34 protein-coding genes and 1 rRNA gene are annotated in these 43237 nt (G+C 61.9%); 7 read left to right on the forward strand and 28 right to left on the reverse strand.

The genetic code is table 11. The features are described 5' to 3' along the window. Positions 1-163: 163 nt before the first annotated feature. The 13 genes from B0E48_RS16170 to B0E48_RS16235 all read right to left on the reverse strand — a co-directional run bounded on the left by B0E48_RS16170 (position 164) and on the right by B0E48_RS16235 (position 15390). Positions 164-454 (reverse strand): hypothetical protein, encoded by a 291-nt coding sequence (locus B0E48_RS16170; RefSeq protein ID WP_139350320.1) that lies wholly within the window; start codon positions 452-454, stop codon positions 164-166. Beyond that, entirely contained in the window at positions 451-1383 is a 933-nt protein-coding gene (locus B0E48_RS16175) for an RHS repeat-associated core domain-containing protein (protein WP_168170394.1), read from the reverse strand. Before B0E48_RS16175 ends, B0E48_RS16170 begins: the two co-directional genes overlap by 4 nt. 8 nt (positions 1384-1391) lie before the next feature. Next, positions 1392-4610, reverse strand: a complete 3219-nt coding sequence (locus B0E48_RS16180) for a hypothetical protein (protein WP_168170395.1) — start codon at positions 4608-4610, stop codon at positions 1392-1394. 1973 nt (positions 4611-6583) lie between these two features. Then, a complete protein-coding gene (locus B0E48_RS16185; RefSeq protein ID WP_077519197.1) occupies positions 6584-7042 on the reverse strand; it encodes a phage virion morphogenesis protein in 459 nt (152 codons plus the stop codon). Further along, positions 7039-7521 (reverse strand): phage tail protein, encoded by a 483-nt coding sequence (locus B0E48_RS16190; protein WP_077519198.1) that lies wholly within the window; start codon positions 7519-7521, stop codon positions 7039-7041. The genes B0E48_RS16185 and B0E48_RS16190 overlap by 4 nt, the downstream gene beginning before the upstream one ends. After that, positions 7518-8012 carry a hypothetical protein gene (locus B0E48_RS17835; protein WP_077519199.1) on the reverse strand — a complete coding sequence of 165 codons (495 nt, stop codon included), beginning with the start codon at positions 8010-8012 and terminating at the stop codon, positions 7518-7520. Before B0E48_RS17835 ends, B0E48_RS16190 begins: the two co-directional genes overlap by 4 nt. Next, on the reverse strand, positions 8009-8617 hold the full coding sequence (locus B0E48_RS16200; protein WP_077519200.1) for an N-acetylmuramidase family protein: 609 nt from the start codon (positions 8615-8617) through the stop codon (positions 8009-8011). The genes B0E48_RS17835 and B0E48_RS16200 overlap by 4 nt, the downstream gene beginning before the upstream one ends. Before the next feature lie 73 nt (positions 8618-8690). Continuing rightward, positions 8691-8975 carry a hypothetical protein gene (locus tag B0E48_RS16205; protein WP_139350322.1) on the reverse strand — a complete coding sequence of 95 codons (285 nt, stop codon included), beginning with the start codon at positions 8973-8975 and terminating at the stop codon, positions 8691-8693. 855 nt (positions 8976-9830) lie between these two features. Next, complete coding sequence (locus B0E48_RS16215) at positions 9831-10562, reverse strand: HIRAN domain-containing protein (protein ID WP_139350324.1); 732 nt, start codon at positions 10560-10562, stop codon at positions 9831-9833. Then, a complete protein-coding gene (locus B0E48_RS18125) occupies positions 10559-11416 on the reverse strand; it encodes a hypothetical protein (protein WP_139350325.1) in 858 nt (285 codons plus the stop codon). The genes B0E48_RS16215 and B0E48_RS18125 overlap by 4 nt, the downstream gene beginning before the upstream one ends. A gap of 93 nt (positions 11417-11509) precedes the next feature. Next, positions 11510-12250 carry an NrdJb gene (locus tag B0E48_RS16225; protein ID WP_077519205.1) on the reverse strand — a complete coding sequence of 247 codons (741 nt, stop codon included), beginning with the start codon at positions 12248-12250 and terminating at the stop codon, positions 11510-11512. A gap of 114 nt (positions 12251-12364) precedes the next feature. Beyond that, the gene (locus B0E48_RS18130) at positions 12365-13123 is read right to left on the reverse strand and encodes a hypothetical protein (protein ID WP_077519206.1); all 759 of its coding nucleotides are present in this window, start codon (positions 13121-13123) and stop codon (positions 12365-12367) included. 104 nt (positions 13124-13227) lie between these two features. Then, positions 13228-15390: an adenosylcobalamin-dependent ribonucleoside-diphosphate reductase gene (locus B0E48_RS16235; RefSeq protein ID WP_077519207.1), complete on the reverse strand. Its 2163-nt coding sequence runs from the start codon at positions 15388-15390 to the stop codon at positions 13228-13230. Positions 15391-15774: 384 nt separating this feature from the next. Between B0E48_RS16235 and B0E48_RS16240 the strand changes: the two genes are divergently transcribed. The 4 genes from B0E48_RS16240 (at position 15775) to B0E48_RS16255 (ending at position 20854) form a co-directional block, all read left to right on the forward strand. Beyond that, complete coding sequence (locus tag B0E48_RS16240) at positions 15775-17175, forward strand: Do family serine endopeptidase (RefSeq protein ID WP_077519226.1); 1401 nt, start codon at positions 15775-15777, stop codon at positions 17173-17175. A gap of 218 nt (positions 17176-17393) precedes the next feature. Next, positions 17394-18674: a substrate-binding domain-containing protein gene (locus B0E48_RS16245; RefSeq protein WP_077519227.1), complete on the forward strand. Its 1281-nt coding sequence runs from the start codon at positions 17394-17396 to the stop codon at positions 18672-18674. A gap of 12 nt (positions 18675-18686) precedes the next feature. Beyond that, positions 18687-19385, forward strand: coding sequence for an HAD family hydrolase (locus B0E48_RS16250; RefSeq protein ID WP_077519208.1), 699 nt, complete (start codon positions 18687-18689; stop codon positions 19383-19385). An 89-nt stretch (positions 19386-19474) separates the two neighbouring features. Then, positions 19475-20854: a leucyl aminopeptidase family protein gene (locus B0E48_RS16255; protein WP_077519228.1), complete on the forward strand. Its 1380-nt coding sequence runs from the start codon at positions 19475-19477 to the stop codon at positions 20852-20854. On the opposite strand, the gene B0E48_RS16260 is transcribed toward B0E48_RS16255, so the two are convergent. Beyond that, positions 20842-21459 (reverse strand): DUF4126 domain-containing protein, encoded by a 618-nt coding sequence (locus B0E48_RS16260; RefSeq protein ID WP_139350326.1) that lies wholly within the window; start codon positions 21457-21459, stop codon positions 20842-20844. The genes B0E48_RS16255 and B0E48_RS16260 overlap by 13 nt on opposite strands. A gap of 444 nt (positions 21460-21903) precedes the next feature. Between B0E48_RS16260 and B0E48_RS16270 the strand changes: the two genes are divergently transcribed. Further along, complete coding sequence (locus B0E48_RS16270) at positions 21904-24813, forward strand: TonB-dependent receptor (RefSeq protein WP_077519210.1); 2910 nt, start codon at positions 21904-21906, stop codon at positions 24811-24813. A gap of 106 nt (positions 24814-24919) precedes the next feature. Next, the gene (locus B0E48_RS16275; protein WP_077519211.1) at positions 24920-26770 is read left to right on the forward strand and encodes a sulfotransferase; all 1851 of its coding nucleotides are present in this window, start codon (positions 24920-24922) and stop codon (positions 26768-26770) included. Between the two features lie 64 nt (positions 26771-26834). On the opposite strand, the gene B0E48_RS16280 is transcribed toward B0E48_RS16275, so the two are convergent. The 12 genes from B0E48_RS16280 to B0E48_RS16335 form a co-directional block, all read right to left on the reverse strand. Beyond that, positions 26835-29078 carry a carboxy terminal-processing peptidase gene (locus tag B0E48_RS16280; RefSeq protein WP_077519212.1) on the reverse strand — a complete coding sequence of 748 codons (2244 nt, stop codon included), beginning with the start codon at positions 29076-29078 and terminating at the stop codon, positions 26835-26837. Positions 29079-29086: 8 nt separating this feature from the next. Continuing rightward, entirely contained in the window at positions 29087-30097 is a 1011-nt protein-coding gene (gene lipA, locus B0E48_RS16285; RefSeq protein ID WP_077519213.1) for a lipoyl synthase, read from the reverse strand. A 9-nt stretch (positions 30098-30106) separates the two neighbouring features. Then, on the reverse strand, positions 30107-30775 hold the full coding sequence (gene lipB / locus B0E48_RS16290; RefSeq protein ID WP_077519214.1) for a lipoyl(octanoyl) transferase LipB: 669 nt from the start codon (positions 30773-30775) through the stop codon (positions 30107-30109). A 109-nt stretch (positions 30776-30884) separates the two neighbouring features. Then, on the reverse strand, positions 30885-31175 hold the full coding sequence (locus B0E48_RS16295) for a DUF493 family protein (protein WP_077519215.1): 291 nt from the start codon (positions 31173-31175) through the stop codon (positions 30885-30887). Continuing rightward, positions 31175-32419 carry a D-alanyl-D-alanine carboxypeptidase family protein gene (locus B0E48_RS16300; RefSeq protein WP_077519216.1) on the reverse strand — a complete coding sequence of 415 codons (1245 nt, stop codon included), beginning with the start codon at positions 32417-32419 and terminating at the stop codon, positions 31175-31177. Before B0E48_RS16300 ends, B0E48_RS16295 begins: the two co-directional genes overlap by 1 nt. Before the next feature lie 73 nt (positions 32420-32492). Then, complete coding sequence (locus B0E48_RS16305) at positions 32493-33410, reverse strand: septal ring lytic transglycosylase RlpA family protein (RefSeq protein ID WP_077519217.1); 918 nt, start codon at positions 33408-33410, stop codon at positions 32493-32495. Further along, positions 33407-34417, reverse strand: coding sequence for a lytic murein transglycosylase B (gene mltB / locus B0E48_RS16310; protein ID WP_077519218.1), 1011 nt, complete (start codon positions 34415-34417; stop codon positions 33407-33409). The genes B0E48_RS16305 and mltB overlap by 4 nt, the downstream gene beginning before the upstream one ends. A 109-nt stretch (positions 34418-34526) precedes the next feature. After that, positions 34527-35642, reverse strand: coding sequence for a rod shape-determining protein RodA (gene rodA, locus B0E48_RS16315; protein WP_077519219.1), 1116 nt, complete (start codon positions 35640-35642; stop codon positions 34527-34529). Continuing rightward, entirely contained in the window at positions 35639-37666 is a 2028-nt protein-coding gene (gene mrdA / locus B0E48_RS16320) for a penicillin-binding protein 2 (RefSeq protein ID WP_077519220.1), read from the reverse strand. Before mrdA ends, rodA begins: the two co-directional genes overlap by 4 nt. A gap of 16 nt (positions 37667-37682) precedes the next feature. Next, entirely contained in the window at positions 37683-38168 is a 486-nt protein-coding gene (gene mreD, locus B0E48_RS16325) for a rod shape-determining protein MreD (protein ID WP_077519221.1), read from the reverse strand. Then, complete coding sequence (gene mreC / locus B0E48_RS16330) at positions 38165-39163, reverse strand: rod shape-determining protein MreC (protein ID WP_077519222.1); 999 nt, start codon at positions 39161-39163, stop codon at positions 38165-38167. The genes mreD and mreC overlap by 4 nt, the downstream gene beginning before the upstream one ends. A gap of 9 nt (positions 39164-39172) precedes the next feature. Further along, positions 39173-40219 (reverse strand): rod shape-determining protein, encoded by a 1047-nt coding sequence (locus B0E48_RS16335; protein ID WP_077519223.1) that lies wholly within the window; start codon positions 40217-40219, stop codon positions 39173-39175. Between the two features lie 275 nt (positions 40220-40494). On the opposite strand from B0E48_RS16335, the gene B0E48_RS16340 reads away from it, so the two are divergent. After that, complete coding sequence (locus B0E48_RS16340; protein ID WP_077519224.1) at positions 40495-41430, forward strand: carbohydrate kinase family protein; 936 nt, start codon at positions 40495-40497, stop codon at positions 41428-41430. A 61-nt stretch (positions 41431-41491) separates the two neighbouring features. Here B0E48_RS16340 and glpK read toward each other — a convergent pair whose 3' ends face one another. Then, entirely contained in the window at positions 41492-42991 is a 1500-nt protein-coding gene (gene glpK, locus B0E48_RS16345) for a glycerol kinase GlpK (protein WP_077519225.1), read from the reverse strand. Positions 42992-43120: 129 nt separating this feature from the next. Beyond that, a 5S ribosomal RNA gene (gene rrf, locus B0E48_RS16350) occupies positions 43121-43234 on the reverse strand. Between the last annotated feature and the right edge of the window lie 3 nt (positions 43235-43237).

Raw genomic sequence — 43237 nt, forward strand, 5'->3', positions numbered from 1 at the left:
ATTCGAGGTAAATCGGCACGGCGGTGCCGGCGACCTGCCTCCACAGACACCTTTTCCCCGTAGCAGGTCCGGTGCTTTCTCATGGCCGTCTGGACGGCCGTTTCTAACTTAATTGATCAGAGCATCCTTAGTTTCCATATGAGTTTCGCATCAATAGGTAAAATCAAAAAAGACAAAGAATCAAGCCAAACGGAATTGCCAAAAAGAAAATCCAGCGCGCTGTGTAGATCAAATATTTCAGTTTCGTACTATATTCCTCTTCAGGAATAGTAAAATCCATCAACATTTGACTTATCTTTATAGACGACAAAATATCCGCCTCGAAGCCATCGCCTTTATCAAAATTAAAATAAGACGGATCTTCCTTATTAAGTCTATTCGCAACGTATTTAGAAAAATAATGCAGAGCCATCGCATACCCGGCCATGATTGCTATCGCCCAATTTATGCTCATTGATCCGACCCTTCAGCGTTGTTTGGGGCTACATTACGCTCAGTATCCTGCAAGTCGTCTTCTTCACCTACAGTAACGCTTCCAGTAACGCTTGTGCCATTAACTGTTTTAATTGTACCAAAATCACCGTAACCGAAGCCGAACTTCGGGTTAATTGTTAAATTACCATTTGTGTCCAAAGTACACTGAAGGCCGCCATGTAAGACATCTCCGGCACCGATTTCTGATTCCAACTTGACTGGTGAAGGATCACTATCTTCGCCGAGACTAATAGTAAAGAGCGGCTTTCTGGTTGAGATGTCAAAGCTTATATCTTCACCTTCGCCTATTACTGCCTGAACATTAGATTTTTCTAAATGAAGCAAATCTGCATTCGCAGAAAGTCCGACGCCTTCAGGCGCCTCATGAGCCGTCATTTCGAACAAGAATTTTTGATCTATTTGTTGATAAGTATGCACTACTGGCTGTACGACAAGAAGGTCTGTTAATTGATGGAACCAATCGAGCATATACGTGGGGCCTGGAAAATTGCCATCGGGATCTTGATTTAATATCGGATTATTATTTGCATACGCATATCTATTGAAGCTAAATAGCTGTGCATTTTTTGGCAAATGTGGGTCTACGCTCAGAAATCTTCCCACTAGCGGATCGTAGTAGCGCGCCTGCATATAAACCAATCCGGACTCTGGATCGTTCACATGCCCCGTATACCCCGGCCCGTTCGGCGCCGTGCCCAGCGCGATGCTGCCGTACGGCGCGTAGTCGAACGTCGCCGTGATAGTGCCGCTGGCATTGGCTTCTGCCAGCGGCGTGCCCTGCGGATCGGTATAGACATACGTCACCGTGCCCGCATGCCCCACGCCAGCCGCCATCAGCAGCAACACACCACCACCGAGGCCTAGCAGCTTTCCACGCAACTTGCTCATGAACGTGCTCATGGGTTGCCTCCAGAAACGGTCGTGCATTGCGTTGTGGTACACCCCGCACTGGCGCTGCCACTGTCCATACCCAGGGCAGCCCTCCACTTGGCCGCCGGGGCGGCGTCACCGTCACCCGGGAGGTTGATCGCGCCATTGCTGTTGCTCACCGGCGCACTGCAGCCCGCGATGCTGCAGGCGCTGACCGTGAAGCTGTATTTGCCAGGAGCCTGTCCTGGCATGTTGAAGCTGTTCGTCTGTGGGAAGTAGTAGTACTCACCCAACGAACCGTTGGTGCCGTAGACCGTCAACCCATAGGAGGTCGCCCACTGCATCGCTGTCCAGCTCAGGACGACCTGTCCACCGTTGGCGGTGGCCGTGAGGTTCGTTGGCGCCGCCGGCACCTGGGTCACCGAGACCGGTGCGGATACCGCCCACCCGCTGGCGCCATAGGCGTTACTGGCCGAGACCTGGAAGGTATACGTCCCTCCCGGAGCACTGGTCACACTGAACGAGGGTGTGGTGATGGCGCTGGCGATCGTGGTCCAGGCCCCACCGTTGAAGCTCTGCTGCACGGTGTAACTGGTGGCACTGACGGGCGCCGTCCAGCTCACGGTGAAGGGAGCAAAGGTCAAGCTCGTGGGTACCGTGACAGCGGGCAACGCTGGCGTCACCTCCAGCGTGGCCGAGGTCGTCCATGGACCACAGCTGCCGCCGCTACAGGCCTGCACCTGATAGACGTAGCTGCCGCCATTCCTGTTAGTAAACGCATAGCTGGTACCACTCACGTTCGTCGTGGTCCAGGCGCCTCCGTCGAAGCTTTCCTGCAAGGTATACGTGGTGGTCCCGGGCACGGCCCCCCAGCTCACTGTGTAGTTGCCGTTGCTCGGGTTATTGCTAAACGTGATCGCCCCCGGCGCATTCAATTGCGTATACGCGTTGCGGGCGATCAGCCGGGTGCCCAGGTAGATGAAATTGGTGGCTTGCCCGAGACCCGGCGCGAACTGATACATCAGCTGGCCGCCCTGATCGTAGAAGGAGGCCGTCGGCGAACCGCCGACCGGCGTCTTCAGGACACGTCGGCCCGACGCGTCATAGGCGTAGCTGTCGACGTTGGGAATCTGGATCAGCTGATCCTTCTGGTCGAACTGCAGGGTGTTGCCGTTCTTGGTGGTCTGGTTGCCGTCGTTGTCGTAACCAAACGTGTCGATCGTATTGGCACCGTTGGTGATGCTGCCCAGCTGCCAGAGCGGGTTGTAGTGGTAGGTCAGCGTCTGGCCACCGGTGACTCGGCTGCGCAGGTTGTTGAGTGCGTCGTAGGTGTAGCTCTCATTGATCGACAAACCTGCCGCCACCGCGCTGGTCAGTCGGTTCAGCCCGTCATAGCCGAACGACTTGCTGCGCAGGCCGGTCGGATCGGTCACCGTCTTGATGTTGGCGTCCGCGTCATAGACCATGCCCTCGCTGAGCTGCGTCGTCGTGCCGGCGGTATAGCTGAAGTTGCTCAGCAACTGGCGCTCGTTCTGCGATGCCGCGTATACGGTGCCATTGCCGTAGGTGAAGCCCGCCACCTGGCCGTTGGGCCAGTAGGTGATGCCGCTGGCATAGCTGCCGACCTCGGTGGGGCGACCCAGCGCATCGGGCCCATAGACGATAGCTTGATTGCCGCCGTTGCTGCCGCCGCCCGGGTAGGCCACAGCCGCGAGATGGCCGTTGGCGTCATGGCTGTAACCCAGGCTCACGGTGGACTGACCGACCACACTCAGGGTGTCGGTCATCGGCATGTTGCGGTAATTGTAGGTGCCGTTCCAGACCGTGAGTCCGGACGTCGCCTGCTTCAGATTGCCCACCGCGTCGTAGAGGTACGACGTGCTTTGCGTGCCTGCCGGCGGCACGATCGTGTGCACCCGGTTCGTCGGATAGTAGGTGTACTGGGTCATTGCCGTGGGGGCTATCTGACCGGCGGTGGCGCAGGCTCCCGTCAGGCTCAGGCCGGTGGCGCTCCAAGCCTTATTGTTGGCGCCGTCATAGCCCATGGCCTCGCTACCGCTCTCCGGCTCAGTTGTGAGGCATAGCCGGTGGTAGCTGTCGTAGTAAAGATTCTTGGTGACGCTGTCGTTCTCGCTGCCGTTGTAAAGACCCGACTGGTTGATCGACAAGGGGTTGCCGTAGACATCGCGATTGATGGCTTGGGTGACACCATTGGGCGCTTGCACCAAGATCGGCGCGCTGTACGACGGCTCATCGAACACCTGGTAATGCGTGGTGGTGACGTTGCTCTTGGGATCGGTCACCTGTTCACCGGCACCGGACAGGTAGATCGTGCTGCTGGTCAGCGCGCCCAGCTCGGAGTCCTGCTGCACCTGGGTCACGCGCTCCAGTGCATCGTATTGGTGATGCGTACCGGGATCGGCCAGGAGAGTGGACAGGCTGGCGGCACCGCTCACCGGATACGACGTGAACGTCGGCTGCCCCTTCCAGTCGTACGCGGTGCCGGTGCTGATGTCGGTACCGGGGATCGAGGTATCGCTGAGCACCGGGCGCAGCATCGCGTCGAAATAGGTCGTGGTGACCGCACTCCCTGTGGTGGTCGTGCGATCCCAGTGGCCAGCAGCAATCCCTCGCTCGGCGCTGGCGAAGTTGTACTGGAAGGTGGTCGAGTTCCAGGCCACCTCATCGCCCGTGGGATAGGTGATGCTCGCAATGCGGCCCACCGGGTCGTAGGTATAACCGGTGGTGTGGCCGTTCTGATCGGTAATCGAACTGATCTGGCCCAAGTCATCGACGACCAGCGACTCGCTGGTGGTATCCGGATAAACGATCGACTGCGGAATGCCGCGATAGTAGTTGCCCAGGGTGGTCGTGTTCGAGTCGCCGTCCTCGAAGCTGGCCAACTGACCTGCACTGTTCCATGTGTAGGTCATCAGGGTCTGGCCGAAACGGGCGCGCGTATGCAGCGTGTCGTTCGGGTAGTAGGTGTTGAGGCTTTCGATCTCGTTGTTGTTGGTGACGTTGGTCACCTGCACCGGCAGGCCCAGCACCCAGAGCAACGGGTCATAGAGGAAGGACGTTTTCTCCTCGATCGCCTGCTGTCCATTGATCGAGTTGGAGCGCTCCACATCGCGGGCTTGCCCATACTCGTTGATCGACAGCGCCTGCCAGGTGTAGGTATCGCCGTCCTGTAGCGTTTGCCGCTGATTTATCGGCGCGAATGTCTCTAATTGCGCCGCATTCATATTGGGTTGCAGGGATGACCCAAAGTGCGTGGGCCACGGCCCCCCAGTGGCTAAGGCGTAGCCATTGATCTCGCTGCGTAAAGGCGTGCCACTTGCTGCGCCCGAATAATAATCAGTACGCAGAAGCTCGCTTTCGGTAACATCAAAACGGTTACTGAAAGTGTACTGCGTCGTATTGTTTGAGGGATCGGTTACATTCGTCCAGACCGTTGAGACGCATCCAGAAGTGCATGCACTAGCCCAGCTTTGATTGGGTGCGGAATAGGCGTAAGTCCAAGTCTGCGTCGGCATGCCTGCACCTGAAAATTGCTTGCTAATAAGCGAATTCACCGGATACAAATTAGGAACAGCTAAAACATTTACGCCACCCCCGTACGGCTGATTACATTCATACGGAACGTTTGATCGCCCGTGGGCATTTGATTCTAATGTAAAAGTACCCACTAACCCTGAGGGGTGAAGAAACGTCTCTGTCGCTGTCGGCCAAGGTTGAGGAATAAGCGTTGCAATGCATCCCGCAGTACCATTGAGGGCATTAGTATTATATCCAATAATTGGATAAATCGTTTTTTCCGAAACGCTAAAGTTAAATGACCAAGAACTCCCATCCGGCAGTACAACACTCGATAAAGAGTAGTTTGTTGGGTTATAAACGTACGACCATGTTCGAGAGGGCCCACTTCCCGACTGAACCACCGCGCTGGTTATGTAGTCCGGATTTAAGGAGCTACCGTAATTAAGTGTAAGTTGACGACCATCACTGGCCGTAATTGTGGTTAAGTCACCTCTGCTGTTGTAACTGTATGTCAAACTGTTTCCAAAACGGTCTTCGACGCGCGACGTCATCATCATGTCCATGACGCGATACATCGGCATGTAGTCCTGCCCCCCGCCTAGCGAGCCGGCAGGTTTGGAGGAGACCAGCCAGTCCATCCAGTATTTCGTGCCATCCGGAGCAACCACCAAAAATCCCTCACCGACCGCACCGTTAGAAGTTTGTGGTAAACAAGCAATTTGCCAATTCGTCTTGGTAACGATGCTAAATGTATACGCGGAGCCATTCGGCTGCGTCATCTGGGGCGACAAGGTATTATTTGTGGAGTCGCGCAACAGCAAGTCCTGGCGATCCATACCTGGGATAGCCAGGGTGTATCCGTGCCACCACATGTTAGGGGTGTAACCTTGCGGAGGGCCACCACCCTCGCCTTCAAACGAATGAAAAATAGATGGGGCGGTTTGAAGATTGCTGCATCGGTTGGCGTCTTGCGAAAAAAACCAATGCGGCACTGTGCCTGCTGGCGAGTTCGGTTGGGTTGCATTTATATCGGCTGACAGCGTTTCTATGTGTGGAGTCTCGAGGTTCCAATCCCCAAGGTTTCCACCTTGACTTGCTATGTCGTTCTTACCAAGCGTGCGTATTAATTGCAGCCGTGGACCAGTGCCAGCTAGATCTATATCTGTTTCCTGGAAAGATAAATTGCCATCGGAAAGATTGACGCTCTCCCCGAACGGATTCTCACCCAAGGGGGTGATACTTTGGTTAACTCGCGTCAATGACCTATATTCGTCTTCCGGCGTGCCCCCGGATTGCGCGTGAGCCGTCACCGACACCCCAACCAACAACATTCCCAGCCACAGCAGATGGCAAAGCTTCTTCATGACATGTCCCGAGCGATGGTAGCGACGACGCGGCGACGCGCGTGGAGGCGTTGTTGCAGATTGGAAAGGCTTGCGATGAACTGACGCAGGCCACGCACGCGACGACAAGCGGGCTCAGCGACAGCTGCTCGTGGCGATGCGAAAAGAAGGAACGCCTTGCGGCATCCTTGCGCGTACTTGGTCATCCGTGTTGCCCCTGTACCGAACGTCGCGTTCGATCAGTAGAAACTAGCAAGCCGGACGAGGCTTCTCAACAAGCAGGTTTTTACGACTGCCTCAAAGACCCCCATGCGGACAAATCCAAAGAGTGAGGTTTAGCGCGATAATTGATCGATCAGCACGTCACGGATCATGGCGCGATCGGTGGCAGCAAAACCGAGCAAACGGCGGCGCGGGTAGCGCGCACGAGGACCATGCGCTGACACCCGATCCTCGCCGCCCTCCTGGTGCACACTGGCAATCTGCCCGGCTCGGCCGGTGATCTCGACGCTGGCGACATCCGCGGTGGTCTTGGCCTTGAGGTATTTGGCGGTTCGCAGTTTGGTGAACATGGCGTCGCGTTTGATGCGGCCCTTTTTACTGCGAATATGCTTACGTGCCATGCGCGGCACGAACGCGGCGCCCTCCGGGCCCATCTGCGCGGCGATGCGCTGCTGCTGGCTGCGGCGCAGTTCGCGGCTGATGGCCTGGGCGATGGTGCGGCGGCTGGTGGGTGCGAGCTTGAGCAGCAGGCCGCTGGCCCAGTTCTCTAGCAGGACGAGATCGTCGCTCACGCCGGCGGCACATCCCACTCGGTGAGCAGTTGATCGCGCAGGTAGATCGACCAGTGTGCGGCCACCAAGTGCGCCTCGGGCTGCGGCTCGTCGGCGATGGTGATGTCGAGCTTGCCGTTGCCCAAATCCCTGACGATGACCCGCTCGCTAAGTTGCAGCTTGATGCTGAGGTCGACCTTGTCGTGGTCGATGATGTCGGCCTCGAACTGGACGCCAGTCTGGCGCTTGTCGACGTTGTCGAGCAGCTCGAGCTGGTTGACGCGCAGCCAGATCAGGATGGCCAGCCACACCACCAGCGGATCGCCGGCGAAGTCGGTGACGATCAGGTTGAGCGTGTACGTGGTCTCGAAGCTGAGACCGGGCGCATAGGTACTTTGCAGGCTGCCGGCGTCGATGAATACCAGCAGGCGCTCCGGATCGCGGGCGAGATCCGGCAGCGCGGCAACAAGGGCGGCGCGCAGGCTGGCGGGTTTCTTCATCGCGCGGTACCGGGTGCGGTGTTGAGGCGCACCCAGTCTTGCAGCGCGATCAGCTCGGCGGCGGTGGCGTGGCAGGTGGTGTAGTTGTCGACGATGGTGCCGGTGGCGACAGAGAGTGCAATGCCGCTGGGCTGCGCATCAGCAGCTCCGGCGGGTCCGGGCAATACATTCGCTGCGGCTGCGTCGTGCACGCGGGCAAAGCCGAGAGGCAGAGTGCAGCGATGGTCATCAGCTTGCGTGACATAGACGGGGATCTCCTTCGTGATGGTGGCGCCGATGTCGTGCACGACCTGCACGCGATCGACGTACTGCACGACGACGTGGTCGCTGGCCTGTTCTTGCACGAGCTGGCCCTGCGCATCGCGGGCGGTCTGCTCGGCGGTGGTGGCGCGGGCCTCAGCGTCGACGAGCTGGTGATGGGTGAGCCACAGGTAGCCACCCAGCGCCGCCAGTAGCGCGGCGCCGAGCAGGATCTGACGCAGCACGTTCATGCGGCCTCCGTCGTCGTGCTGAGCGCTGCGCTGTAGCGTGCGTAGGCGCTGGCTAGCTTGGTGTCGTAGAGGTTGGCGGTGTAGGCCGGGCCGTTGTAGATTTTGGCGAACGTGGCCCACTTGCGCGCGCGCAAGGCCTTGAGCAGATCCGCGTCCAGCTGCACGAAGCTGACGAAGGCGGCCAGGTGCACTGCCTCACCCTTGGCGAACACGGCGGCCATGGCGACCGCATTGGTGTAACCGAGCGAGATAGCGTGGTAGCCCATGATCTGGAAGCGGCCCCAGCTGCAGGCGGCGTAGGCGGCCTCCTGGTGGATGGCCGCGGCCTGCGCGAGGCGTGCGTATTCGGCAGCGCCGCCGATGTAGCCACCGCGCTGTTGCGACAGGATCGACTCGGGCAGGTTGACGGTGGAGGGATCGATGCCGGCCGCCACCAGCTGCTCCCAGAACACGTGTCGCTCGAACAGGATTATCACGCGACCATCGGGCAGGAAACCACCGCTCGGGCTTTCGACCTCGATCACGGCATTGATGGCGGCCGCCTCGCAGTCGAGCGTGGTGGCAGCGGCGGCGATGTCAGCTTGCGTGAGTGCGAGCGGGTCGATCTCGAAACAGGGGTCAGAGTCGACTTTCTAAAAGTGCACTCTGACCTCTGTTTCTTGTCTAGAGAGTTCCTACTTAGAAATTAGCGCACGCGTTGGCCGTGGCCAATGCAATGGCTTTCGGGTTCATTTCAGGCTTGTCGTAAGTGGCCCGGATCGGCATCAACGCATGAGCCTGATCCATCACATCCGTGTATTTCTTCTTGCTGTCGGCTATCGCCTGGTCCATCGGGACACCTTTGTCCCTGCCCACCGCTACACCCGACATGTAGTTTGTCAGGTCGTCGCATTTCGCTTTCGACTCCGCGAAAGCAGGTGATACGGCAAGAAGAGCGAGGAGCACTAGGGTATAGCGGCGCATTGAAGTTCCTTTTCCGAAACAGGGGTCAGAGTCGACTTTCTAAAAGTGCACTCTGACCCCTGTTTCTGGTTTACGGAAATGCAGTCTGGCAACGTTCGACACCGCATCAAACTGGCAAAGCAACACCCAGAAAGAGAACAACACGATGATCAGCATTGGCCCGAAAGCTCAGGGCAAGAGCATCAAGCGCCTGGCATTGACGGGAAGTCTCTTACGGAACTGTTAGGCGGTATACCCAATACTATTGAGTGCGCCTTGGATTAAATCAGCTTGTTGGTGCATGCCAATTTTACGAAGCTCCTCAGCAAAGAGCGGCCATGGCGGGAAAATTGCTCTAAAAGGATTTGCATCAGGGCCGGTATACATGCCACCGCCGGGACCAGTGTAGAGGCCGCCTCTTGGACCGGAATATAAGCCGCCTCCCGGTCCCGTATATAGACCGCCAGCTGGACCTGTATAAGCGCCGCCTCCCGGTCCGGTGTACAAACCGCCTCCCGGCCCCGTATATGCGCCACCGCCCGGACCTGTATACATGCCACCACCTGGCCCCGTGTAAGCCCCACCGCCTGGACCTGTATACATGCCACCTCCAGGTCCTGTGTAAGCTCCCCCCGCAGGCCCTGTATACATATTACGAACCCACGTTGTCGGTTCACTCATGCGAATCTCTCCTTTTGATTTGATGCCTAACGCTGGAGTTAAGCAGCGTCGGAGACGTCCGCCTTGGACGACCTGTTAGCCATCACTGCTTCCGTTCCTACGAATGGGTGATGGTAGCGCCAGCAGTGCTGGGGTGGACTACCCCAGCTTGCAGGCTCGGCATTCAATAAATGAACCAGACCCTTTTCATGAATTTCAAGAAAACTCTTTAAATAACTGATCTTCGCAAGGAGAAAAATGACTAGGCCACGGCGCAAGAATTTTGCAAAGGATGCGATATTGAGCCGGCGCGTCCAAGTTAACTTTTTCAACCGTAACTTCGACTTTTTTACTACCTTCACCTTCTTTAAGCAAAGACATAAAATCTCTGGCAAAATACGCAGGCGTGTAGCCAATTAGTGAAATTGGATCATCCGTTCGAAGCATTAACGCAGCTCGATCTTGCATATTTTGCAAGTCGCAAATTAAAAACAACCGTTCGCCGGCCTTCAGCTCATCTGCACGCTCACGCGAAGCTGGAGTGGCATGCCTCAGACCGCGGACAAAAAAGAATGCCTCATACATTGATTCCTTTGTCGGTTCTGGGCATGGGATGAGCTCAAGATTGTCCGTCGCCCGCAATCCACCAGTTCTGGCAAGCTCATCTAACTGGTTGTCTTGAAATTTCGAGAGGCCAAGCCATTCAATATAATCTGCATATTCAGGCCTATTTTTCGGAAGCGCGCGATTAGCAAATAGAGGAAATAGATCTTTAGAAAAATAAGTTTGCGAAAAATCACTCATCCGACCAAACGGAAGAAAATTATTGAATTTATTTACACCCTTAGTATAGGCAAAACGATAACCATCTTCTTTGCGAGTGAGCTTTCCAACGGGCGCCCACTGCCGAGTCACCGGATCTTGATATGCGACAAATAGAGCTTTCATAGGTAAATTTCCGACAAGCGCTGTTTGTTCAATTCAAGCATGCGAAGAGCAAACTTTTTTGCTGTTGGTCCCATCCAGTCATCTTGGACCACATCAACGACTCGAGCCATCTCGTCAAAAGTTAAATTGTTCAGCTTCCCAAGCCAATAGTTCGCCGCATCTGGATCATGGCGTGCGCCTGCAACAAAAGCATCCAACGTAGACAATGGCTTCTCACTAGTACTTGTTGCGTAAAGCGCTGATGTGGCGCGCTCTACATAGCGATGAATTCCACGATTTTTGTCTCTGGTGACTAGCCGTTCCTCACGAACTTCGTCACGTTCATTTCGGCCCAAACTTGAAGCATGATCGAAAGTGGGTTGCAGGTAGATCTGCCCATCCGCCACAAGGAGCCCCCAGTTTTCATCATGTCGATCTTGGTTGCCGATCAACACATCAAGCATCAAATATCCAATGAAAACAGAAGCCGCGGAGCGGAATTGAGCCACAGTTACCCATCCTAACGGCAATTGTATGGGGCTGCCGCTAAGCAGAGCAAAAACTCGGCCGATAGTGTGGTGCTGACGACGGTACTTTGGGGCGGTGTCATAGCCTGAGACAGCGAAGCTCAATAGCTCGTTGCCGAAGACCAGACGCCCATCAGGGGGAACAAAGGAGGGTGTAACAACACCTCGACGCCCCTGCCATGAGGCCAAGTCGTAGCTGGCATGAGGAAGATCAAGACGAGTGCAGAGTTCATCCGCAACTTTTTCAGCCCAGTCTTCACCAATGCCCAGCCGAGACTGTTTAAATAGGCAAAGACGGCCATCATCAGTCTGAAACCAAAATTTGGGTTTGGTACCCAACTGCTCCATCTGTCGATCAACGTCAGGTGGCACTTCTACAACTTGGTACGTCAAGACGGGACCTCAGATCTGCCTGTGCGTCGATGCACTAGCTTGCCTTCTTCAACCGCACTTCGAATATCCACAATTCAAGCAAGTCTGACACCCATCCATCAGCACCAGCGCCTGCGTATTGCACTTCACGCACAGCGTGGCACCCGGCGGAAAGCCGGAATCGTTGATCTCGCCCTTGCCGCTGGCCGCCGCGCTTACCTCAGTGTTTTTTTTTGCCCCGGCCGCCTCGTACGCAGCGCGCTTGTCAGCAATCAACTGGCGCGTGGCAGCATCCATCTCCGGATCGTGGATCAGGCCGATGTTCTTCATGTGCTGCTCGATTACCGCGCCGATCTCGGCCACGATCGACGGCATGTAGACGCCGCCGGCCTTGAAGTAGCCGCCGCGCGGATCGAACACGGCCTTCAGCTCTTCCACGATGAAGGTGACGTCGCCGCCCTTGCGGAACACGGCGGACAGGATGCGGGTGAGCGCCACGATCCACTGGAAGTGGTCCATGTTCTTCGAGTTGATGAAGATCTCGAAGGGACGGCGCAGCTCATGCGGCGTACCCTGGTTGAGCACGATGTCGTTGATGGTGACGTACAGCGCGTGCTCGAACAGCGGTGACTTGACCTTGAAGGTGGAGCCGACCAGGGTTTCCGGACGCTCCACGCTTTCGTGCATCTGGATCACTTCGGCCTGGCGCAGTTCTTTCGGCGCGGCGGCGGTGACCGGGGTGGCGGCAACCTTGTCTTCGGGTTTGACCACGTTGTAGCCCGTGATCTTCTTGTCGATCTTGATTGCCATGGTTTCGCTTCTTCTTCTTGGGTATTGATGCTTGGGTGCTGATGCCGGAGTGGACGCGGCGTGCTGCGAAAAAGCACGCGGCCCGGCGCATGGCCGGGCCGCATGCGGTGTCACTTACTTCCGTTTTGCAGCGGCCTTCTTGCCGGCAGCCTTTTTCATCGCTGGCTTGGCCGACTTGACGCTCGCTTTCTTGCTGGCAGTGGACCTCTTTGCCGTCTTGGCGACGGCTTTCTTGCTTGCACCTTTCTTGGTGCTGGCGGACTTCTTCGCTGCCGCCTTCTTCGGTGCGGCCTTCTTGCTGGCCGGCTTTTTGCTGCTGACCTTCTTTGCGACCTTGGCGGCTTTCTTCTTCACCACCTTGGCGACTTTCTTCGCGACCTTCTTCACCGCTTTCTTGGCGGCGGAGGCTTTCTTGATGACTTTCTTGACCGCCTTCTTCACGGCTTTCTTGGCGGCGACCTTCTTGGCCGGTGCCTTCTTGGCCACTTTCTTGGCGGCGGTCTTCTTCACGGTTTTCTTGGCGGCAGCTTTCTTCGGTGCAGCCTTCTTGGCCGCGGCCTTTTTCGGCGCAGCTTTCTTGGCAGCGGCTTTCTTCGGTGCGGCCTTCTTGGCGGCAGCCTTCTTCGATGCAGCTTTCTTGGCCGCAGCCTTCTTTGGTGCAGCTTTCTTTGCTGCAGCCTTCTTCGGCGCCGCCTTCTTTACACCTTTCTTGGTGTTGGCCGGAGCTGCCTTCTTCGCAGCCGGCTTCTTCACCGCCGGTGCGGCAGCCGCGGGCGCGGCCGGCACGTCGGGCAGTACAGGCAGGACGACGGCAGGCGCGTCGACGACCGGTGCGGCGCTGCTGTTCACTTCAAATTCGTTGTCGATGGACATGCTGATGTTCCCCTCCGATGGACCGCTTGAGTTGTCGCACGCCGGTGGCGTGCGACGGTTCAGAACTTTAGTCTTGAGCCTTTATTCGAAATCGCAAACAAGACTCAGAACTTGCCGTAGTAGCCTTCCTTCAAGGCATCGAAGAGGTTGGCGGCGGAGTGCATTTCGCCGTCGTATTCCACCTGCTCATTGCCTTTCAGTTCGACAACGCTACCGTCTTCCAGCTCGAAGCGGTAGAGGGTGCTTTCAAGATCGGATTCCTTGACCAGCACGCCCTGGAATGCGGCGGGGTTGAAGCGGAACGTGGTGCATCCTTTCAGGCCCTGTTTGTAGGCGTAGAAATAGATGTCCTTGAAGTCTTCGTAGGGGTAATCGGTGGGCACGTTCGCGGTCTTGGAGATCGACGAGTCGATCCACTTCTGCGATGCGGCCTGGATGTCAACGTGCTCTTTCGGGCTGATGTCGTCGGCGGAGACGAAGTAGTCGGGCAGCTTGTTGTCCGCCTCGTCGGTGAACACCTTGGCATCGGCATTGATCAGCGCGCGGTAGGCGAGCAGCTCGAAGCTGAGCACCTCGACCTTTTCCTTCGACTTCTTGCCTTCGCGGATCACGTTGCGCGAATAGCTGTGCGCGAAGCTCGGCTCGATGCCGTTGCTGGCGTTGTTGGCCAGCGACAGCGAGATCGTGCCGGTCGGCGCGATCGAGCTGTGGTGGGTGAAGCGCGCGCCGGTTTCGGCCAGCTCGGCAACCAGGTTCGGCGCCACGCTGGCGATGCGCTGCATGTAGCGGCTGTACTTGGCGTGCAGCACGCGGCCGGGGATCGCGTCGCCGACCTTGTAGCCGTCGCTGACCATTTCCGGGCGCTTGCGCAGCATGTCGCCGGTGACGGTGAAGTCGCGCAGCAGGATCGGCGCGGCGCCCTTCTCCCTGGCCAGATCCAGCGCCATTTCCCAGCCGGCGACGGCCATCTCGCGCGAGACTTCCTCGGTGAACGCGACCGCTTCGGCGCTGCCGTAGCGATGCTTGAGCATGGTCACGGTGGAGCCGAGGCCGAGGAAGCCCATGCCGTGGCGGCGCTTGGACATGATCTCGTTGCGCTGCTGCTCCAGCGGCAGGCCGTTGATCTCGACCACGTTGTCGAGCATGCGGGTGAACACCTTCACCACCTCGCGGTACTCGTCCCAGTCGAAGCGCGCCTTCGGGCCGAACGGATCGCGCACGAAGGTGGTCAGGTTGATCGAGCCGAGCAGGCACGAACCGTACGGCGGCAAGGGTTGCTCTCCGCAAGGATTGGTAGCGCGGATGTGCTCGCACCACCAGTTGTTGTTCATCTCGTTGACCTTGTCGATCAGGATGAAACCGGGCTCGGCGTAGTCGTACGTCGAGACCATGATCATGTCCCACAGGTGCCGCGCACGGATGTGGCTGTAGATCTTGCAGGCGACCAGGCCGTCTTCGCGATCGACGTAGTTCTCGTGGGTCGGCCATTCGCGCCAGACCACCTTGGTCGGATCGTCGACGTCGATCTCGTTCTTTTCCTTGACGTGCACCGGGAACACCAGCGGCCAGTCCTGGTCGTGCTCGACCGCATCCATGAAGCCGTCGGTGATCAGCAGGCTGAGGTTGAACTGGCGCAGGCGACCATCCTCGCGCTTGGCGCGGATGAATTCCTTGGCGTCCGGATGGCTGATGTCGAACGTGCCCATCTGCGCGCCGCGGCGACCGCCGGCGGACGACACGGTGAAACACATCTTGTCGTAGATATCCATGAACGATAGCGGGCCGCTGGTATACGCACCGGCGCCCGAGACATACGCGCCGCGCGGACGCAGCGTGGAGAATTCGTAGCCGATGCCGCAGCCGGCCTTCAGGGTCAGGCCGGCCTCGTGCACCTTCTCCAGGATGTCGTCCATCGAATCGCGGATGGTGCCGGAGACGGTGCAGTTGATCGTGGAGGTGGCCGGCTTGTGTGCCAGCGCGCCGGCGTTGGAGGTGATGCGGCCGGCGGGAATTGCACCGCGGCGCAATGCCCACAGGAAACGCTCGTACCAGTGACCGCGCAACTCGTTGCTGATTTCGACATCGGAAAGGGCGCGCGCCACACGCTGGTAGGTCTCGTCGATGCTGCCATCGACCGGCTCGCCGGACTTCGCCTTCAGGCGGTATTTCTTGTCCCAGATATCGTGGGACGCGGGTTGCAGCGGAATGTCCACGACGGCATCACGACCTGTGGCTGAATTTGTGGCTGGCGCACGCACTGTGCTCATCGGCTTCCTGACCTCCCGGGTATGGCCTCGCGGCCCCCGTTGTTTTTATTTGATATGACGGTGTCATCCACGTCGCGCTACAGCTGCCGGCAAGCCGTGGAAGATTGCTCTCCGGCCCATGCGCCACCTGCTTTCGACGACAACGACTCCCCCTCAAGAGTACGCTATTCAGCACCAGCACTTGTCCTGTCGCCAGCGCCTGAACACAAGATGTTGTGGTTGTGCCCGGTGAGGCAAATTAACCCTGCAGGCGCTGGATGTAAAGTGCCGGCAACCACCAAACCGATCGAAACCTGCCGAAGTACCCGGTATCTCCGGCACGGAACCGTGATGCCTTGATCCGGTCGAATCAGGGCATCTCATCGCCTTATGAAGGAGGACTCCATGTCGCTGCGCCATTCCCGCCCCATGTCATGGCTGACCGGTCTGCTGGCCGCCACCGTGATCGGCTTCGTGCCGGGTACCAGTCCGGCCGCCACCCTGCCGACGGCAGTCGATGGCCAGCCGATGCCATCGCTGGCGCCGATGCTCGAACACGTGACGCCGGCAGTGGTGAACATCTCGACCAAGACGCGGGTGGCGGTCAGCAATCCGTATTTCAGCGACCCGGTACTGCGCCAGCTGTTCGGCCTGCCCGACACGCCGCAGGAGCGTACCGAACAGAGTCTGGGTTCGGGCGTGATCGTGGATGCGGCCCGGGGTTACGTGCTGACCAACAATCACGTGGTCGGCGGAGCGGACGACATCACGGTGACCTTGCAGGACGGACGCGACTTCAAGGCCAAGCTGATCGGCACCGATCCGGACACCGACGTGGCGGTGGTGCAGATTCCCGCGCAGAACCTGCAGGCGCTGCCGCTGGCCGATCCGTCGAAACTGCGCGTGGGCGATTACGTGGTGGCGGTGGGCGACCCGTTCGGACTCGGCCAGACGGTGACTGCCGGCATCGTGTCCGCGCTGGGCCGTTCCGGCCTGGGCAGCTCGAGTGCCGGGGGCATGGGCTACCAGAACTTCATCCAGACCGACGCCTCGATCAACCCCGGCAACTCCGGCGGCGCGCTGGTGAACCTGCGTGGCGAACTGGTTGGCATCAACACGATGATCCTGTCGCCCTCCGGCGGCAACGTCGGCATCGGTTTCGCGATACCCAACACGATCACCAGCGAAGTGATGGCGCAGCTGGTGGCACACGGCAAGGTGCAGCGCGGCAGCCTCGGCGTGCAGACACAGGCGATCACGCCACGGATTGCCCAGTTGCTGAAGCTGCAGGACAGCAACGGCGTGGTAGTGACTGGCGTCAGTGCCGGCTCCGCCGCCGCGCAGGCCGGGCTGCAGCCCGGCGACGTGCTGACCACACTCAACGGCAAGCCGCTGCGCAGCGTGCAGGAACTGCGCAATGCCGAAGGCCTGCTGCCGCTGGGCAGCACGGTGCAGCTCGGCGTGCTGCGCGACGGCCACAGTCGCCCCATCAATGCCACCCTGAGTCCGGTCAAACTGGCCAGCGTCGAAGGCAGCCAGCTCGATGCGCGCCTGAGCGGCGTGCGTTTCAGCGAGCTCAGCGACGACCAGCGCGCGCAAGGCCTGTACGGCGTGGCGATCAACGCGGTGCAGCCGGGCAGCCGGGCCGCACGCGCCGGCCTGAGTGCCGGCGACCTGCTGATCGGCATTGGCAACCAGCGCATCACCGGCCTGAACATGCTGCGTGGGCTGGCCAAGGTGCACCTGCGCCAGCTGGTGCTGGTGATCGCCGATGCGGACGGCAGCCATTACGTGCTGATCGAGTGAACTGCTGGCGGTCGGCGAGTGAAAAAGGGGTATGGATCGCCCGGCGGCCGTGTTCCGGCGCACAACTTGGCGTCATGCCTGGCGCAAATACATGAAAGTGCTTGATGTTTTGTATTCAGGCCGATGAAATACCCTGTCCGTCTCACCGCATGGGCGCCGGCAAGGCGCCATACTCGCTGTTTCACCATACTCAAATCACGCCGGGGTTCTCCACCACCATGTCTGTACGTCTTGCCCGCCTGCTGTCCATTGCCCTGATCGGGGTCTGCTTCGTCACTGCCCCTGCGTTCGCCAAAACCACGCATGCGCGCACCACGCGTACCAAGGCCAGCGCGCCCGCGAAAGGCCCCACCCTGATCTGGCGCGGCGATGTTGCCACCGCCACCGGCGTGGTCAACGAAGTGGCGCTCGCATGGCAGAAGAGCGGCAAGGGCAATATCGAGCTGCAGCCGTTCAACACGGCCTCGGGCATCGACGCGGTGGCCATCGGTACCGCCGATCTTGCCGGCAGTGCCCGCGCCAGCGATGGCAGCGCGCAGAACACCAACCTCACGTTCACCCCGGTGGCTTGGGACGCGCTGGTAATCATCACGAACGCCTCCAACCCGGTCAGCAATCTCTCGCTGAAGCAGGTGCACGACATCTACTACGGCAAGATCACCAACTGGAGCCAGGTCGGCGGCAGCAACGCGCCGATCGATGTCTACGCGGTGGCCAGCCCCGGCGACGGTGTGGAATACAGTCTGCGCGACCTGCTGTTCGGCCGTGGCAACCAGCCGGTCGCCGCACCGCGGCTGTACGTCAACACGCACAAGCTCGAAGAAGGCGTGGAACTCAATCCGAACGGTCTGGGCGCCGCCACGATGGCCGACATCAGCGGCAATCCCAAGCTCAAGGCCGTCGCGATCGACGGCAACGCACCCACCTCCACCAACATCGCCAATGGCAGCTACTTGTTGTTCACCCCGCTGTACCTGGTGACCAATCCGCGCAGCCCGAAGGCTGCCGAGGTGCAGGCCTTCATCGACTTCCTGCAGACCGAGCCAGCCAAGGCCGCGATGCGCAAACATGCCGTGCTGCCGTACCAGGATGGCATTGCGCTGGCCTCGATGGAGGACACACGCCGCAACCAGATCTTCGCCGAACTGGGTGTGCGCCCGAGCCGCCTCGCCACGACGCCCAATGCCGGTGTGCGTGCCGACGCCTCGATTGCCGCGGTGAGCACGCTGGCTGCCGCACAGTCCCGTACCGCCACGGGCAACCCAGCCACGACGACGGCTCCCAGCACGGTCAGTGCGCCGCAGACCTCCAGTACGGATGTCGCCGCCACCAGCAGCAGCACCACGTCCGCCGACACCACGCATACTGTGGTCAAGGGCGACACCTTGTCGACGATTGCGAAGAAGCACGACGTCAGCGTGGCCCAGCTGCGTGAGTGGAACCACCTCAAAGGCGACCAGATCAAGCTCGGCCAGGTGCTGCGCGTCAGCGACCGCTGAGTCCGCGGTGTCGTGCAGATACTCGCGCTGACGCTGGATCTGGACGATACCTTGTGGCCGGTGCTGCCGGCACTGGAACGCGCCGACCTCGCGGTCGACGCGTGGCTGCAGCAGCACTACCCCGATGTCGCACGCGCGTGGCCGATCACGGCCATGCGCGAATTGCGCGCCCAGGTCACCGCCGAACGGCTCGACCTGGCGCATGACTTCACCACCCAGCGCCAGCTCACCCTGCAGCACGCCTTTGCCGCCTGCGGCATTGCCGCGGCGCCGATCGATACGCTGTGGGAAATCTACTTCGCCGCGCGCAACCGCGTGGAACTGTATCCGGACAGCCTGCCCGCGCTTGAGCGGATCACCGCGCGCTGGCCACTGGCGAGCCTGACCAACGGCAATGCCGACCTGCAACGGATCGGCATCCACACGCACTTCGTCCACCACATCTGCGCCCGCGACAGCGGCGTGGCCAAGCCCGACCCACGGATCTTCCTCGCCGCCGCCGAACGGCTCGGCGTGGCGCCCGCGCAGATCCTGCACGTCGGCGACGATCCGGCGATGGACATGGTCGGCGCCCGCAAGGCCGGTCTGCGCACCGCCTGGATCAACCGCGCCGGCGAACCTTGGCCATCCGAACTGGGACCCGCGCCGGAGCTCGATCTGCGCGACATGGGCGCGCTGGCCGACTGGCTCGACGTACAGCACGCCGCATAGGCAGCGCCCGGCAAAACGCGCATGATTGGAGATTGACCGTCACGCCATCGGCGACCCAGCGTGCCGTCGCCAGCCCGAAGGATTCCCGCATGTCCGCCCTGATCGAACGCCAGCCCGGCAGCCGCCACAGCATCGCCATCGAGACCACCGACGCGGCGCACTATGCCGCGACGCGCCGGCGACTCAGCGCGGCGCAGCGGCGCTGGCTGAGCGACAGCGGTTTCGAGGCCGCGCCGGGCACGTTCGCCATGCTGGCCGATCCGTCCGGCAAGCTGGTACGGGTACTGGTCGGCGTCGATGTGCAGGATGCACTCGGCGCGCTGGCCGCGTTGCCCACGGCCTTGCCTGAGGCGAATTACCACCTCGCCGCCGAAGGCGTACTGACCGATCTGCACCAGGCTGCACTGGGCTGGGCATTGGGTGCCTACCAGTTCACCCGCTATCGCCAAGCCAAGCGCCCCCCGGCCCGGCTGGTCGTGGCCGCCGCCGAACTGCAGCAGCTGGCGCCGCTGGTGCAGGCCACCGCGCAGGTACGCGACCTGGTCAATACGCCGACCGAGGACATGGGCCCGAAGCAGCTCGCCGATGCGGTGAAGCAGCTCGGCAAGACGCACAAGGCGAAGGTACGAGAGTGGGTCGGCGACGATCTGCTCAAGGCCAACTTTCCGACCATCCACGCCGTCGGTCGCGCCAGCCATCGCGCGCCACGACTGATCGAACTGGGCTGGGGCAAGTCCAGCGATCCGAAGCTCGTGGTGATCGGCAAGGGCGTGTGTTTCGACACCGGCGGCCTCGATCTGAAATCGTCCGACGGCATGCGCTGGATGAAGAAGGACATGGGCGGCGCCGCGCACGCGATCGCGCTGGCCGGCCTGATCATGCAGGCGAAACTGCCGGTACGGCTGACCCTGCTGATTCCGGCGGTCGAAAACTCGGTGGCCGGCAATGCGATGCGCCCGGGCGAAGTGATCACCACCCGTGCCGGCCTCACCGTCGAGATCGACAACACCGATGCCGAGGGCCGGCTAGTGCTGTGCGACGCGCTGGCTTACGCCGCCGAACAGCAGCCGCAACTGATCGTCGATTTCGCCACCCTCACCGGCGCCGCACGCGTGGCGCTGGGGCCGGATCTGCCGGCGCTGTTCGCCAACGACGAAGCCGCCGCGGCCGCCGTGCTGGCCGCCGGCCACACGGTCAACGATCCGCTGTGGCGGCTGCCGTTGTGGCGGCCGTATCGCCGGATGCTCGACTCGTATCTGGCCGATTTCGCCAACGCCGGCCCGTCACGCCATGCCGGCGCGATCACCGCCGCGCTGTATCTGGAGCGTTTCGTGCCGGACAGCACGCCGTGGCTGCATCTGGATACCTACGCGTGGAACGACAGCGATCGTCCCGGCCGGCCGCGCGGCGGCGAGGCGATGGGCTTGCGCGCGCTGTTCGCGTTCCTGCAGCAGCGCTATCGCGACTGAGTGGAGCTGGTCAGGGTCGAGCCGAGTCGCTGCAGGCGTTGTCGCAAGGCACGCAGGCCACGCACGATCCGTGGCAGCATCCAGCACATCAGCAGCACGAACAGGCCGAGCAGGATCAGCAGCGCCAGCGGATGCTGCCACATCAGATACAGGCCGCCGACCCAGCTGACGTCCTCGCCCACGCTGGCACCCCAGTTGCTGAAAGGCTCCGGTGAAGTGTTGATCAGCGCGCGCGTGCCGGCCTTGGTGAAATGCGTGCCGGCGACCAGCGCGCCGCCGAGCAGGGCCGCCGCGAACTGCACGCCGGCGCCGGAATCCTTGAACACGCCCCAGGCCAGCATCGTGCCGAGCGGGATGCGGATGAAGGTATGCACCGCATCCCAGACACTGTCGAACGCCGGCACCTTGTCGGCCAGGAATTCGCACAGCATCAGCACGCCGGACACCACCAGCACCCAGGTATCGCTCAGCGGCAGCAGCCCATCCGGCAGGTGCACATAGCCGAACCGGCCAAGCATGCCGGTCACGAAGATCGTGGCGTAAAGCCGGATGCCGCTGGCCCAGGCGAGGCCACCAGCGAGCGCGACGTTCGGCAACATGTCCATGCGGATCCTCGTGGGGGATGGCTGCAAACCGTGTTTACGCGTGATGTTGCGGCCTGTCCAGCCTCGTTGCAGCTGATCACCCACACCGTATGGCCGCCTGGAAGGCTTTGCGCCGGCACGGCGAGGACGCCAACCGATTGCCACAAACCATCGGAAAACAGTGTCGTGGCGCTATTTTTTTTTGCGATCCCGTGTGATCCTGCTAGCCGATCCGCATTTCCTCCGGCCGCGTCAACCAAACTCCAGGATCAAGCATCTCATTGGCCATGGGAGGGAATGGCGGATCACCGCGTTTGCAATCGCAGTAGCTCACACGAAACCGGATCATGGCGGCAGGCGCGCCTTTGGGAGAGGGCCGCATTGAAGCGCTCGTTTGGATGTGTCTGTCGAGAAGCGCTGCCACCATGAAGTCCCGGACCATCCATCAAGATCGGGGAGAACTTCATGCATCGTGTATTGCCTCACAACCGGCTGGCACTGGCACTGTCCAGCGCACTTTTCGCCACCATGTCACTGGGGGCGGCCGGGGTACATGCGCAGGACCAGACAGCCGGCACCACGACGGCGACGCCGACCGGAAGCAATGCTCCGGCCGCTGACCAGAGTCCACCGGAGGCAGCGACGAAGGACAAGGCAAAAAACCTGAAGGCAGTCGTCGTCACCGGCTCGCTGATCCGGCGTGTCGACGCCGAGACGTCCAGTCCGGTGACGACGGTGGATCGTGCTGCGATCACCAATGCCGGCAATCCGACCATGGGCAATGTGCTGCAGGCACTGCCCAGCATCTCAGGCAACGCGACCAACACCCAGAACAACACCAACGGCGGTGGCGTCGCCAGCCCGTCACTGGAAGGCGGCGACGGTGCCGCACGCATCTCGTTGCGAGGCTTGGGCATCAACCGCACCCTGGTCCTGATCGACGGCCAGCGCATGGCCAATACCGATATCAACATGATCCCGCAGAACATGATCGAGCGGGTCGACGTGCTGGCCGAAGGCGCCTCGACGGTGTACGGCTCCGACGCGATCGGCGGCGTGGTCAACTTCATTCTGCGCAAGGACTACACGGGCGTCGAAGCCAGCATCAACGACGGCATTTCCAGCCACGGCGACGGCCAGCGACACGGCTTCAGCCTGACCGGCGGCATGAGCGGCGACAACTACAACATTGTCGGTGGCCTCGATTACAACAAGTACGACGCTGCACTGGCCAGCCAGCGCAAGTTCTCCTCGCACCCGCTGTACCTGTCCAGTGGCACGCTCACCTCCTCCGGATCGAGCACCATCCCGACCGGCAAAATCCAGCTGCCCGCATCGTTTGCCGGCCAATACGGTTGCACGGTCAAGAACAACAGCATCCTGGTCACCAAGGCACAGAGCACCGGATCGAGCCAGGCCGATTACCGCTGTGACAATTACCCTGCGGATTCGTACAACTACAACACGTACAACTACATCCAGACCCAGCAGCAGCGCACCGACGCCTTCGTGCTTGGCAGCTACAAGCTGGCGGACAACGTGACCTTCTTCGCGAATGCGTTCTTCAACCACACCCAGTCGAGCGGCCAGGACGCGCCCGCACCGACCTCGGTCAGTGACGGGTGGTACGTGGCGGCCAGCAACCCGATCAACCCGTTCGGTGTCACCTTCGGCACCGATCCGGCAAACCCGAACGATCCGAATAGCGGCTATGGTTTCAATACGCGGCTGACCGGTGCCGGTAACCGCCTGCACACCTACGACACCCAGAACGTGCAGGTCAACACCGGCCTGCGCGGCATGTTCGGGCAGAGCAGCTGGAACTGGGATGCCTCGATCGACTATGGCCATGCCAATCGCACGCAGCGCGATTACAACGAGCTCAACATCGCCGACTTCCAGGCCGCGATCAACAGTGGCGTGAATATCTTCGACCAGGCCAACCAGACGGCCGCGTTGAAGGGATTGGTGGATGATCCGGTGTATGTATTCACCAATGCCACGAAGCAGGTGCAATTCGACGCCAACGGCGAACTGTGGGATCTGCCGGCCGGCGCCATGCAGTTGGCTGTCGGCGCCTTGTACCGCGAGCAATCGATGAATTACACGGTTACCCCCGACGCCGTGCTCGACCTCGCCACCGGCACGTGCCAGATACTGCAGGAGGGCTGCGGTTCGCCGGGGCGCGGCAGCGACAACGTCAAGGAACTCTATGCCGAATCGCTGATCCCGTTGCTGTCGCAGCAACCGGGAGCGTATTCGTTGAACATCGACCTGGGTGTGCGCGCTTCCAACTACGACACCAGCGGCTCGACCACCAACGGCAAGATCGCCATCGAATGGAAACCGATTGCCGATCTGCTGGTCCGCGGCACGATATCCCAGGTATTCCGCGCGCCCAACCTGGATGAACTCTATGACGGCATCACCCTGGTCCAGCCGAACTTGAACGATCCCTGCGTCGGCCTCACGGCTGCCCAGCTCGCGCAGCATTCCGCCGCTTGCCAGTCCGTCCCCGTCGGCTGGGTGAACACCAATCAACAGGTCAACACGTATTACTCGGGCGCCAGCACGGTCGGTCAGTCGCTCAAGCCGGAACAGGGCAAATCGATCGATTTCGGTCTGGTCTACAACCCCAGCTGGGCCGAGGGCGTGTCTACCAGCGTCGACTTCTGGCACATCTACCTGAGCGATCTGCTGACACCGATTTCCGCCACGACGGTGGTCGACAGCTGCTTTGCCAACAACAGCAGCCCGTATTGCTCGTTGATCAGCCGCTATGGCACCAACACCCAGAAGGCGGGCCAGATCAATGTGATCGACACGCCCGTGGTCAACCTGGGCAACCTCAGCACCAGCGGCATCGACTTCACGCTGGACTACAAGATCCCGCATTTCGACCTCGGCAGCGTGAATCCGGGTGACTTCAAGGCGGCCTTCGCCAGCACCTATCTCTCCAGCTACAAGAACGACGCCACACCCGGTCAACCCGGTGCGCATACGGTCGACTACGCCGGCACCTTCAGCCAGCAGTTTGGCAACATGACGCGCTGGCGTGGCACGCTCACGTTCAACTGGACGCTGGGCAACTGGAGTGCGCAGTGGCAGACGCGCTACATCAACCACCTGACCAACTTGAATGCGGATGCCGCCGTCCCCGGCGTCAACCTTCCGATGGCCTCGGTGCTGTATCACTCGATCCAGCTTGGCTATGCGATCCCGTCGTGGCATACCCGGATCGACATCGGCGTGGACAATCTCAGCGACAAGATACCGCCCCTGGTCTATCAGAATGGCACGAACTACAACGTGGATGCCGCCACCTACGACACGATCGGCCGCTACTACTGGGCCCGTGCCACGGTGAAGTTCTGATCGGCTGAGCTGGCTGTAAAGTTCCACGGCAACCCAGAGGGGTCGCGAGATATTCTCGCGACCCCTCTTGCATAATGAAGACCAGCAGACAACCGATCGGAAAGGCATGCCCGCACCCAACCACAGCCTCGTCGAGGCGATGAGCAGCGCCTACGACGCTGGCGACATGGAGCGAGTCATCGTCCTCGGCGAAGGCGCGGCTGAAACGGACGAACCAGCCCTGCTATGGCTGGGTCTCGCCCAGTACGCCTGCGCGCGCTACCGGCAGGCCGCAAGCGCGTTCGTGTCGCTGACGCGCATGCGGCCGCAGGTGTCCGCATACTGGAACAATCTCGGGCTCGCCTGCCGCCAGGACGGTGACATGGCGGGGGCCGAGCACGCGTTCCTGACGGCGCTCTCGTTGGCGCCGGACGATGCCGAGCTGCACTACAACCTCGGCCTGCTGCATCTGCAGCAACGGCATTGGGTGCTGGCCAGGCAGGCACTGATGGATGCGGTACGTCTGTCGCCGCAGTTTATCGAAGCCCGCCTGCAGGCCGCACACGCCTGCTACGTCGGTGGCGACAACGATGGTCAGCAGGCCATGCTGGCCGGCGCCGCCGATTGGCCGGCCCAGTCGGGCGAACAGGCACTGACCCTTGCCGCGATGTTGTCCGCACAGGGCGAACTTGAAATCGCGCTCGGCACACTGGCCCGGGCACAGCTACCCGATGGACCGGCAGCCGGAAGCATGCGGCTGCGCATCGCCGCCCAGCGCTCGGCGCTATACGAGCGCAGCAACCAGCTCGATCGCGTACGCCGGGAGCTGCAGCAGTTGCCACTGGAGGTTCTCGACCAGCTGCCGGTGGACGACGAGGCCCGCGCCGAAGGCTGGAGCGCACATGCTGCACTGGCCATGCGCGACGCCGACTACGCCGCAGCCGCTGCGCTCTATCGTCGAATGCTTGCACAGGCCCTGGATGACCAGCACCGCGCCAGCGCCGCCTTCGGCCTGGCTGCAGCCAGCAGCCGGATGGGTCAACACGACGAGGTATGGCCGGCGTTGCAGACCGCCCACGCCGCACAGCTGAATATTGCGCAAGGCATCGTACCGGAGCTGATGCAACCGGACAGCGAGCCCTTGCAGATGGCCAGTCACCAGGTTGATCACACGGCCTACCAGGGCTGGAAACCGTTGCCCGTTTTGGCCGATCGGCACCAGCCGGTTTTCGTGGTCGGCTTTCCGCGCTCTGGCACGACGCTGCTGGAGCAGATGCTGGATGCGCACCCCGATTTCCGCTCGATGGACGAACGCGCCTTCATCCATGACCTGATCGAGGGCATGGAAATGGCCGGCCAGCACTATCCCGACGACCTGGCGAACCTCACTGCGAGCGAAGCGGATCAACTGCGTGCTGTCTACTTCCGCCGGGTCGCACAGATCGTGCCCGATCTCGGTCAGCGTCGGCTGGTCGACAAGAATCCGCTCAACATGTCGTGTCTGCCGATGATCATGCGGCTGTTTCCGCAGGCGCGCATCATCCTGTGCCTGCGCCATCCGTGCGACGTGCTGCTCAGCTGTTACATGCAGTCGTTCCGCTCACCGGCCTTCATGGTGCTGTGTTCGTCGCTGCAGCGTCTGGCGCACGGTTACGTGCGGGCTTTCGAGCAGTGGTACGGGCATATCGAGGTGTTTGCACCCCACGTCCTGGAGTGGCGCTACGAATCCGTCGTCAGCCAGTTCGACGATCACGTCGCACGCCTGGCGCAGTTTCTCGAAGTCGCAGATGCCGCGCCGATGGCGCGCTTCACCGAACACGCGCAAGGCAAGCGATTCATCAGCACGCCCAGCTATGCCCAGGTCACCCAGGGCATCAACCGCAAGGCAGTCAACCGCTGGCATGCCTACCGGGAACACTTCGAGCCCGTGCTGCCCATCCTGCGTCCATTGATCGACCGCCTCGGTTACACCGAATAAAAGGCGGCGCATAAAAAAGGCAGCGCCGAAGCGCTGCCTTTTGCCGAGTCTGCGCAGCGCTGACTCAGTGCGCAGCCGTCGGCGCCGCCACAGGAGCCGCCTTGTCCGCGACTGTGGCGACGCTGAACTTGCCGCCATACGGCAGCACTTCGGCCGCCAGCTTCGGGTCGACCTTGATCATGCCGACCGCGTCGTACAGGATGTGCGCGGTCTCGTTGAGCTCCACGTCCTTCGCCTTCTTCGCGTCCTTCTCCTGCTTGAGTTCGCTCTTCAGGCTGCGCTCGTTCGCATCGAGGCCGTCGTCGAGCGCATTGTCGTCGTCGCTCAGCACCGCGTCGGTACCGTCGATCGCCTTGTGCCGGTTGCGGAACTCGGTCTGCAGCGCATCCTGCTGCTTGCGCTCGGCTTCGCGGGTGACGTAGTTCAGCGAGATCGAGGTCTTGTCGCGCATGATCTTGTATTGCGCCAGCTCGTCGAGCATCAGCTTCCATGCCGGCGACTGCGCCACACGTGCATCGTGCAGCTGCTGCAACTGTGGCAGGTAGGCATTGAGATTGGCCACCGGCTGGTAATTGGCCGGCGCGATCTGCGTCCACTTCAGCGCGTTGTCGTAGGTGGACTCGCCGAAGTCCTTGTCGTCGCCGTTCTTCGGGAATGCGATATCCGGCGTCACGCCCTTCAGCTGGGTCGAGCCGCCATTGATCCGGAAGAACTCCTGGATGGTCATCTTCAGCTCGCCGAACTGCGGCTTCTCGCTGTCGCCGCTGGCGAAGCGGTCGAGGTCGACCAGGTTCTGCACGGTGCCCTTGCCGAACGTCGGCTCGCCGACGATCAGGCCGCGATGGTAGTCCTGGATCGCCGCGGCGAAGATCTCCGAAGCCGAAGCCGAGCCGCGGTTGACCAGCACCGCCAGCGGGCCGCTCCACGCCATGCCGGGATCGTCGTCGCCCTGTACCTCGACGTGACCCTTGGAATCGCGCACCTGCACCACCGGGCCGGTATCGATGAACAACCCGGTCATCGCATTGGCCTCGGCCAGCGAGCCGCCGCCGTTGTTGCGCAGATCCACGATCACGCCCTGCACGCCAGCCGTCTTCAGCTCGCCGAGCAGCTTGGCGACGTCGCGGGTGGCGCTCTTGAAGTCCTTGTCGCCTTCGCTGCGCGCACCGAAGTCGGAATAGAACGTGGGCAGTTCGATCACACCGATCTTGCGGGTGACATCACCGTCCTTGATATCGACAATCTTTTTCTTCGCTGCCTGTTCCTCGATGCTGACCTTCTGGCGCACCAGGCTGACGATCTCGTGCTTGCCGTCCACACCGGCGTCGGCCGGAATGATCTCCAGCTTTACGGTGGTGTCCTTCTTGCCGCGGATCAGGTTGACCACGTCATCCAGGCGCCAGCCGATCACGTCGACGATCGGATTGTTGCCCTGGCCGACGCCCACGACGCGATCGCCGACATGGACCTTGCCCGACTTGTTGGCCGGGCCAGCCGGTACCAGCTCGCGGATCTGGGTGTAGTCGTCGCGTGCCTGCAGCACCGCACCGATGCCTTCCAGCGACAGCTTCATCGCGATGTCGAAGTTCTCCGCTGCGCGCGGCCCGAGGTAATCGGTATGCGGGTCGGTGGTTTCGGCATACGCGGTCATGAACGTCTGGAACGCGTCCTCGCTGTCGAGCTGCTTCACGCGGTCGATGTAGCCGGCGTAACGCTTGTCCAGCGTCTTGCGGATCTCCGCATCGTCCTTGCCGGCCAGCTTCAGGCGCATCCAGTCGTTCATCGTACGCTGGCGCCACAAGGTGTCCAGCGCCGCCTGATCCTTCGGCCAGTCGACATTCTTGCGGTCGAACGTATAGCTCTGGTCGGTGGAGAAATCGAAGCCCTGCTTGAGCAGGCCACGCGCATAGCCCATGCGCTCGACGGCGCGCTGCACGTACAGGTTGAAGATCGAGAACGGCGCGGACAGGTCCTGATTCCAGATCGCGTCATCGAGCTGGGTCTTCAGCGGCGCGAACTTCGCCATGTCGGCCTGGGTGAAGAACACCTTCTCGCCATCCAGCAACTTGAAGTAGGCGTTGTAGATGCGCGCCGACATCGCATCGTCGAGCGGCTGCGCGTCATAGTGGAAGCGGGTCAGGAAGCGCGCCGACAGCTGCGCGGCCTGCGCCTCGGTGGCGGTGGGCTTGAGCGGCCAGCTGGCCGCCTTGCGACTGCCGTTGCCGGCACCGAGGTCGGCCGCCGACTGTGCGATGACACAGGTGGCAGTGAAGGCAAGCAGCAAGACCAGCGCGGGACGAAATTTCATGGGGGTTCTCAGACTGACTCGGTGACGCCCGCGGCATGCGCCTGCAGGTCGGCGTGATAGGACGAACGCACCAGCGGACCGGAGGCGACGTGATGGAAGCCCATCGCCTCACCGGCTTCGCGCAATGCCTCGAATTCTTCGGGAGTCCAGTAGCGCACCACCGGGTGATGGTGCGGCGTGGGCTGCAGGTACTGGCCAATGGTGATCATCTCGACGTCATGCGCGCGTAAATCGCCCATCGTCTCGATCACCTGATCCCAGGTTTCGCCCAGACCCAGCATGATGCCGGACTTGGTCGGCACCTCCGGATGCTGCGCCTTGAAGCGCTTGAGCAGGTCCAGCGACCACTGATAGTCGGCGCCCGGACGCACTTCGCGGTACAGGTGCGGCACGGTTTCCAGATTGTGGTTGAACACGTCCGGCGGGAAGTCCTTCAGCACTTCCAGCGCGCGCTCCATGCGGCCCTTGCCGCGGAAGTCCGGCGTGAGGATCTCGATCCGGATGTTCGGACTCGCATGGCGGGTCGCGCGGATACAAGCAGCGAAGTGCTCGGCGCCGCCGTCGCGCAGGTCGTCGCGATCGACCGAGGTGATCACCACATAGCGCAGGCGCATGTCGCGGATCGTCTCGGCAAGCCGTGCCGGCTCCAGCGGGTCGGGTGCGGATGGACGTCCATGCGCCACGTCGCAGAACGAGCAGCGGCGCGTGCACACCTCGCCGAGGATCATGAACGTCGCGGTGCCCTTGCTGAAGCACTCGTGGATGTTTGGGCAGGACGCTTCCTCGCACACGGTGACCAGCGCGTTCTCGCGCAGGCGCGCCTTCAGCTGCTGCACGGCATTGCCCTGCGGCAACCGCACGCGGATCCAGCTCGGCTTGCGCAGCGTCGGTACCGCGCTGTCGAAACCGGCACGGTTCAGCGCGATCTTGTCGTTGCCGACCTGTTTTTCACCCGCAGGCGCACCGCTGACGACGGTGATCGGGATGACCTTGGCGGAAGAAGTGGAAATTTCGCTCATGTAGACAGCTCAGACCGCCTCGCGAGCGGGGAGTTCGGGCAAGACAGGGGCAGCTGGCTCGGCGACAAAGCCGAACTGGCAGCAGAACTGCTCCGCCAGTACGTCCTCGACCGCGGCCAATTGCGACGGACCGCCCAAGTCTACCATTTGCGTGACCGCCAAACCCTTGTAGCCGCAAGGGTTGATGCGGTGAAACGGCTCCAGGTCCATGTTCACGTCGAGGGCGAGGCCGTGAAAACTGCAACCGCGGCGCACACGCAGTCCCAGCGCGGCCACCTTGGCCTCGGCCACATACACGCCGGGGGCGCCTTCGCGCCGGGCCGCCACGATCTGCCAGTGCGCCAGCGTATCGATGATCGACTGCTCGATCTTGTGGACCAGCTCGCGCACGCTCACTCCGGCGCGGCGCAGGTCGATCAATGGATAGCCGACGATCTGGCCAGGGCCGTGATAGGTGACCTGGCCACCGCGATCGACCGGCACCACCGGAATATCGCCGGCCGCCAGCACGTGCTCCATCTTGCCAGCCTGGCCCAGCGTGAACACTGGATCGTGTTCCAGCAGCCACAGCTCGTCGACCGTATCTGCCGTTCGGTTGTCGGTGAACGCACTCATCGCCCGCCACACCGGCTCGTACGGCTGGCGGCCAAGGCGACGGATTTTCAACGGCAACGACATGGTGGAACCTTGGGAGGGAGCCAGTAGGAGCGCACCTTGTGCGCGATGCTCTGATGTTTATGGATGCGAAGAGCATCGCGCACAAGGTGCGCTCCTACCGGGCGGAGATTTACATCGTGTAACGCACATCCGGGCTGGCACGCAGTGCGTCGTGGGCCGCCTCGTACTGCTCGCGGTTGTCGCAATGGAAGCTCACCGTCACCGAGACGAAATTGCCGGCACCGGAATGCCGGTGCCGCACGCTTTCGTGCAACACCCGCAGGCCGGCGCGCTCCAGCAACTGCGGCACGTGGGTCGGCAGGTTCGCGCTGGCATTGCCGACCGCGGTGATCTCGAACTCACCGGGAAACTGGAAACCCTTCCCGTCCTGCTTCGCTTTCGTGAAGTCGATCGGTTGCATTATTTTGCACTCGGAGCCGGTTCACTGTTGCTCTTGCTGCTGTGGAACCACAGCATGATGCTGTCCCACAGGCGCGAGAAGAAACCGCCCTGCGGCGCATCGTTCAGCGCAACCAGCGGCACCGTCTGCACCGGCTGGCCGTCCAGCGAAACGCGCAGCGTCCCGACCTGCTGGCCCTTGCTGAACGGCGCGATCAGGGTGGCCGGAATATCCATGTCGGCCTTGAGCTTGTCGTAATCGCCGCGCTTGACGGTGACCTGCACGTCCTCGGCGACGCCGATCGGCAACTGGTTCGTCGTACCCTTCCACAACCGCGGCGTGGCCAGCGGCTTGCTGGCGTCATACAGCTTGTGCGTCTCGTAGAAACGGAAACCGTAGTTGAGCAAGGCCATCGCCGAGTCGGCGCGTGCCTTCTCGCTGCTGGCGCCCATCACGATCGCGATCATGCGCGACTCGCCCTGCTTGGCCGAGGCCGCCAGACAGAAGCCGGCCGCCGCGGTGTGGCCGGTCTTGATGCCGTCCACGCTCGGATCGCGCCACAGCAGCGTATTGCGGTTGCCCTGCTTGATGCCATTCCATTCGAACTGCTTGATCGCGGAGATCGCGTAGTCCTCGGGGAAATCGTGGATCAGCGCGCGCGACAGGATCGCGATGTCGTGCGCGGTGGTGTAGTGGTTGGCGATCGGGTAGCCGGAGGCATTCTCGAAGTTCGAGTTGACCATGCCGAGTTGTTTGGCATAGGCATTCATCAGGCCGGCGAAGGCCGACTCGGAACCGGCGGTGTGCTCGGCCAGTGCGATCGCGGCGTCGTTGCCGGACTGGATGATCAGGCCGTACAACAGATCCTTCAGCGGCACCTGACTGTTGAGCTTGAGGAAGCTGGTGGAACCGTCGGTACCCGCGCCGCCCCCGCGCCACGCGTTCTCGCTGATGGTGACCGGATCGGTCATGTGGACCTTGCCGTTGGCGACTTCGGCGGAGACGACGTAGTCGGTCATGATCTTGGTGATCGAGGCCGGCTCCACGCGCAGATCCGGCTCCTTGCTGGCGAGGATCTGGCCAGTGGCGTAATCCATCAATACCCAGGCCTTGCCATCGACATCCGGCGGCGGTGGTACCGGCGCGTCAGGCACCACGGGCCGGGGCACCGGCGCAGGATGCGGCGGCGCCGTCTGGGCGACGGCAATACCGAACAGCAGGGCAGCAGCAGCGAACGGAATCAGGGTGCGGCGGAAAAAATTCATCGTGGTCTTCAATCCAGTCTTGGATGCCGACGCGGCAGGTGCCGGCAAGGTGTCAGTGTTCGAACAAACCCGCTCAGTCTACCGCGACCTGCGGCCGAGGCAGACCCATGCCCTCGATCCGGGCGCTGACCTGATCGGCGCTGTTCACATCCGCCAGTGGCCCGACGCGCACCCGGCGCACGTGCTGGCCGTTGATTTCGGCATCGGACACCTGCACCGTACCCAGCCCGGCCTGACGCAGACGCTGGGCCACCTTCTCGGCATTGTCAGCATCGGAAAACGCACCGACCTGCAGGTAGATTCCCGGGTGTGCGCTTGTGACCACAGCCGCTGGCGGCAGTTCCGACGCCGGCTCGCCGGGATCGATACCGCGCACCTCGACCAGCCCGGTGCCCTTGGGCCAGATACCGATCTTCACCGCCGCCGCGTAGGACAGATCGATCACACGATCTTCATGAAACGGGCCACGGTCGTTCACCCGCACGATCACACTCTTGCCGTTCTGCAAGTTGGTGACCCGCGCATAGCTGGGCAACGGCAAGGTCTTGCTGGCCGCGGTAAACGCATACATGTCGTAGGTTTCGAGGCTGGAGGTCTTGTAGCCGTGGAACTTGTTGCCATAGAACGAGGCGATGCCGCGCTCGTCGTAGCCACGCGCGCTGGGCAGCACTTTGTAAGTCTGCCCAAGCACGGAATACGGCGACTTGTTGCCGTACAGCGAACGCGGCTCGATCTTCGGCACCGGCTCGACCAGCTTGCTGAGATCCGGTGGTGGGCCGCCCGGCACGCTGTCGCTGTTGTCGCGATAACGGCTGCCCTGGGATTTGCTGATGTCGTCGCTGAACGGAACGCTGCCGGCACTCGCCGGCGCCGACGCTGTGCGGCTATTGTTGCGCGATATGCCATGCGCGGGCCGCGGCTTCGCCCCGCTGCACCCGGCCAGCAGCACCGCGGCCAACAGCATCGCCGCCACCCATCCGCAGCGTTTCATCGGGCCTGATCCGCTTGGTGCACCCCTGCGATGATCGCCTGCGCCAGCTGGTTGACCGCCATCGCGTACAGCGGACTGCGGTTGTAGGTGGTGATCACGTAGAAATTCTGGAAGGTGAACCAGTACTCCGGCCCGTTCACGCCCTCGAGCGTCTGCAGGCTGCTCGGCTGCCCCGGATTCAGCGCCTGCAACGGGGCGTAGCCCCACGCCTCAAGCTGTTCCAGCGACCATTGCGGTTTGGCGTCCTTCACCGTGAGCGGCTTCTGTGCCCCGTCCGGTTGCGCCCGCGCCGCCACCGGACCGCCGTTGATCCAGCCATGCTTCGTGAAATAGTTGGCGACACTGGCCAGGATGTCCGGCAGCGAGTTCCTCATGTCGATATGGCCGTCGCCATCCGCGTCCACGCCGTAATCGCGGATGCTCGACGGCATGAACTGACCCCAACCCTGCGCGCCGGCGTAGGAGCCGGTAAGCGTATCGAGCGGGCCGGCCAGATGGTTGTCGGGCAGCTCCAGCAGCGTCTTCAGCTCGCTGCGAAAGAACGTGGCGCGCGGCGGGTAGTACAGGCCCAGCGTGACCAGCGCGTCTAGTACCATGTACTTGCCGGTGTTGCCGCCGTAGCTGGTTTCCACGCCGACGATCGCCACCAGATATTCCGGCGCCACGCCGTACTGGCGCCCGATCTGTTCCAGCAACGCGCGATGCGCGCGGTAGAACGCGATGCCGCCATCGATGCGCTGGTCGGTCAGGAAGATCGGCCGGTAATCCTTCCACGGCTTGCCCTCGGCCGGACGGCTTATCGCATCGAGGATGCTCTGCTGCCTCTTCGCGCCATCGAGCAATGCATTCAGCGCCTGCGGGCTCTTGCCGGTATCGCGCGCCACCTCACGTACCAGTTCGTCTTGTCCGGGATGCGTAGCCGCCAGTGCCGGGGCCACCGTACCCATCCAGAACAGACTCAAGACGGCAAGAAAACGGACCGGGCGTAGCGCGGGAATGACGGTCATGAATAGGCTTCGCTGGCAGTAGTGGCGGCTTCGTCGAAAGCCTAACATGCACGCCTCGGCAAGCCTGTCCTGCAGCAGGTCATCCGCAGACCGCTGGATGGCAGCGCTTTCAGTCGTGCATCTTGCGATTGGCATGGATCGACATCAGCACGCCGAAGCCGACCAGCAGCGATACCGCCGAGGTGCCGCCGTAACTGATCATCGGCATCGGCACGCCGACCACCGGCAGCATGCCGGCGACCATGCCGCCGTTGACGAATACGTAGACGAAGAAACTCATGCCGATCGCACCGGCGAGCAGACGCGAGTAGGTATCGCGCGCCTCCATCGCGATCCACAGGCAGCGGCCGATGATGAAGGCGTACAGCAGCATGATCCCGATCACGCCGATCAGGCCGAACTCTTCGGAGAACACCGCGAAGATGAAGTCGGTAGTGTGCTCGGGCAGGAAATCCAGCCGCGATTGCGTGCTGTGCTGCCAGCCCTTGCCGAACATGCCGCCGGAGCCCACCGCGATCTGCGACTGGATGATGTGCCAGCCGTTGCCGAGCGGATCGGATTCCGGGTTGAGCAGGGTCAGCACACGATCACGCTGGTACTGGTGCAGGAAATGCCAGCCGACCGGAATCATGCCGCCGACCGCACCGATCAGCAGGCCGATGCGCCACCATGCCATGCCGGACAGAAACAGTGCGAACGCACCGGCAGCCGTCACCAGCAAGGCCGTGCCCAGATCCGGTTGCTTGGCGATCAGCGCAGCCGGGATCGCTATCAACAGGCCGACGACGGCCATGTCCTTCCAGCTTGGCGGCAGCTGGCGCGGATGCAGGTACCAGGCAACCATCATCGGCATCGTCAGCTTGAGCAGTTCGGACGGCTGAAAGCGCATCACGCCCAGGTTCAACCAGCGATTGGCACCACGCCCTTCGCCGAGTATCGCCACCACCACCAGCAACGCGGTACTGCCGACATACAGCCAGGGTGTCCAACTGCGCAACGTCGAGGGTGGAATACGCGAGATCAGCAACAGCAGCACGCCACCCAGCACGAAGCGGCCAGCCTGGCCGCCGACCAGGTTCATGTTGTCACCGCCGGCGCTGTAGAGCGTGATCAGACCCACCGTGGCCAGTGCGAACAGGCCGAGAGCCAGCGGCAGATCGATCCGCGGTCGGGTCAGGGTGCGGCGCAGGAAGCGATGGAGGCGGGCATGGATGGTCTCGATCATGGTGTCGCCCCGTCGTCGCTGCTGGATGCGCTTGCCGGGTCGCTGCTGGATGCGTTTGCCGGAACGTCTTCGGCTGGAGCCGCTTCATCAGGAGCCGCTTGATTGCCCGGTGGCGCCGCCGGCTTGGGCAACGGCACATCCACCGGCGGCGGCCCACCCTTGGCAAACACCACCCACGCGTCGAAAATCTTGCGCACGATCGGTCCGGCATCCTGCGCGCCCCATGCTCCCGCTTCGAGGACGACAGCAGCGGCAATCTGCGGATCGTCCGCCGGAGTGTAGGCCTCGAACCATGCACGATGGCGCGCCGCCAGATAGGCGAGGTTCTTGTTGGTGTTGTACGCCTGCGACGTACGCGAGAAACGCTCGGCGGTACCACTCTTGCCGGCGATCAGATACGGGAAGCCGTCATTCAGCCCCTTGCCGGTACCGCCGGTGATCACCGCCCGCATGCCTTCGTTGATCACGTCCCAGTCGGAAGCCTTGCTGATCAAGGATGGACCGGTGGGCGGGTTGGCCAGTGGCTGCGGTTGTGCTTCGGCAACGGCCTTGGTGGCCATCACCAGCCGCGGCTGGTAGGGCACGCCGTGCCCGGCCAGGGTGGCCACGGCATGACCGAGCTGCAACGGAGTCACCGCCCAATAACCTTGGCCGATACCGGCAATCACGGTTTCGCCGGGGAACCAGCCAAATTTGCTGTGCTTGGCCTTCCACTCGCGCGAGGGCAGTACACCTTCGGATTCACCGAGCAGGTCGATACCGGTCTTGCCGCCGAAACTGAAACGGCTCATCCAGGCGCTCAGCCGATCGATGCCCAGATCGAGCGCCAGTTTGTAAAAATAGGTGTTGGTCGACTTCTCGATCGCGCGCACCATGTTCACCGTGCCGTCGCCGCCACGGGTATCGTCGCGGTAACAACCTCCCCGTCCCGTCGAGTTGCTGCCGCCGTGTCCGGGCAGGCAGAACTGACCTGTGGACAGCACCGTATCTCCGGGACGGCGTACACCATATTCGAGTCCACCCAGCGCGAGCAGCGGTTTCACCGTCGAGCCGGGCGGATAGACACCTTTCAGCGCGCGGTTGACCAGCGGCTTGGCCGGGTCGTTGGTCAGTCCGGTGTAATCGGCCTGGCTGATGCCATTGACGAACAGGTTCGGATCGAACGTGGGCACGCTGACCATCGCCAGCACCTGGCCATTGCGCGGGTCGATCGCCACCGCAGCGCCAGGCCGACCGTCGAACGCTGCCTCGGTGGCCTTCTGGATGCGCGCGTCGATGCTCAGATACAGATTCCTGCCAGGTATCGGCGCATGCGTTTCCAGCACCTGCTGGATGCGCCCATCCGCATTGACCTCGTCCAGTTCGTAGCCCGGCGTACCGTGCAATACATCCTCGTAGGATCGCTCGATTCCGGTGCGGCCGACATGACTGGTGCCCTTGTAACGCACCGGATCGAGCCGATCGAGGTCATCGGCATCAATGCGACTGACATAGCCCACCACATGCGCAAACAGCGCACCCAGTGGATAGCGCCGGGTCAGGTACGGCACCACGTCCACACCGGGGAAACGCCAGCGGTTCACCGCGAAACGGTCGATCTCGTCCTCGGTCAGACGCATCTTCAACGGCACGCTGTCGAAGCGCCGACTTTGCTGGAGCTGCTTCCTGAACGCATCCAGGTCGTCCTGACCCAACGGTACCACCATGCCAAGCTCGGTCAGCAGGGCCGGCATGTCGTTGATCTTGTCGGGTATCACGTCGAGCCGGAACGCCGGAACGTTGTCAGCAAGCAGCACGCCGTTGCGGTCATAGATCAAGCCGCGCGCCGGTGGAATCACCCGCGGCTTGACACTGTTGTTGGTCGAGCGGATGGCGAACTCGCTGTGACGCGTCACCTGCAGAAACTGGAAGCGACCGACCAGCACACAAAGCCCGATCAGGATCAGCACGAAACCCGCCAGCGCACGACGCCGAAACAAGGCGCTTTCGCCACGGGTGTCCTTGATCGATCGCCGGATCCTCATGTCACTGGTTCATGTCTTATTGAATCCGCAGACGCATGCGCAGATCGTCAAGCAGCAGGAACAGGAACGGCCACAGCGCGGCGCCGACAAACGGCGAAATCCACCAGCTCGCCGGCGGCAGCGAGGCACCTGCCAGTACGCGCACGATCAGCAGCAGGATGCGGTCGTTCAACAGCAACGCCAGTACTGCGAGGGTCTGCTGCCACATCGGGAAAAAACGCAGTCGCGAGCGAAAGCGCAGTGCGATGAAGACCAGTGCGCATAACCGCAGAGCCTGTTCACCGAGCACTACGCCATTCAACAGATCCGCGACCAGGCCGATCGCGAAAGCCAGCCCCAGCGAAACCCGATCCTCCGATTCCAGCGACCAGTACAGCAGGAACAATGCCGGCCAGTACGGCTTGAACGGCTCCAGCACGCCGGGCAGCGGCACCAGCATCGACAGCAGCGCAAACGCCAGCGTGCCGATGAACCACCACAAACTCAGGCGCTGCCGGTTCATCGCGGTACCCCGCTGGTCGTGGCTGGCGCCGGTGCCGACGGCTTGGTGACAGAAGCTGCGCCGGGCTTGCCCGACGGCGTGACTGGCGTGGCCGTGCCCGGCGTCAGCTCAGCGGGCGGTCCCATCGGCTTCACCGGTGCTGGCGGCCCGTCCGGTTCAGCCTGGTCGTGCAGCAGCAGCACGTCCTCGCTGCGATCGATATCCGCCGCCGGTTGCGCCTGCGCGACCTGGAACATGCCGGTGTCTGCGGGCGCCACCGATCGAACCTCGCCCACCGGAAAGCCCGGCGGGAAACGCCCACCGAGGCCGGAGGTCAGCAGGCGATCGCCGACACGCACGTCGGCCGCGAGAGGAATACTCGGCAAGGTCAGCTGGCCATCGCGCGAGCCGTAGGCCACGGTGCGCAGGCCGGAACGTTCGATCACCACCGGAATCGCATGTGCCGGATCGGTCACCAGCATCACCACCGATGTGGTCGGCAGTACTTCCTTCACCTGTCCCATCACGCCATGCGCATCGATCACCGGCTGGCCCGGCTTGACGCCGTCACGCGCACCCACGTTCAGCGTCAGCTGATAGCGGTACGCGCCCATGTCCACGCCGATGACCCGTGCCAGTTGCACGTTCAACTCGAGGCTGTGCTGGGTATCGAGCAATTCCTTCAGGCGCTGATTCTGTTCGGCCACCGCGGACATCCGGTTCAACTTCGCGTTGGCCAGCAGGAGATCCTCGCGCAAGCGCTGGTTCTGCTCGGTAAGGTGCTGGCGATCGGCAAATGCCACGCTCATGCTGCGTACGCCGATCGCCGGCAGGCCGGCGAGCCGGTACACCGGCTCGATCACCGCCGCCGCGCCATAGCGCAGCCGCCACAACCAGCCATTGCGCTGGTCGAGCACCATCAGCACCACGGCGAGTGCAAGATAGAAAATCAGTCGCAGCGTGCCGGCCGCATTGCCGGCGAACAACGGCGAGGACTCATCGCGCGCGCGCGCCATGGTCCGGTCTTACTCTGGTGCGAAGAAATCGCTGCCGTGCTGATCGATCAGCTCCAGCGCCTTGCCACCACCACGCGCCACACAGGTCAGCGGATCATCCGCCACCTGTACGTGCAGGCCGGTCTCCTCCGAGATCAGGCGATCCAGATCACGCAGCAGCGCACCACCGCCCGTGAGCACGATGCCGCGCTCGGCGACGTCGGAGCACAGTTCCGGCGGGGTTTGCTCCAGCGCCGACTTGACCGCCGCCACGATGCCGGCGAGCGGCTCGTGCAGCGCTTCGAGGATTTCGTTGGAGTTGATCGTGAACATGCGCGGCACGCCTTCGGCGAGGTTGCGGCCGGAGATCTCGATCTCCTTCACGTTCGCCTGCGGGAACGCGCAACCGATCTCCAGCTTGATCCGCTCCGCCGTGGACTCGCCGATCAGGGTACCGTGGTTGCGACGCACGTAGTTGATGATCGCCTCGTCGAAGCGATCGCCGCCCACGCGGACCGACTGCGAGTAGACGATGCCGTTGAGCGAGATCACCGCGACTTCGGACGTACCGCCACCGATGTCGAGCACCATCGCACCACGCGCCTCGTGCACCGGAATGCCGGCACCGATCGCGGCGGCCATCGGCTCCTCGATCAGGAACACGTCACGCGCACCGGCACCCTCGGCCGATTCCTTGATCGCGCGGCGCTCGACCTGGGTCGAACCGCACGGCACGCAGACCAGCACGCGCGGGCTCGGCCGCAGGAAACGCGACTTGTGCACCTGCTTGATGAAGTGCTGCAGCATGGCCTCGGTCATGGTGAAGTCGGCGATCACGCCGTCCTTCATCGGCCGCACCGTGGCGATATTGCCCGGCGTGCGACCGAGCATGCGCTTGGCGTCGCCACCGACCGCCGCAATCGTGCGCGGGCCACCGGGACCTCGATCCTGACGAATCGCCACCACCGACGGCTCGTTCAGGACGATGCCCTGGCCACGCACATAGATCAGCGTATTGGCCGTGCCGAGGTCGATGGAGATGTCGTTGGAAAAGATCCCGCGAAACTTCTTGAACATGGGTCCGCCGTGGCTCGGCTTGGCTAAAAAGTAAGCTCGCCAGTCTAGTCAGCGCGGCACGCATGCGCAAGGACAATAACGTTAAGAAAGCCTTCTACAACACAGCGATAAGTGCGTTTTCCAGCGCCGCGAACGAACCCGACGTCGATGCAAAAATTCGCCAAGGCAGGCAGATGACGGTACGATTCCACCCTTTGGCCGGGGCTTCCGGTTCGGCGTACGGCCGATCGCAGCTGCCGCGGCCTCTCACACTTGCCCGGGGGCTCCCGCACATCATGTCTGCCGTCATCTGCGGATCGCTGGCCTACGACACCATCATGGTGTTCCAGGATCAGTTCAAGAATCACATCCTGCCTGATCAGATGCACATCCTGAACGTGTCGTTCCTGGTGCCGCGGATGCGCCGCGAGTTCGGCGGCTGCGCTGGCAATATCGCCTACAACCTCAAGCTGCTCGGCGGCGATCCGCTGCCGGTGGCTGCGGTGGGTCAGGATTTCGCGCCGTATCGCAAGCATCTTGAGCAATGCGGCATCCGGCTCGACTGTGTGCGCGAATTCGACGACCAGTTCACCCCGCAGTGCTTCATCACCACCGACCTGGACAACAACCAGATTACCGCCTTCCACCCCGGAGCGATGTCCAGCGCACAGGAAAACCACGTGCGCGACATTCCGCAGGTCGACTTTGCGATCGTCGCTCCCGATGGTCGCGAGGCGATGCTGCAGCACGTCGATGAATTCGCCGCACGCGGTGTTCCGTTCATCTTCGATCCGGGCCAGGCGATGCCATTGTTCAATGGCGATGAATTCCGCTCGATGATCACCAAGTCGACCTATGTGATCGTCAACGACTACGAATCACAGCTGCTGCAGACCCGTACTGGTTGGAGCGCAGCCGAGATCGCAGCGCAGGTGAAGGCCTACATCGTGACCCAGGGACCCCGCGGCTCGATCATCTACGCCGGCAGCGAAACGCACGACATTCCGCCTGCACGCGAACGCCAGGTCGTCGATCCCACCGGTTGCGGCGACGCTTACCGCGCAGGCCTGATCTTCGGCATCATGCGCGGCAAGGACTGGCCGACGGTGGGCCGCATGGCCTCGCTGATGGGCGCGCTTAAAGTGGAGCACCCTGGCACTCAGAACCAGCGTTTCAACTACGCCGAGTTTGCCGCGGAGTTCCTCGAACAGTTCGGCTACGCGCTGGATTGATCGCCACACCCGCGACGATTTCACCGCGAGGCTCCCGCATTACGCGGGAGCCTCGTTCGTATCAACTCACGCGAAAGCCGATGGTGGCGTTCACCGCATCCTGCCAGCCGCGATACAGGCGCTCTCGGGTTGGCTCATCCATCTCCGGCTGAAAGCGCCGATCCATTTGCCATAGTTCCGCAATCTGCGTTCGACTCTTCCAGAATCCCACCGCCAGTCCCGCCAGATAGGCAGCACCCAGCGCCGTGGTTTCGGTCACTCGCGGCCGCAGCACCGGCACACCGAGCATGTCGCTCTGGAATTGAGCCATGAAATCATTGGCGATCGCCCCACCATCGGCGCGTAATTCCTTCAGCGGAATGCCGGCATCGGCCTCCATCGCCGCCAATACGTCGCGCGACTGGTAGGCCATCGACTCGAGTGCGGCGCGCACCACATGTTCCTTCCTGGTGCCACGCGACAAACCGAACATCGCACCACGCACATCGCTGCGCCAGTAGGGTGCCCCCAGGCCAACGAAGGCCGGCACCAGATACACGCCTTCGCTGGACGGGATGCTTTCCGCGCATGCCTGCGAATCACTGGCGTGCTCCAGCATGCGCAGGGCATCGCGCAACCACTGCACCACCGAGCCGGCGACGAAGATGCTGCCTTCCAGGGCGTATTCGACAGTGCCGTCCAGTTCCCAGGCGATCGTGGTAAGCAGGCCGTGCCGTGATGGCACCGCCACGACACCGGTATGCATCAGCATGAAACAGCCGGTACCGTAGGTATTCTTCGCCATGCCCGGCTCGAAGCAGGCCTGCCCGAACAGCGCCGCCTGCTGATCGCCGGCGACACCGCTGATCGGCACGCCGGCCGGAAAGCCATGCGTAGCTGCGGTATGCCCATATACCTCACTGCAGGAACGCACCTGCGGCAACATGCTGCGCGGAATATCCAGCATGCGCAGCAATTCGTCGTCCCAGCAGCGTGCGTGGATGTCGTACAGCAGCGTACGCGCGGCATTGCTGACATCGGTGACATGCAGCTTGCCGCCCGTGAGATTCCAGATCAGCCAGGTATCGATCGTGCCGAACAGCAGGTCACCCCGTTCCGCGCGGGCGCGGGCGCCATCGACATGATCGAGAATCCAGCGGACCTTGCTGCCGGAGAAATACGCATCGATCAGCAGCCCGGTCTTCTCACGCACCAATGACGCATAGCCGTCAGCCTCGAGCCGTTCGCATATCGCCAGACTCTGTCGCGATTGCCACACAATCGCGTTATGGACAGGCTGGCCGGTATGGCGATCCCAGACCACTGTCGTTTCGCGCTGGTTGGTGATGCCGATACCGGCAAGCGCACTGGCGTCGACCTGCGCTGATACAAGCACTTCAGATACCGTCGTCCGCACACTTGCGAGGATTTCGTGCGGATCGTGTTCCACCCAGCCCGGCTGCGGGAAGATCTGACGGAATTCGCGCTGAGCCGACCCAACAACCCCACCAGCACGATCGAACAGCATCGCACGCGAGCTGGTTGTGCCTTGATCAATCGCCAGGATGTAATGCTTTTCCAAGGATCACCACTCGCTTCGAGTTCTATCTGAGCCGAAACCGAAGGTTACCAACAAGCCGCGACATCGCCATCATGAAGCGCGCAAAGAAAAAACCCCCACCGTTTCGGGTGGAGGTTTTTGGGATAAAGCCCCTGGCGGTGACCTACTCTTGCATGGCAAAGCCACACTACCATCGGCGCATGCGCGTTTCACTTCTGAGTTCGGGATGGGATCAGGTGGTACCACGCCGCTATGGCCGCCAGGGAA

The organism is Rhodanobacter sp. C03, assembly GCF_002001175.1.
In the GTDB taxonomy this organism is placed as follows: Bacteria; Pseudomonadota; Gammaproteobacteria; order Xanthomonadales; family Rhodanobacteraceae; genus Rhodanobacter.

What these genes read in the sequence shown, in the direction of transcription:
- B0E48_RS16170 (WP_139350320.1), bottom strand. Translation starts at nt 454, where the DNA reads ATGAGCATAAATTGGGCGATAGCAATCATGGCCGGGTATGCGATGGCT.
- B0E48_RS16175 (WP_168170394.1), bottom strand. Translation starts at nt 1,383, where the DNA reads ATGAGCAAGTTGCGTGGAAAGCTGCTAGGCCTCGGTGGTGGTGTGTTG.
- B0E48_RS16180 (WP_168170395.1), bottom strand. Translation starts at nt 4,610, where the DNA reads ATGAATGCGGCGCAATTAGAGACATTCGCGCCGATAAATCAGCGGCAA.
- B0E48_RS16190 (WP_077519198.1), bottom strand. Translation starts at nt 7,521, where the DNA reads ATGAAGAAACCCGCCAGCCTGCGCGCCGCCCTTGTTGCCGCGCTGCCG.
- B0E48_RS17835 (WP_077519199.1), bottom strand. Translation starts at nt 8,012, where the DNA reads ATGAACGTGCTGCGTCAGATCCTGCTCGGCGCCGCGCTACTGGCGGCG.
- B0E48_RS16205 (WP_139350322.1), bottom strand. Translation starts at nt 8,975, where the DNA reads ATGCGCCGCTATACCCTAGTGCTCCTCGCTCTTCTTGCCGTATCACCT.
- B0E48_RS16215 (WP_139350324.1), bottom strand. Translation starts at nt 10,562, where the DNA reads ATGAAAGCTCTATTTGTCGCATATCAAGATCCGGTGACTCGGCAGTGG.
- B0E48_RS18125 (WP_139350325.1), bottom strand. Translation starts at nt 11,416, where the DNA reads ATGGAGCAGTTGGGTACCAAACCCAAATTTTGGTTTCAGACTGATGAT.
- B0E48_RS16225 (WP_077519205.1), bottom strand. Translation starts at nt 12,250, where the DNA reads ATGGCAATCAAGATCGACAAGAAGATCACGGGCTACAACGTGGTCAAA.
- B0E48_RS18130 (WP_077519206.1), bottom strand. Translation starts at nt 13,123, where the DNA reads ATGTCCATCGACAACGAATTTGAAGTGAACAGCAGCGCCGCACCGGTC.
- B0E48_RS16235 (WP_077519207.1), bottom strand. Translation starts at nt 15,390, where the DNA reads ATGAGCACAGTGCGTGCGCCAGCCACAAATTCAGCCACAGGTCGTGAT.
- B0E48_RS16240 (WP_077519226.1), top strand. Translation starts at nt 15,775, where the DNA reads ATGTCGCTGCGCCATTCCCGCCCCATGTCATGGCTGACCGGTCTGCTG.
- B0E48_RS16245 (WP_077519227.1), top strand. Translation starts at nt 17,394, where the DNA reads ATGTCTGTACGTCTTGCCCGCCTGCTGTCCATTGCCCTGATCGGGGTC.
- B0E48_RS16255 (WP_077519228.1), top strand. Translation starts at nt 19,475, where the DNA reads ATGTCCGCCCTGATCGAACGCCAGCCCGGCAGCCGCCACAGCATCGCC.
- B0E48_RS16260 (WP_139350326.1), bottom strand. Translation starts at nt 21,459, where the DNA reads ATGGACATGTTGCCGAACGTCGCGCTCGCTGGTGGCCTCGCCTGGGCC.
- B0E48_RS16270 (WP_077519210.1), top strand. Translation starts at nt 21,904, where the DNA reads ATGCATCGTGTATTGCCTCACAACCGGCTGGCACTGGCACTGTCCAGC.
- B0E48_RS16275 (WP_077519211.1), top strand. Translation starts at nt 24,920, where the DNA reads ATGCCCGCACCCAACCACAGCCTCGTCGAGGCGATGAGCAGCGCCTAC.
- B0E48_RS16280 (WP_077519212.1), bottom strand. Translation starts at nt 29,078, where the DNA reads ATGAAATTTCGTCCCGCGCTGGTCTTGCTGCTTGCCTTCACTGCCACC.
- lipA (WP_077519213.1), bottom strand. Translation starts at nt 30,097, where the DNA reads ATGAGCGAAATTTCCACTTCTTCCGCCAAGGTCATCCCGATCACCGTC.
- lipB (WP_077519214.1), bottom strand. Translation starts at nt 30,775, where the DNA reads ATGTCGTTGCCGTTGAAAATCCGTCGCCTTGGCCGCCAGCCGTACGAG.
- B0E48_RS16295 (WP_077519215.1), bottom strand. Translation starts at nt 31,175, where the DNA reads ATGCAACCGATCGACTTCACGAAAGCGAAGCAGGACGGGAAGGGTTTC.
- B0E48_RS16300 (WP_077519216.1), bottom strand. Translation starts at nt 32,419, where the DNA reads ATGAATTTTTTCCGCCGCACCCTGATTCCGTTCGCTGCTGCTGCCCTG.
- B0E48_RS16305 (WP_077519217.1), bottom strand. Translation starts at nt 33,410, where the DNA reads ATGAAACGCTGCGGATGGGTGGCGGCGATGCTGTTGGCCGCGGTGCTG.
- mltB (WP_077519218.1), bottom strand. Translation starts at nt 34,417, where the DNA reads ATGACCGTCATTCCCGCGCTACGCCCGGTCCGTTTTCTTGCCGTCTTG.
- rodA (WP_077519219.1), bottom strand. Translation starts at nt 35,642, where the DNA reads ATGATCGAGACCATCCATGCCCGCCTCCATCGCTTCCTGCGCCGCACC.
- mrdA (WP_077519220.1), bottom strand. Translation starts at nt 37,666, where the DNA reads ATGAGGATCCGGCGATCGATCAAGGACACCCGTGGCGAAAGCGCCTTG.
- mreD (WP_077519221.1), bottom strand. Translation starts at nt 38,168, where the DNA reads ATGAACCGGCAGCGCCTGAGTTTGTGGTGGTTCATCGGCACGCTGGCG.
- mreC (WP_077519222.1), bottom strand. Translation starts at nt 39,163, where the DNA reads ATGGCGCGCGCGCGCGATGAGTCCTCGCCGTTGTTCGCCGGCAATGCG.
- B0E48_RS16335 (WP_077519223.1), bottom strand. Translation starts at nt 40,219, where the DNA reads ATGTTCAAGAAGTTTCGCGGGATCTTTTCCAACGACATCTCCATCGAC.
- B0E48_RS16340 (WP_077519224.1), top strand. Translation starts at nt 40,495, where the DNA reads ATGTCTGCCGTCATCTGCGGATCGCTGGCCTACGACACCATCATGGTG.